The sequence below is a fragment of the Streptomyces phaeofaciens genome (assembly GCF_014648915.1).
Classification (GTDB): Bacteria; Actinomycetota; Actinomycetes; order Streptomycetales; family Streptomycetaceae; genus Streptomyces; species Streptomyces phaeofaciens.
Genome location: NZ_BMSA01000001.1, coordinates 283986 through 341656 on the forward strand (window position 1 = coordinate 283986; position 57671 = coordinate 341656).

The 57671-nt window shown below is 73.6% G+C and carries 41 protein-coding genes (2 of these 41 cut by a window edge); 18 read left to right on the top strand and 23 right to left on the bottom strand.

Annotation, left to right across the window (positions count from 1 at the left end; translation table 11 throughout):
* Window positions 1-513, top strand: the 3' end of a protein-coding gene (locus IE275_RS01300) for a cytochrome P450 (RefSeq protein WP_189706511.1). It extends 768 nt beyond the left edge of the window; the window shows 513 of its 1281 coding nt (coding positions 769-1281); its start codon lies beyond the left edge, outside the window; the stop codon is at window positions 511-513.
* Window positions 514-524: 11 nt separating this feature from the next.
* On the top strand, window positions 525-737 hold the full coding sequence (locus IE275_RS01305) for a ferredoxin (RefSeq protein ID WP_189706513.1): 213 nt from the start codon (window positions 525-527) through the stop codon (window positions 735-737).
* A gap of 9 nt (window positions 738-746) precedes the next feature.
* Here the strand turns inward: IE275_RS01305 and IE275_RS01310 are convergent, their stop codons facing one another.
* Window positions 747-1946 (bottom strand): serine hydrolase domain-containing protein, encoded by a 1200-nt coding sequence (locus IE275_RS01310; protein WP_189706515.1) that lies wholly within the window; start codon window positions 1944-1946, stop codon window positions 747-749.
* 164 nt (window positions 1947-2110) lie between these two features.
* On the opposite strand from IE275_RS01310, the gene IE275_RS01315 reads away from it, so the two are divergent.
* On the top strand, window positions 2111-2626 hold the full coding sequence (locus IE275_RS01315; protein ID WP_189706517.1) for a flavoprotein: 516 nt from the start codon (window positions 2111-2113) through the stop codon (window positions 2624-2626).
* A 1-nt stretch (window position 2627) separates the two neighbouring features.
* On the opposite strand, the gene IE275_RS01320 is transcribed toward IE275_RS01315, so the two are convergent.
* The 6 genes from IE275_RS01320 to IE275_RS01345 form a co-directional block, all read right to left on the bottom strand.
* A complete protein-coding gene (locus tag IE275_RS01320) occupies window positions 2628-3419 on the bottom strand; it encodes an MBL fold metallo-hydrolase (RefSeq protein ID WP_189706519.1) in 792 nt (263 codons plus the stop codon).
* Window positions 3420-3452: 33 nt separating this feature from the next.
* Entirely contained in the window at window positions 3453-4262 is an 810-nt protein-coding gene (locus IE275_RS01325; protein WP_189706521.1) for an alpha/beta hydrolase, read from the bottom strand.
* Between the two features lie 91 nt (window positions 4263-4353).
* A complete protein-coding gene (locus IE275_RS01330; protein ID WP_189706524.1) occupies window positions 4354-5181 on the bottom strand; it encodes an alpha/beta fold hydrolase in 828 nt (275 codons plus the stop codon).
* Window positions 5182-5276: 95 nt separating this feature from the next.
* A complete protein-coding gene (locus IE275_RS01335) occupies window positions 5277-6101 on the bottom strand; it encodes an alpha/beta fold hydrolase (RefSeq protein WP_189706526.1) in 825 nt (274 codons plus the stop codon).
* A gap of 95 nt (window positions 6102-6196) precedes the next feature.
* Window positions 6197-8944, bottom strand: coding sequence for a helix-turn-helix transcriptional regulator (locus IE275_RS01340; protein WP_189706528.1), 2748 nt, complete (start codon window positions 8942-8944; stop codon window positions 6197-6199).
* 144 nt (window positions 8945-9088) lie between these two features.
* On the bottom strand, window positions 9089-9913 hold the full coding sequence (locus IE275_RS01345) for a phytanoyl-CoA dioxygenase family protein (RefSeq protein WP_189706530.1): 825 nt from the start codon (window positions 9911-9913) through the stop codon (window positions 9089-9091).
* Window positions 9914-9974: 61 nt separating this feature from the next.
* On the opposite strand from IE275_RS01345, the gene IE275_RS01350 reads away from it, so the two are divergent.
* Both IE275_RS01350 and IE275_RS01355 read left to right on the top strand, forming a co-directional pair.
* Window positions 9975-10913 carry a helix-turn-helix domain-containing protein gene (locus tag IE275_RS01350; RefSeq protein WP_189706532.1) on the top strand — a complete coding sequence of 313 codons (939 nt, stop codon included), beginning with the start codon at window positions 9975-9977 and terminating at the stop codon, window positions 10911-10913.
* A gap of 319 nt (window positions 10914-11232) precedes the next feature.
* On the top strand, window positions 11233-13200 hold the full coding sequence (locus IE275_RS01355; protein WP_229870041.1) for an RICIN domain-containing protein: 1968 nt from the start codon (window positions 11233-11235) through the stop codon (window positions 13198-13200).
* Between the two features lie 77 nt (window positions 13201-13277).
* On the opposite strand, the gene IE275_RS01360 is transcribed toward IE275_RS01355, so the two are convergent.
* Both IE275_RS01360 and IE275_RS01365 read right to left on the bottom strand, forming a co-directional pair.
* On the bottom strand, window positions 13278-14528 hold the full coding sequence (locus IE275_RS01360) for an SLC13 family permease (protein ID WP_189707339.1): 1251 nt from the start codon (window positions 14526-14528) through the stop codon (window positions 13278-13280).
* A 136-nt stretch (window positions 14529-14664) separates the two neighbouring features.
* On the bottom strand, window positions 14665-17037 hold the full coding sequence (locus tag IE275_RS01365) for a SpoIIE family protein phosphatase (RefSeq protein WP_189706536.1): 2373 nt from the start codon (window positions 17035-17037) through the stop codon (window positions 14665-14667).
* Window positions 17038-17327: 290 nt separating this feature from the next.
* On the opposite strand from IE275_RS01365, the gene IE275_RS01370 reads away from it, so the two are divergent.
* Window positions 17328-20420, top strand: coding sequence for a glycoside hydrolase family 2 TIM barrel-domain containing protein (locus IE275_RS01370; RefSeq protein ID WP_189706538.1), 3093 nt, complete (start codon window positions 17328-17330; stop codon window positions 20418-20420).
* Window positions 20421-20616: 196 nt separating this feature from the next.
* Window positions 20617-22860 (top strand): glycoside hydrolase family 9 protein, encoded by a 2244-nt coding sequence (locus IE275_RS01375; RefSeq protein WP_189706540.1) that lies wholly within the window; start codon window positions 20617-20619, stop codon window positions 22858-22860.
* A 24-nt stretch (window positions 22861-22884) separates the two neighbouring features.
* Here IE275_RS01375 and IE275_RS01380 read toward each other — a convergent pair whose 3' ends face one another.
* Entirely contained in the window at window positions 22885-27642 is a 4758-nt protein-coding gene (locus tag IE275_RS01380) for a CHAT domain-containing protein (protein ID WP_189706542.1), read from the bottom strand.
* 189 nt (window positions 27643-27831) lie between these two features.
* Here IE275_RS01380 and IE275_RS01385 point away from each other — a divergent pair, with 189 nt between their 5' ends.
* The 3 genes from IE275_RS01385 (at window position 27832) to IE275_RS01395 (ending at window position 30503) form a co-directional block, all read left to right on the top strand.
* Window positions 27832-28077, top strand: a complete 246-nt coding sequence (locus IE275_RS01385) for a hypothetical protein (RefSeq protein ID WP_189706544.1) — start codon at window positions 27832-27834, stop codon at window positions 28075-28077.
* 3 nt (window positions 28078-28080) lie between these two features.
* The gene (locus IE275_RS01390) at window positions 28081-28458 is read left to right on the top strand and encodes a toxin Doc (RefSeq protein ID WP_189706546.1); all 378 of its coding nucleotides are present in this window, start codon (window positions 28081-28083) and stop codon (window positions 28456-28458) included.
* Between the two features lie 407 nt (window positions 28459-28865).
* Window positions 28866-30503 (top strand): RICIN domain-containing protein, encoded by a 1638-nt coding sequence (locus IE275_RS01395; protein WP_189706548.1) that lies wholly within the window; start codon window positions 28866-28868, stop codon window positions 30501-30503.
* Window positions 30504-30605: 102 nt separating this feature from the next.
* On the opposite strand, the gene IE275_RS01400 is transcribed toward IE275_RS01395, so the two are convergent.
* The 3 genes from IE275_RS01400 to abmR all read right to left on the bottom strand — a co-directional run bounded on the left by IE275_RS01400 (window position 30606) and on the right by abmR (window position 33640).
* Complete coding sequence (locus tag IE275_RS01400; protein WP_189706550.1) at window positions 30606-31307, bottom strand: alpha/beta fold hydrolase; 702 nt, start codon at window positions 31305-31307, stop codon at window positions 30606-30608.
* On the bottom strand, window positions 31304-32905 hold the full coding sequence (locus IE275_RS01405) for a purine-cytosine permease family protein (RefSeq protein WP_189707342.1): 1602 nt from the start codon (window positions 32903-32905) through the stop codon (window positions 31304-31306). The genes IE275_RS01400 and IE275_RS01405 overlap by 4 nt, the downstream gene beginning before the upstream one ends.
* A 159-nt stretch (window positions 32906-33064) precedes the next feature.
* On the bottom strand, window positions 33065-33640 hold the full coding sequence (abmR, locus tag IE275_RS01410) for an ATP-binding transcription factor AbmR (RefSeq protein WP_189706552.1): 576 nt from the start codon (window positions 33638-33640) through the stop codon (window positions 33065-33067).
* A 334-nt stretch (window positions 33641-33974) separates the two neighbouring features.
* Between abmR and IE275_RS01415 the strand changes: the two genes are divergently transcribed.
* The gene (locus IE275_RS01415) at window positions 33975-34412 is read left to right on the top strand and encodes a protease inhibitor (protein WP_189706554.1); all 438 of its coding nucleotides are present in this window, start codon (window positions 33975-33977) and stop codon (window positions 34410-34412) included.
* 255 nt (window positions 34413-34667) lie between these two features.
* Here IE275_RS01415 and IE275_RS01420 read toward each other — a convergent pair whose 3' ends face one another.
* The gene (locus tag IE275_RS01420; protein ID WP_189706556.1) at window positions 34668-35006 is read right to left on the bottom strand and encodes an STAS domain-containing protein; all 339 of its coding nucleotides are present in this window, start codon (window positions 35004-35006) and stop codon (window positions 34668-34670) included.
* A 221-nt stretch (window positions 35007-35227) separates the two neighbouring features.
* A complete protein-coding gene (locus tag IE275_RS01425) occupies window positions 35228-36730 on the bottom strand; it encodes an MFS transporter (protein ID WP_189706558.1) in 1503 nt (500 codons plus the stop codon).
* Window positions 36731-36928: 198 nt separating this feature from the next.
* Between IE275_RS01425 and IE275_RS01430 the strand changes: the two genes are divergently transcribed.
* Window positions 36929-37768: an alpha/beta fold hydrolase gene (locus IE275_RS01430; protein ID WP_189706560.1), complete on the top strand. Its 840-nt coding sequence runs from the start codon at window positions 36929-36931 to the stop codon at window positions 37766-37768.
* 44 nt (window positions 37769-37812) lie between these two features.
* Here the strand turns inward: IE275_RS01430 and IE275_RS01435 are convergent, their stop codons facing one another.
* The 5 genes from IE275_RS01435 to IE275_RS01455 form a co-directional block, all read right to left on the bottom strand.
* A complete protein-coding gene (locus tag IE275_RS01435) occupies window positions 37813-40629 on the bottom strand; it encodes an NHLP bacteriocin export ABC transporter permease/ATPase subunit (RefSeq protein WP_189706562.1) in 2817 nt (938 codons plus the stop codon).
* Between the two features lies 1 nt (window position 40630).
* Window positions 40631-42853 carry an NHLP family bacteriocin export ABC transporter peptidase/permease/ATPase subunit gene (locus tag IE275_RS01440; protein ID WP_189706564.1) on the bottom strand — a complete coding sequence of 741 codons (2223 nt, stop codon included), beginning with the start codon at window positions 42851-42853 and terminating at the stop codon, window positions 40631-40633.
* 31 nt (window positions 42854-42884) lie between these two features.
* Window positions 42885-43691, bottom strand: a complete 807-nt coding sequence (locus tag IE275_RS01445; protein WP_189706566.1) for an HlyD family efflux transporter periplasmic adaptor subunit — start codon at window positions 43689-43691, stop codon at window positions 42885-42887.
* An 86-nt stretch (window positions 43692-43777) separates the two neighbouring features.
* Window positions 43778-43993, bottom strand: a complete 216-nt coding sequence (locus tag IE275_RS01450) for a type A2 lantipeptide (protein WP_189706568.1) — start codon at window positions 43991-43993, stop codon at window positions 43778-43780.
* A 452-nt stretch (window positions 43994-44445) separates the two neighbouring features.
* A complete protein-coding gene (locus tag IE275_RS01455) occupies window positions 44446-44859 on the bottom strand; it encodes a PaaI family thioesterase (protein ID WP_189706570.1) in 414 nt (137 codons plus the stop codon).
* 211 nt (window positions 44860-45070) lie between these two features.
* Between IE275_RS01455 and IE275_RS01460 the strand changes: the two genes are divergently transcribed.
* Window positions 45071-46483 carry a S1 family peptidase gene (locus IE275_RS01460; protein ID WP_189706572.1) on the top strand — a complete coding sequence of 471 codons (1413 nt, stop codon included), beginning with the start codon at window positions 45071-45073 and terminating at the stop codon, window positions 46481-46483.
* Window positions 46484-46568: 85 nt separating this feature from the next.
* Here IE275_RS01460 and IE275_RS01465 read toward each other — a convergent pair whose 3' ends face one another.
* Window positions 46569-48725, bottom strand: a complete 2157-nt coding sequence (locus IE275_RS01465; RefSeq protein ID WP_189707344.1) for a SpoIIE family protein phosphatase — start codon at window positions 48723-48725, stop codon at window positions 46569-46571.
* Between the two features lie 195 nt (window positions 48726-48920).
* Here IE275_RS01465 and IE275_RS01470 point away from each other — a divergent pair, with 195 nt between their 5' ends.
* The 5 genes from IE275_RS01470 to IE275_RS01490 all read left to right on the top strand — a co-directional run bounded on the left by IE275_RS01470 (window position 48921) and on the right by IE275_RS01490 (window position 55187).
* Window positions 48921-51374 carry a SpoIIE family protein phosphatase gene (locus tag IE275_RS01470; protein ID WP_229870070.1) on the top strand — a complete coding sequence of 818 codons (2454 nt, stop codon included), beginning with the start codon at window positions 48921-48923 and terminating at the stop codon, window positions 51372-51374.
* 102 nt (window positions 51375-51476) lie between these two features.
* Entirely contained in the window at window positions 51477-52544 is a 1068-nt protein-coding gene (locus IE275_RS01475; RefSeq protein WP_189706576.1) for a glucose-1-phosphate thymidylyltransferase, read from the top strand.
* Window positions 52541-53503, top strand: a complete 963-nt coding sequence (gene rfbB / locus IE275_RS01480; protein ID WP_189706578.1) for a dTDP-glucose 4,6-dehydratase — start codon at window positions 52541-52543, stop codon at window positions 53501-53503. The genes IE275_RS01475 and rfbB overlap by 4 nt, the downstream gene beginning before the upstream one ends.
* Window positions 53500-54387, top strand: a complete 888-nt coding sequence (gene rfbD / locus IE275_RS01485; protein WP_189706580.1) for a dTDP-4-dehydrorhamnose reductase — start codon at window positions 53500-53502, stop codon at window positions 54385-54387. Before rfbB ends, rfbD begins: the two co-directional genes overlap by 4 nt.
* On the top strand, window positions 54384-55187 hold the full coding sequence (locus IE275_RS01490; protein ID WP_189706583.1) for a class I SAM-dependent methyltransferase: 804 nt from the start codon (window positions 54384-54386) through the stop codon (window positions 55185-55187). Before rfbD ends, IE275_RS01490 begins: the two co-directional genes overlap by 4 nt.
* On the opposite strand, the gene rfbC is transcribed toward IE275_RS01490, so the two are convergent.
* Complete coding sequence (gene rfbC, locus IE275_RS01495; protein ID WP_189706585.1) at window positions 55177-55776, bottom strand: dTDP-4-dehydrorhamnose 3,5-epimerase; 600 nt, start codon at window positions 55774-55776, stop codon at window positions 55177-55179. The genes IE275_RS01490 and rfbC overlap by 11 nt on opposite strands.
* 3 nt (window positions 55777-55779) lie before the next feature.
* Window positions 55780-57671: the 3' portion of a glycosyltransferase family 2 protein gene (locus tag IE275_RS01500; RefSeq protein ID WP_189706587.1), read on the bottom strand. The gene runs 25 nt beyond the window's last position; only the last 1892 of its 1917 coding nucleotides appear in the window; the start codon falls outside the window, past its right edge; the stop codon is at window positions 55780-55782.

Here is a 57671-nt window from a genome sequence, read left to right on the forward strand (position 1 = left end):
GCGCTGGCCACGATCCTGCTGGTCGCCGGCCACGAGACGACCGCCAACATGATCTCCCTCGGCACCTACACCCTGCTCCGGCACCCCGAACGCCTGGCCGAACTGCGGGCCGACCCCTCGCTGCTGCCGGCCGCCGTCGAGGAACTGCTGCGGATGCTCTCCATCGCGGACGGACTGCTGCGCGAGGCCACCGAGGACATCGAGGTCGCCGGGACCACCGTCCGGGCCGGCGAGGGCGTGGTCTTCGCGACCTCGGTCATCAACCGCGACGAGGGCGCCTACCTGGCACCGGACACCCTCGACTGGCACCGGCCCGCCCGCCACCACCTGGCGTTCGGCCACGGCATCCACCAGTGTCTCGGCCAGAACCTGGCCCGCGCCGAGCTGGAGATCGCCCTGCACACGCTCGTCGCCCGGCTCCCCGGCCTGCGCCTGGCCGTCCCCGCCGACGAGGTCCGCTGCAAGCCCGGCGACACCATCCAGGGGATGCTGCACCTCCCCGTGACCTGGTGAGGGGACCCGCCATGCACAGCGGCACACCCATCGGCATCGACACGGACGTCTGCATCGGCGCCGGCCAGTGCGCCCTCGCCGCCCCTGGCGTCTTCACCCAGGACGACGACGGCTTCAGCAGCCTCCTGCCCGGCCGGGAGGACGGCGGCGGCGACCCGATGGTCCGCGAGGCGGCGCGGGCCTGCCCGGTCGGCGCCATCACGGTGCCCGGGGCGGCGCGCTGACGCCCCGGCTCAGCGCCCGCCGCGCAGCAGCGCGCAGACGAAGTCCTCCTCCAGGGCCCGCAGCCGCTCCAGCCGCACCGGGTCCAGGGTCTTGTTGATCTGGGAGGTGACGGAGAACGTCAGCGAGCGGCGGCCGTCCGGGGTGGCGGCCATCAGCTGCGTGTATCCGGGGAAGTTGCCGGTGTGCCCGAGGACGACCCCGCAGCGCGTCTTGTACCGGAAGACGGCCAGGCCCGCGGTGTTGCGGCCGGGCCCGGCCGGCTCGGACGCGCCCTCGATCCAGCGCCGCTGCTGCCGGACGACCTCCTCGCCGTACAGGGCCCCGCCCACATAGCCGCGCACGAAACGGGTCAGGTCGGCGGGGGTGGACACGATCCCGCCGGACGCCCACACCCCGGAGGCGCCGAGGACCTCGCTGAGGTCCTCCGGCGGTCCGGGCGGGGTCACGTCGTAGCCGTGCAGATACGGCCGCGGCATCCGGTAGCCCGACGGGAGGCTGGTGCGCCCCAGACCCAGCGGGCGGTACACCAGCTCGCGCAGCAGCTGCTCGTACGGTGTCCCGGTGACCGCCTCGGCCATCAGCGCGACGGCGATGTTGTCGGAGTTGGAGTACTGGTACCGGCTGCCCGGCCGGAACCGCAACGGCTCGTCGGCCACGTAGTCGAGCAGCCGGCGCGAGTCGAAGCGGTGGCGCGGGTCGGCGGTCAGCACCTCGAGGAACGCCGGGGACTCGCTGTAGTCGGGCAGTCCGCTGGTGTGGTTCAGCAGCTGCCGGAGCGTCACCGAGCCCCAGGCGCGGGGAAGTCGTGGCAGACGCCCCCGCAGGGTGTCGTCCAGCCGCAGGGCGTGGCGGTCGACCAGGGACAGGGCGACCGCGCCGCTGAACGCCTTGGCCGTGCTGGCGATCCGCATGTGGTCGTCCGGGTGCGGCTTGCGGCCGGTGGCGAGGTCGGCGACCCCGGCCCGCACGACCCGGGTCTCCTTGTCGCGCCGCAGCACGGCGATGGCCCCCGGCGGTCCGCCCGGAGCGTCGACGAACTCCGCGAGCCGGCGCTGGAGGGCGCGCTCGTCCACGGGCGCGGCGGCCGCGCTGGCCTCGCCGGCCACCAGGGTGGGGGCCAGCGCCCCCAGACAGAGGGCGACGGCGGACATCGCCCGCAGGCGCGGCCGGAGCGGGCGCGGACGGATTCGGGCAGAGCGCAGAGGCATCGAGGCTCCCGGGGACGGACGGACGCTACCGGAGGTCAAGCCTCGGGGCGCCGGAATCGCCCTGCCTCCCGGACTACTGCACACGGCCCAGGTCCCGCCCCGGCGGTCCCCGGCGCTTCGAGGCCGGACGGGGGCGCGCCCTCCCCGTTGAGTAGGGTGCGCGGGTGACCGCTCAGGACGAGAAGCCGCCCTTCCTCTACGTCGTCGTCTGCGCCGCCGGGATCGCCTCGGGCGTGGGGAAACTGATCGCCGCGGCGCGGGAGCGGCAGTGGCAGGTCGGGGTCATCGCGACGCCGCACGCCATGAACGGCTTCTTCGACACCGCCGCCGTCGAGGCGCAGACCGGCCGCCCGATCCGATCCGCCTGGCGGCGCCCCGGTGACCCGCGCCCGTTCCCCGAGCCCGACGCGGTCGTCGTGGCACCGGCCACCTTCAACACGATCAACAAATGGGCGGCCGGCATCGCCGACACCCTGGCGCTGGGCACCCTGTGCGAGGTGTCGGGGCTGGGCGTCCCCATAGGGGTCCAGCCCTGTGTGTCCGCCACCCTCGCCGCCCACCCCGCCTACCAGGACAGCCTGATACGGCTGCGCGGGATGGGCGTGCGGTTCGGGTCCCCCCACGACGGCGCGGACGGCGAGGAGTTCGGCTGGGAACGGGCGCTGGACCTGGTGGAGTGAGTCAGACGGTGACCTCCGTCGCCGTACCGGGCGGCAGCCAGCGAAACCGCTCGCCGATGCCGTCGGGCGCCTTGGCCAGCGCGGCCTCCACCGCGCCGCGGCCCTCCCGGAAGTGCGACCAGCCCTCGTAGTGCACGGGCAGCACGGTGTGCGGGCGCACCGCACGGCACAGCTCCACCGCCCGGGCCGCGGTGAGCGTGTAGCGCACGGGCCCGGTCAGCGGGAAGCCGACCGCGCCCAGGTGCAGCAGGACCGTGCCCACGGTGAGCCGGCGGCCCACCTCGCGCACCCCCTCGTACAGCACGGTGTCCCCGGAGACCCACAGGACGCCGTGCCGCTGGCCCGGCCAGCGCAGCGCGAACCCGGTCACCTCGCCGACCAGTGGCGCCGACAGGAGAGGGCCGTGCCGGGCCGGGGTCGCCGTCACCTCGACCGGCGGCCGGCCGGGGGAGTCCAGACGCCGGGCCGCCCACGGGGCGAGCCCGCGCGCGTTGCCGCCCAGACGCCGGGCGCCCGACGGTGTGGTGAGGACGACCCCGGCGCCCGGCAGCAGGGCCCGCCCGGCCGCGTCCAGGTTGTCGGCGTGCTGGTCGTGGGTGAGCAACACCGCGTCGACCGGCGGCAGTTCGGACGAGGGCCGGGCGGGTCCGGCCGTCTTGCGCGAGGACGTGCCCGGCGCGAAGGCGTAGCGGCGGCCCGGCGGGTCGAACGTCGGGTCGGTCAGCAGCCGCCACCCGCCCACCTCGATCAGGGCGGTCGGGCCCCCGATATGAGTGACACGCACGTCGGTCATGCGGTGGCCCTTCCCCTCGTCAGGACATGCGGCCTACTTCGCGTGCTCCAGCGCCCAGTCGAGGGCGAAGTCGGCGACCTCCTCCCAGCCCGGCGCGGCCGGCAGCAGATGCGGCCGGTCCGGGTACTCCTTCACCTCGGTGACCGTGTTCGACCTGTAGTGCCGGGCGTTGGACTGGTGCACCTTGGGCGGCATCAGATGGTCCTTCTCGCCCGACACGAACAGCAGCGGAGCCCGCTCGTCGTTGTGGTAGTCCACGTACGTGCTCTGGTGGCCGGGGCGCAGGGTGGCCAGGGCGCTGTCCCAGAAGATGGCGCCGGAGGCGGGAATCGCGTACCGCTCGTACAGCGCCCGGGACTCGTCCTCCGGGAAGGTGTTGGTGAACGCGTAGTGCCACTGGTCGAAGGTCAGGCCCACCGCCCGGTGCCGGTTCGCCGGGTTCTTCAGCACCGGGAAGGCCGCCTTGACCTGGGTCAGCGGGAGGACGGCGACCCCCTCGGTCGGCGCCGAGTTGACCGCCACGCCCGCCGCGCCCAGGCCCTTGTCGAGCAGCAGCTGCACGAACACGCCGCCCGCGGAGTGGCCGATGAGGACGGGCGGCCTGTCCAGGCCGCGGACCAGCGACTCCAGACGCTCGACGATCTGCGGGACGGTGACCCGCTCGATCGGTGCGGTGTCGGCGTTGAGCGACTCGACCTCGGCCTCGAAGCCGGGATAGGCGGGTGCCAGGACGCGGAAGCCGCGCTTCTCGTAGTGGGCGATCCAGTGCTCCCAACTGCGGGGTGTCACCCAGAAGCCGTGGATCAGGACGATGGTGTCGGGCGTGGTGCCGGGGCCGGTCATGACTGCTCCTCTCGGAGGGCCGAAGGGCCGAAGGGACGAAGGGACGAACGGAGGACGGGGCGAAGGCGCGAAGGCGCGAAGGCGCGAAGGGTCAGCGGGTCGCGCGGTCGGCGGCGCGGATCTGCCGGACCACGGAGTCCGGGTGGGACATCATCACCACGTGCGAGGCGCCCCTGACCTCGACGGTCCGGCTGCCGGCCCGCCGTGCCATGAACCGCTGCGCGGCGGGCGGGATCACCCGGTCCTCCGCCGCGACCACGTACCAGGACGGCACGGTCCGCCACGCCGGCGCGCCGCTCGGGGAGCCCAGTCCGCCCACGCTGCCCGGGCGTTGGGCGGTCGCCATGATCCGGGTGGTGGACCGGGGCAGGTCCTGGGCGAACACGTCGTGGAACTTCGCCGGGTCGATGTAGCCGTCCAGGCCGGGCTCCGCGCTGCCGGGCACCGGGAAGGGGCGGCCGACCAGGGCGGGCTCCAACTGGCTGCCGGGGAACCGCCCGGCCAGCTGCAACGCGCTCTCGCCCTCGTCCGGCGCGAACGCCGCCGCGTACACCAGTGCCTTCACGCGCGCGTGGCCGTGTCCGGCGTTGGTGATGACCTCGCCGCCGTAGGAGTGGCCGACCAGGATGACCGGCCCGGGGAGGGTGTCGACGACGCTGCGGACGTAGGCCGAGTCGCCGGCCAGGTCGCGCAGCGGGTTGGCCGGGGCGATCACCGGATAGCCGGCGTCCAGCAGCGAGGCGGTGACCGCGTTCCAGCCGGAGGCGTCGGCGAAGACGCCGTGCACCAGGACCACGGTCGGTCTGGTGCCGCCCTTTCCGGTGGCCGACGCGGGGGCGGCGGCGCCGAGGGCGGTGACCGCGCCGGCGGCGAGCGCGCCGCCCAGTACCCGGCGGCGGGAGGGGACTTCGGGGACCATCGGTGGGGTCCTTCCGTTCGGATGACGTTCGGATGACGTGCTGATGGCGTGCTGATGGGGTGCCGGTGCGATGCCGGTGGGGTGCTGATGACCGGTCAGGAGCCGAGGAATTCCAGCAGGTCGGCGTTCAGCTGGTCCTTGTGCGTGTCCGTGATGCCGTGCGGGGCACCGGGATAGACCTTCAGCACCGCGTTCTTGATCCGGGCCGCCGAGGCCTTCCCGCCCACCTCGAACGGCACCACCTGGTCGTCGTCGCCGTGCACCACCAGCGTCGGTACGTCGACGGCGTCCAGGTCGGCGCGGAAGTCGGTGGCGGAGAACGCGGCGACGCACTCGTAGGCGCCCCGGTGCCCGGACTGGAGGCCCTGCCGCCAGAAGGCGTCCCGGACACCCTGCGAGACGTGCGCGCCGGGCCGGTTGTGCCCGAAGAACGGCCCGTCGGCCAGGTCCCGGTACAGCTGCGACCGGTCGGCCAGCGACCCGGCCCGGATCGCGTCGAACGCCTCCACCGGCACCCCGCCCGGGTTGTCGTCGGTGCGCAGCATGAACGGCGGCACGGCGGAGACCAGAGCGAGCCGCGCGAGCCGGGCGGTGCCGTGCCGGCCCACGTAGCGGGCCACCTCGCCGCCGCCCGTCGAGAAGCCGACGAGGGTCACGTCGCGCAGGTCGAGGGTGTCGATCAGGGTGGCCAGGTCGTCGGCGTAGGTGTTCATCTCGTTGCCGTGCCAGGTCTGGGTGGAGCGGCCGTGGCCGCGCCGGTCGTGCGCGACCACCCGGAACCCGTGGCCGGCGAGGAACAGCTGCTGGGCCTCCCAGCTGTCGGAGTTCAGCGGCCAGCCGTGACTGAGGACCACGGGACGGCCCTGGCCCCAGTCCTTGTAGAAGATCTCGGCCCCGTCGGCTGTGGTGACGTACGGCATGGGTGCTCCCGTCTGCGGGACGTGTCCGACACGCCGATCCTCGTGCGGGGGCGGGGCGGCCCGTACCCCGTGCGACGCGTAGTCGTGACGCGCGTTCAGAGCGCGGGCAGGCGTGTCAGCTGCCGCCGGGAGGTGACGTCGAGCTTCCGGAAGATCTTGCGGAGGTGGTAGTCGACGGTGCTCGCGCTGATGAACAGCTGCGCGGCGATCTCGGCGTTGGTGGCGCCGCCCCGGGCGAGCCGGGCGATGGTGAGTTCCTGCGGGGTGAGGGCGCTGACCGTGCCGGCCGGGCCGCGCTGCGGGCGCTCACCGGTCGCGGCCAGCTCCTGGGCGGCACGGGCCGCGTACCCTCTCGCCCCCATCCCGTCGAACATCTCCAGCGCCCCGCGCAACTGCTCCCGTGCGTCCCGGCGGCGCTTGCGGCGGCGCAGCCACTCGCCGTACAGCAGGTGCGCCACCGCCAGATCGGCCCGTGCGCCCGTGCCCGCGAGGAGCGACAGCGCCTGCCGGTAGAGCGGCTCGGCCTCGTCCTCCGGGGCGAGCAGCGCGCGGCAGCGGGCGAGCAGACCGAGGGCCCACGGGGTGCCGGTGGCCTCGGCGCGGGCGGTGAGCGTGCGCAGGGCCGCCGTGGCCAGCACCCGGTCGCCGCAGCGCACGGCCGCCTCGACCAGGTGGGGCAGGAGGCGGGAGTGGTAGGCGGTCGTGTCGTGCCCGACCAGCTCCTGGGTGATCGTGCGGGCCCGCGCCCAGTCGCCGCCGCCGAGCGCCCGGATCGCCATGCCGATCCGGGCGATGGACTCCACTGCGCCGTTGCCCAGCCAGGTCCCGGCCCGCATCGAGCCCTCCAGCAGCTCCTCCAGGCCGTCGGCCTCGGCGCGCCAGGCGAGCAGTTCGGGGTGCCGGTACAGGGCCCACATGTCGTCGGTGGCGCCGATCGCGCCACGGATCTGGTTGCCCTCGGCGTGCAGTGCGTCGGCGGTCGCCAGCTCACCCAGATTGGTCTCGTGCATCACGGCGCAGTACAGGACCGTGTCCAGCTGTGTCAGGGCGCCGGCCGCCCGGGCCGCGTCCGCGGCCCGCCGCATCACCGCCCGCTGGGCCTCCTCGTCGAACAGCATCATGGTCAGCGTGACGGTGGGCAGATAGGTGCTCAGCACCTCCGCGTCCGGGGTGTCCGGATCGAGCACGCGCGCGTGGGCGGCGCGCATGTGGGGCACGGCGCGCTCGTAGTCGTCCGTGGTCAGCACGGCGTACGCGCGCAGCACCAGCTGCACGCCCGTGGCCTCTCCGGTGCGCGGCACGAGTTCGTCCACGGCCCGGGCGATCTCGGTCATGTCGGTGTCGCGCAGCAGGTGTTCGGCCGTGACGGCCCGGTCGACGGCTCGCAGCAGCGCCTCCTGGGCCAGGTCCGGCGCCCGATGGCCGAAGGACCGGGCCGCGCGCAGGCACAGGGCGGGGGCGAGGGCGAACGAGCCGGCCTTCCCGAGCAGGGCGACCGCGTGCGCCCGCACCAGCAGCGCCCGCCCCCGCCCCACGTCGTCGAGGAGAGCGACGTCGATCGAGTCGAGCAGCGACTCCGCCTGCACCGGCGCCCCCGCCGCCAGCGCCGCCTCGGCCGCCCCGAGCAGCCGCACGGCCCGCCCCCCGGCGTCGGGGGTCAGCTCGGCGGCCCGGGACAGGAACGCGGCCCGCCCCGCGTATCCGCCGCGGGCGCCCGCGTGATCGGCGGCGCGTTCCACCTCGTCGGCGACCTCGGCGTCCGGCCCCACCGTGGCCGCCGCCCGGTGCCAGGCCCGGCGGTCCGTGTCGGCGGGCCGGTCGGTGACCTCGGCCAGTGCCGTGTGCGTCCGCCCGCGCTCGACGCTCGTCGCCCCGCCGTACACCGCGGACCGCACGAGCGCGTGCCGGAAGACGACCCCGGTCCGCAGGACCACCAGCCGGGCCGCCTCCGCCGGCCCCGACGCCTCGGGCCCGACCCCGAGCAGCCGTGCCGCGGCCGTCACATACCCGAGGTCGCCGCCCGGTTCGGCGGCGGCGGTCAGCAGCCAGCGCTGCGTCGGCTCCGGGAGCGCGCGCACCAGCTGGAGGTAGTGCGCCTCCAGCCGGCCGCCCACCGGCAGCGGCTCGGGCAGCGCCAGCCCGCCCGACAGCTGCTCGGCGGACAGCTCCTGGCCCAGGTCGGCGAGGGCGAGCGGATTGCCGGCCGTCGCCGCCACGATCCGGGCCGCCACCCGGGCGTCCAGCGGCCCGGGGACCGCCTCCCGCAGCAGCTCCAGCGCGAACGGCTCCTCCAGACCGCCGACCTCGGCCACCGGGACACCGGCGGGCACCTCGAACCCGGTCCGCGCCGCGAACAGCAGTCCGACGCCCTCGGCGTGCACCCGGCGCGCCACGAAGGCCAGCACGCCCAGGGACTCCTCGTCGACCCACTGGACATCGTCCACGCACACCAGCACGGGCCGCCGTCGCGCGGTCTCCGCCAGCAGGGTGAGGGTCGCGAGCCCCACCAGGAAGCGGTCGGCGGACGGCCCGTCGGCCAGCCCGCAGGCGACCCGCAGCGCCGCGTGCTGCGGCGCGGGCAGCGCACCGGGCTCCTTCAGCCCGTCCAGGAGCGGCACCAGCAGCCGGTGCAGCGCGGCGAACGGGAACCCGGACTCGGCGTCCACCCCGGTGACCCGCAGCACCCGCAGATCCGCCGCCCGGTCGACCGCGTGATCGAGCAGCGCCGTCTTGCCGATGCCCGGGTCGCCGCGCAGCAGCACCGCCCCGCTCAGCCCCTCGCGCACCTCGGCCACCAGCCCGTCGAGCCGCCGCCGTTCCGCGTTCCGCCCCCTGAGGAACACTCACACGCCCTTCGACAAGGCCCGGATGTGAAGGCCGTCGGCATATTCGGTGAAGCGCTCTCATTCAAGCAAGACCGGGCGGCGCAGCGGGCACGAACGGACATCACTGTCGCCCGTCACCGAGGCGCGATACCGGTCCGCGGGTCAGTGGGCTCCCGGCGGTGAACCGAACTCGGTCCCGCAGGGCCCCGCGCCCTCGCTCTCCGGCAACGGCACCCGCTCCCCGTCCATCGACACCGTCCGGTAGAACCGCCCGATCCGCTCCGCCGACCGTCCCACGTAGTGACCGATGAACGACCGCCGGAACCGCCCGGCGCTGCGGTTCGGCCGCGAACCGTGCACCAGACTCCCGTTGAAGAAGAGGACATCCCCCGGAGCCATGTCGACGGGCACCGTCGCGAGCCCCGGCGGCGGGGCCACGTACTCCCGCGCGAACGACACCTCCGCGTCCGCCTCCTCGGGGCAGAACAGCTCCATGGCGTGCGTGCCGGGCACCACCTCCAGCCCGCCGTTCTCCCGGTCGATCCGGTCGCACGCCAGCCAGGCCGCCACACAGGTGCCCGGCTCCACCCGCAGATAGAAGTTGTCCTGGTGCAGCGCCTGCCCCCGGGCCCCCGGCGGCTTGAAGTAGAACATGCTCTGCGCCGCCAGCATCTCCTCGCCCGACAGCCGTTCCAGCACGGCCCGCAGCCGCGGATCCAGCAGGGTCCGCCGTGCCGGTTCGCTGAACTCGTGCGGCTGCATCACCCTCGGGTAGGCGTCCAGCGGGTCGTCCCCGGGCCGCGGCTCGAAGTGCCCCGGCACCGGCCGTCCGGCCGCCTGGAGCGCCGCGAACCCGGCACACAGCCGGTCCACCTCGTCGTACCCGAACAGCCCCCGGACGACGGTGAAGCCGTCCGCGCGGAACCGCCGCAGCCCCGCCTCGTCCGGGACGGGGGTCCCGGTGGTGCCGATGCCCGTGACGCTCATGTGTGCCCTCCTCGGCCGACGCGCCTACGGTAGGCCGACGCCGGCGGACCGGAGGATGCCCATGCGTGCTGACGACCTGCCCGCGACTGCCGTGCCCGGCGCCCCCTCGCCGCCGCCCGGTCTGGTGGTGGCCGGCCACTTCGACGAGGGGCCGGGGTACGGCGTCGACCGCCCCCGGGGATCGGACAGTTGGCTGTTCACCTGGACCACCGCGGGCGGCGGCCGGCTGCGGCAGGGGAGCGCGCAGGTCCGGGCGGGCGCGGGCGACCTGGTGGTGCTCGCGCCGGGAGTTCCGCACGGCTACGGCGTCGAACCCGGTGCCGCCCGCTGGCGGTTCTGGTGGGTCCACTGCCAGGCCCGCCCGTCCTGGACCCCCTGGCTGCGCCCCTACGCGGGCGGTGACGGCCTGTACGCCGTCGGCCCCGTCCCGGCGGACCTGCGGGACCGGGTCGCGGCGGCCTTCCGCCGGATGCACGCCGACGCCCGGTGGCCCGGACCGGGGGAGCCGGCCGGAGCGGACACGATCGTGGTGGCCCGGGACACCGTCGCGCGGGAACTCGCCCTGTGCGCACTGGAGGAGGCCGTTCTGCTCACCACGGCCGGCGCGCGCGGGCCGGAGCCGACGGCCGGCGTCGACGACCGGGTCCGGCGGGCCCAGGAGCTGATCGCCGCCGACCCCGGCGCCCCGCACACCGTGCGCTCGCTCGCCGAGCGGGTGGCGCTGTCGCCCTCGCGCTTCGCCCATCTGTTCACCGAGCATCTCGGCCAGTCCCCGATGCGGGCGCTGCGCGAGGCACGCCTGCGGCACGCCGCGCGGCTGCTGGAGGGCACCGAACTGTCCGTGGAACGCGTCGCCGCCGCCTCGGGGTTCGTGAGTCCCTTCCACTTCACCCGGGTGTTCCGCGCCCGTTACGGGACACCGCCGGGCGCGTACCGGGAGGGAATCCGCGCCGCAATTGTCGTACCAAAAGAAACGTCAAAAGGGACACGGGTACGGTGACCGTCGCGAACGGCTATCCCGCATTGACGTTTCGTCAAATTCCTTGGTGCGGTACTCAAAGCACGAAACCGCGCGATCCCTTGTTCCGCCTGGTCCGGCTGTGCAAAAGTGTGCCTTGTCGGCGCTCGGACAAACGCTTTCGCACCGTGCGCACGAGGCCCCTCTGTACCGTCCACACCCCCCACGCTCCGCCGGAGCCGTCCCCCGCGGACATCAGAGGTGCCGAACCCTGTGCGAGTCGATCCCGTCGCTTCGTGGGCGGGGGACGCATACCCGTTGGTATGGACTAATGCCGCATGTCCCCAGGAGGAATGCACTCGTGAATGACGCAGGCCTGTCGAATTCCCCTTCGGCGCGCCGCCTGGATGCGACGGACGAACAGCTGAGTTCCGAGCTGAAGCAGTGGACCGGGGCCTCGCCCGCCCCGCACCCCGTGGGCGAACTCCTCGACCGGCACTGGGAGGCCGCCTTCTCCTACGCGCGGCTGTGCACCGACGGGGAGCGGGCGGCGGGCATGCTCACCACCGCCGCGTTCACCCGCCTCTTCGGCGCGACCCTGCGCCAGGACGGTCCCACCGCCGCCTGGCGGCCCCCGCTGCTCGTCACCGTCCGCCGGATCGCCGCCGAGTGGGACTCCGACGGCCGCCGCGACCTGCTCCACCCCCAACTGCGCTCCGAGAACGGCGACAGCGAGCGCGTGGCCGCCCGGCTGCTCCCGCCCGCCAACCGCCGCATGCTGTCCCGGGCGTTCCAGCGGCTGCCCCAGTCCGCGCGCTGTCTGCTGTGGCACACGGAGGTGGAGACCGAGCCCCTGGCGATCCCGGCCGGACTGCTCGGCCTCGACGACGACGGCGCCCGCGTCGAACTGCGCCGGGCCCGCGAGCGACTGCGCGAGGAGGTCCTCCAGGTCCACAACGAACTCGCCACCGACGACCGGTGCCACCGCTACCACCGGCTCCTGGACGTCACCTGCCGGCGCCGCGGCCTCGACATGGACGCCGACCTGCGTGCCCACACCGAGCAGTGCCGGCACTGCGCCCACACCGCCGACCAGCTGCTCCAGTTCGAGGGCCTGCTCGGCGTCGCCCTCGCCGAGGGCATCCTGGGGTGGGCCGCCGACGCCTATCTGGAGGCCAGGGCCGCCGACGCGGAGACCGCCGAGGCGCCCGTGCAGGAAGTGTCCGCCGCCCCCGGCGAGGCCTTCTCGGACGAGGCCGGACGACCCGCCCGCCCCGCCGCGCCGACCCGCGCCGCCCGCTGGGGCTCCGCCCCGGCCGGCCCGCGCAGCACGGCGCGGTCCGCCGGCGACCGGCCGGCCGACCCCGCGGCCGGGTCCCGTCGCTCCGCCCAGAAGGCGGCCCGCCGCATCCGCCGCCGCAACCTGACCGCCGCCGTCCTGACCGTGAGCGGGATGGTCGTCCTGCCGCTCGTGGTGTGGGCCGCCCTGGGCTCCGGCGACGGTTCCGGCCAGGCCGCCGACGGCGAGGCCGCGAAGAGCCCCGCGGCGGGCACCGACTCCGCCACCACCGACCCCTCCTGGATCGGCGCCGAGGACTCCCAGGGCACCCTGCGCGGCCGGCTCCACAACGTCGCCTCCGGGCTCTGCATCGGGATCGGGGGCACCAGGGCCGTCGAGGGCGCCGAGGCCGTGCTCGCCACCTGCTCCGCCACACCCGGCCAGCAGTGGTCGTACGAACCGGACGGGCTGCTGCGCAGCGCGGCCGACGCCGACCTGTGCCTCGACTCCCACCTCGGCTACTCGGTCCGGCTGGCCCCGTGCGCGGGCGCCGGCCAGTCCGACGTGCGCAATGTGCGCTACGACTTCACCCTCCAGGGCACGCTCGTCCCGCGCTCGGGCCAGGACCTCGCGCTGGCGCCCGCCGCCACCGACGGTTCCGGCGCACTCGTCCTGAAGAACCGCGAGGACGGCTCCCAGCAGCGCTGGGTGATCGACACCTCGCAGCCCGACGCGCAGATGCAGTACGTCAACTGGGGCGCGGACAGCAGCCCGAGCGCCACCCCGTCGCCGGCCCCCGAGGCGTCGAAGACCCCGTCACCGGCCGCTCGGACGCCGAAGAGCGCTCCCACGACCCCGGCTCCGACCGGCTCGTCCGCCACCGGCAGCACCTCGTGCTCGTACGTCAACCGCTACACCTGCGAGCCGAACGGCGACGGCGACGGCGACTACGGGTACGGCGACGGCTACGACAGCGGGTACGGGTACGGCGGCGGATACGGCGGCGGATACGGGTACGGGGGGTCGGGCTCAGGAGGCGGTCGCCACTAGGTTGCGGCCGACGGCACACCACCCGGTGGGCCTGCGGCCGTGGGCGCCCCCGTCCCGTCGTGCCCCGCGGGTGTCGCTCAGACCACCTGGAGCGACACCCACAGCGCCACCACCGCCGGCACCAGCGTGGCCGGCACGGTGAGCAGGCCCAGCCGGGTGAACTCCCCGACCTCGACCCGTTCCGCGCGCTCCCGCACCACGCGCCGCCACAGCAGGGTGGCCAGCGATCCGGCGTACGTCAGGTTGGGGCCGATGTTGACCCCGAGCAGTACGGCGAGCACCGCCCCGGCCCCGGCCGGGGCGGCCAGCGGGACCAGGACCAGCACCGCCGGCAGGTTGTTGATCAGGTTGGCCAGCACGGCGGCCACCGCGGCGGCACCGAGCAGGGCGAGCAGCCCCGAGCCGCCGGGCACGGCGTGCCGCAGCGCGTCGGCGAGACCGTTGTCGACGACCGCGCGGACGACGATCCCCAGCGCGAGCACGAACGCCAGGAACCCCGGAGCGGCGGACCGCACCACGGCCACCGGCCGCACCCGCCGCCGGGCCAGCGCCCGCCCGGCCATGACCAGCGCCCCGGCCAGCGCCGCCCACACCGGTTCGATGCCGACGGCCGAGGCCACCACGAACCCGGCGAGCGTGCAGGCCACCGTGAGCAGCGCGAACAGCGGCACCTCGGGCGCCGGTCCGGTGTCCGCGACCGGCTCGGCGGCGGGCAGGTCGGCGGCGAAGAAGCGCCGGAACACCGCGTACTCGATGGAGATCGCGACCACCCACGGCAGCGCCATCAGCGCGGTGAACCGGGTGAAGCTCAGCCCGCTCGCCGTGAACGCCAGCAGGTTGGTGAGGTTGGAGACCGGCAGCAGCAGGGAGGCCGTGTTCGACAGGTGCGCGCAGGCGTAGACGTGCGGTTTCGAGCGCACCCCCATCCGGGCGGCGGTGGCGAACACCACCGGTGTCAGCAGCACCACCGTGGCGTCCAGGCTGAGGACGGCGGTGACGACGGACGCCAGCACGAACACGGCGGTGAGCAGCCGTCTGGGCCGGCCGGCCGCCCGCCGGGCCATCCACGCGCCGCACGCCGTGAAGAGACCCTCGACGTCGCACAGGTGGGCCAGGACGAGCACCGCCGCGAGGAACCCCACCACGGGGCCGAGCCGCTCCGCCTCGGCGAGGGCGTTCTCCGGCGAGATGGCGCCCAGGGCGATCACGGCGGCCGCGGCCGGAACGGCCACGACGGCCTCCGAGCGGCCGGCCGGGCGCAGGACCGCCCAGCCGAGGGAGGCGACCAGCAGGGCGACGGACAGGGTTTCGGCGAGCGGCGTGTTCAGGGGGGATTCTCCGGGTGGCGGGTTTTGGGCATGCCCCGCCCATCGAGCTGGTTCGGGTGTCCGTCCATGAAAACACGTGTGCGTAAAGCGCTTGCCAAGTGGCTCTCACGACGGCGCCGCGGCGGATCCCGCGGGCTCACGCCTCGTCGTGCAGTCCCAGTTCCGCCCAGATCGTCTTGCCGTCGCCCGTGTGCCTGCTGCCCCAGCGCTGGGTGAGCTGGGCCACCAGCAGCAGCCCGCGGCCCCCCTCGTCCCACGTCTTCGCCCGGCGCAGGTGCGGGGCGGTGTGGCTGGTGTCGGACACCTCACAGATCAGCGTCGTCGCGTCGTGGATCAGCCGCAGCCGGATGGGATGGGAGCCGTACCGGATGGCGTTGGTGACCAGCTCGCTCACCACCAGCTCGACGGTGAACGACGCCTCGCTCAGCTCCCAGCGCGCCAGCTGCTCGACGGCCTGCTTGCGGACCGGCGCGACCAGCGCCGGGTCGGCGGGGATGTCCCAGGTCGCGACCTGGGCGGCGGGCAGCCCCCGGGTGCGGGCGAGCAGCAGGGCCACGTCGTCGGAGGCGCCGCCGGCCGGCAGCAGGGAGTGCAGCACCCGGTCGCAGGTCTCGTCCAGGGAGTCCGAGTACGCGGCGAGCGCCTCGCTGAGCAGCTGGAGACCGGCGTCCATGGTCCGCTCGCGGGATTCGAGCAGACCGTCCGTGTAGAACGCGAGGACGCTGCCCTCGGCCAGCTCCAGCTCGGTGGACTCGAACGGCAGCCCGCCCACGCCGAGCGGGGGACCCGCGGGCAGCTCGACCCGGCGCGGCGCTTCGTTCGGCCGCAGCAGCATCGGCGGGGGGTGCCCGGCCCGGGCCAGCGCGCAGCGCCGGGACACCGGGTCGTAGACCGCGTACAGACAGCTCGCCCCGACCTCGCCGGGGCTGCCTTCGCCGCCGGCCTCCTCCGACAGCCGCACGACCAGGTCGTCGAGGTGGGTGAGCAGCTCGTCGGGGGCCAGGTCGATGTCGGCGAGGGTGCGCACGGCCGTCCGCAGCCGGCCCATCGTGGCCGAGGCCTGGACGCCGTGCCCGACGACGTCGCCGACGACCATGGCGACCCGCATCCCGGACAGCGGGATCACGTCGAACCAGTCGCCGCCCACCCCGGCGCGGGCGGCCGGCAGATAACGGGAGGCCGCGTCGACGGCGGCGGTGCGGGGCAGGGTGCGCGGGAGCAGGCTGCGCTGGAGGGCGAGGGCCGTCTCGCGCTCGCGGGAGAAGCGGCGGGCGTTGTCGATGCAGACCGCGGCCCGCGCGGTGATCTCCTCCGCGAGCAGCACGTCGTCCGGCGTGAACGGGTCGGGCCGCCGGAACCGGGTGAGGACCGCGACCCCGAGGGTCACGCCGCGGGCCCGGATCGGCACGGACATCGTGCAGTGGATGCCGATCTCGTGGACGCGGGCGTCGCGCCGGACGTCCCGGGCGAGCCAGGTGTCGAGGTCGCCCTGCGGCACGGAGCCGACGATGGTCCGGCCCCCGGCCAGGGAGTCGGCCTGCGGGGACCCGGCCGGGTAGTGCTGCACCTCACCGGGCTTGGCCAGGGCCTCCGGGTCGCCGGGGGTGACCGAGCGGTGCGCGCAGCGGCGCAGCCCGATCGGCGGGTCGAAGCGGGCCGGGGGTTCCCCGCCGTCCTGCGGGTCCAGCAGGTCGACGCTGACGAAGTCGGCGAGCGCGGGCACGCACACGTCCGCCAGCTCCTGCGCCGTCCGGGTGACGTCGAGGGTGCTGCCGATCCGGACGCTCGCCTCGTTGACCAGGCGCAGCCGCTCGCGGGCCAGGTAGTTGTCGGTGAAGTCGTGGGCGGCCAGGCACACGCCCCGCACCCGGCCCTCGGTGTCGGTGACCGGTGCCATCCGGACCAGCCAGGCGTGCGCGTGGTCCTCGCCGCCGGCGCGGGCGTGCGTCTGGATGTCCTGGGCCCGGCCGGTGGCGAGGACGTCCAGCATGTGCCGTTCCATGGCCGCGCTGTGCGGCCGGCCGCCGATCTCGGAGGGCCGCAGCCCGCGGACGCGTTCCTCGGGCAGCCCGATCGCCTGGGCCATCGCGGTGTTGAGCCGGACCAGCCGCAGCCGCTCGTCGTAGACGGCGACGGCGCACGGGGACTGGGTGAGGGCGGCCGTGGCCAGCGGGTCGTCGGGGGAGCGGGGCGCGTCGCCGGTCAGCGGGGCCAGGACGAGCCATCGTCCCGGCTCGTCGTCGCGGGGCGGCCGGTGGTGGGCGAGCAGCCACACCGTCACGGAACGCCCGTCGCAGTGACGCAGTGCGACCGTGCCGTCCCAGCGGCCGCTCGTGGGCACCGGGAGCGGCCCGTGGGCCAGCAGATCTCCCGCGGGGCGTCCCACCACCTCGGCCCGGGTCCAGCCCAGCAGCGTCCGGGCTCCGTCGTTCCATTCGACGAGCGTGCCCGTGTCGTCGACGACCACCCGGGCGGTCGCGGCCTCGTCGAACGGATACTCCGGGCTCATCGTCGCCACTCCATCGCGGACACTCACAGTGAACGGGCGCTGTCACATCCGTTCCAGCCTAGACGGTCCGGCTCCCGGGCGGACCGGAACCCCCGGAGGGCGCGGGGCGGCAGGTTCCGCCCGAGGTCAAGGGGTGAAACCGGTCGATGTGTCGCGAAGCGGCTCCAGGTCACCCGTGCGGTCGGAGGGTGCTCCCGTGGTCTTGACGGACAGGAGTGGTGCGTTGTCAGATTCTGTTTGGTAACGATCAGTTGTGAGTACTTCTGGGTCCTGATGAGGGAGAGCCGCCAGTGACCGTCACTCGCAGATCCGTCCTGCTCGCCTCCGCGGCCGCGCCGGCCGTCGGAGCACTGCCGGGCACCGCCGCACAGGCCGCCGAGGCCGGCACCCGCGCCGTCGGCCGCCGCACGGTCCCGCTGCGCGACGGCTGGCGCTTCGCGCTGGTCGACCCGGGCGGACTCGGCGACCCGGCCGGGCAGTACGCGGACGCCGCCGACCCCGGTCACGACGACTCGGCCTGGCGCACGGTGGCGGTGCCGCACGACTGGTCCATCGAGCAGACCCCCACCACCGACCACGGCACCACCAGCGGCACCGGCTTCTTCCCCGGCGGGCTCGGCTGGTACCGCCTCTCCTTCACCCTGCCGCCCGCCTGCGCCGGACAGCGGATCTCGGTGGAGTTCGACGGCGTCTACATGGACTCCGTCCTCCACTGCAACGGCACCGAGGTCGGCCGCCACCCCTACGGCTACACCGGCTTCGCCTTCGACGTCACCGATCTGCTGCACACCGACGGCACCACGCGGAACGTGATCGCCGTCAAGGTGCAGAACCGTCTGCCCAGCAGCCGCTGGTACTCCGGCAGCGGCATCTACCGCGAGGCCCGCCTGGTGATCACGGACCCGGTGCACGTCGACCGCTGGGGCACCCGCGTCACCACCCCCGAGGTCACCGGGGAGCGGGCCCTGGTCCGCGTGGCGACGACCGTGGTGAACGCCGCCGACGCCTCCGGCACCGCCGCGGACGTGGAGATCGTCTCCCGCGTCCTGGCCCCGGGCGGCCGCACGGTCGCGCGGACGTCCTCCACGGTCACCGTCGCCGGCCGGACCACCGAGACCCATGAACTCGCCGTCGCCGAACCGCGCTTGTGGGACTTCGAGGCACCCCACCGCTACACCCTGGAGACCGAGCTGCGGGTCGGCGGCCGGCGCACCGACACCTACCGCACCCGCTTCGGCATCCGCACGGTCCGCCTCGACCCGGACGAGGGCTTTCACCTCAACGGCCGCTACGCCAAGATCAAGGGCGTCGACCTCCATCACGACCTGGGCGCGCTCGGCGCCGCGGTCAGCGCCGACGCGATCCGCCGGCAGATGACGATCATGAAGTCGATGGGGGTCAACGCCTTCCGCACCTCCCACAACCCGCCCTCGCCGGAGATGATCCAGGTCTGCGAGGAACTCGGCATCGTGATGCTCGTCGAGGCCTTCGACTGCTGGAAGAGCTCCAAGACCCGGTACGACTACGGCCGGTTCTTCGACGACTGGGCCGACCGCGACGTCGCGGAGATGGTGCTGGCCGCCCGCAACTCGCCGGCCGTCGTCATCTGGTCCATCGGCAACGAGATCTCCGAGTTCACCTCCACCGCCGGCCTCGCCATGGCCGACCGGCTCATCGCCGCGGTCAAGGCGTACGACGACACCCGTCCGGTCGTCATCGGCTCCCACCGCCACCGCAGCGTGCCCGCCCCGGGGACCCCGGCCGACCTGATCCTCGCCAAGCTCGACGGCCTCGGCCTCAACTACAACACCGCGAAGTCGGTGGACGCCCTGCACGCCCGCTACCCGAAGCTGTTCCTCTTCGAGTCGGAGTCCTCCTCGGAGACGTCCACCCGAGGCGCCTACCAGGAGCCGGAGCACCTCAACACCGGCGAGAACCACACCCCGGGCAGGCGGGCGACCTCCTCCTACGACAACAACCTCGCCTCCTGGACCATGAGCGGCGAGTACGGCCACAAGAAGGACCGGGACCGCAAGTGGTTCGCCGGGCAGTTCCTGTGGTCGGGCATCGACTACATCGGGGAGCCCACGCCGTACGACGTCTTCCCCGTGAAGGCGTCCTTCTTCGGTGCGGTCGACACCGCCGGCTTCCCCAAGGACATGTACCACCTCTTCCGCAGCCAGTGGGTCGACGAACCCCTGGTCCACCTGCTGCCGACGACCTGGAACCACGCCGAGGGCGCCATCGTCGAGGTGTGGGCGTACGCCAACGTCGACACCGTCGAGCTGTTCCTCAACGGAACGTCCCTCGGGGTACGGAGCTTCGACACCAAGACGACCGTCGACGGCCGCTCCTACCTGGAGACCACCGAGGCCACCGGCGACGACAAGACCTTCACCGACGGCCCCTACCCGGGGAGTTACACCAGTCCCCAGGGCAGCGCCGGCAAGCTCCACCTCACCTGGAAGGTGGCCTACGAGCCGGGCACGCTGAAGGCGGTGGCGCGCCGCGACGGCCGGGTGGTCGCCACCGACGTGCTGCGCACCGCCGGCGCCCCGCACGCCGTACGGCTCACCCCGGACCGCACGTCCCTTCCCGCGGACGGCCGTTCGCTGGTCTTCGTGACCGCCGACGTGGTCGACGCGCGCGGGGTCGTGGTGCCCGACGCCGAGCACCTGATCTCCTTCACGGTGAGCGGCGGCTCGCTGGCCGGGCTCGACAACGGGCGCCAGGAGAGCGCCGAGCGGTATCAGGCCGACACCCGGACCGCCTTCCACGGCAAGGCCCTCGCCATCGTGCGCGCCGGGACGGGGGCCGGGGCCCTGAAGGTGACCGCGCGGGTGGACGGCCTGCGCAGGGGCACCGCCACCGTGCGCACCACCCGCGCCCGGGCGGCGGCGACCACCCCCGCGGCCGCCTTCGGCCCCGACCTGCCCGCCCCGCCCTCCTTTCCGCAGGCGGACGCGAGCTACTCCGGCCGGGCGGACACCCTCCCGGCCGCGATGCTGGACGGTGACCCGGCCACCGGCTGGTCCAACGCGTTCACCAAGGCGGCCACCGCCCTGCTCCCCGCGTTCGGCGGCGCCCGCCCCGAGGACTGGGTCTCGGTCGACTGGGGACGGACGCGGGACGTCGACCGGGTGGAGGTCACCTTCACCGTCGACGCCACGCACAGCCTGCCGGCGAGGGTCGAGGCCGCCGTGTGGGACGGGGAGCGGTATGTGCCGGTCACGGGGGCGGCGATCGACTGGGCGGCCACCTCGGACGCGCCGACGGTCCTCACCTTCGACGCCGTACGCGGATCCCGGCTGCGACTGACCCTGACCAGCGGCGCGCCCGGCACGGTCCCGGGCGCGGTACGGATCAGCCGACTGGAGGTGTGACCGGGGGCCGGCGGGCCGGACGGGATCGCGTCCCCGTCCGGCCCGCGGCCGGTCGTCCACCGGTCCGTAACTCGTTCCGTCCGGACCGTTGACGGGGTGTCATGACTGCAACAAACATGTCCTGCGACCCCTCTCTGGGAGCGCTCCCATGGAATTGTCCCGGCGAGCGTCCCGCATCCCCCCGAGGAGCCCGGACGTGAAACGACGCAGCACCGCCCTGCTGTCCCTCGCGGCCCTGCTGGGCGCCGCGCTCACCGCACTGCCCGCGGCGCAGGCCGGGGCCGACGAGGTCGAGCAGGTCAGGAACGGCGGCTTCGACAGCACCACCGACCCCTGGTGGACCAGCAACGTCACGGCCGTCCCGGCCGACGGCCGGCTCTGCGCCGACGTACCCGGCGGCACCGTCAACCGCTGGGACTCCGCCGTCGGCCAGGACGCGATCACCCTCGTGAAGGGGTCGTCGTACCGGTTCTCCTTCGACGCCTCGGGGGTCCCCGAAGGACATGTGGTGCGGGCGATCGTGGGACTCGGGGTCTCCCCGTACGACACCTGGTACGAGGCGACCCCCGTGCTGGACGAGTCGGGCGACGACGCGTACTCCTACACCTTCACCTCACCGGTCGACTCCACCCAGGGGCAGGTCGCCTTCCAGGTCGGCGGCAGCGCGGACCCCTGGCGGTTCTGCCTGGACGACGTGTCCCTGGTCGGCGGGGTGCCGCCGGAGGTGTACCGGCCCGACACCGGGCCACGCGTACGCGTCAACCAGGTCGCCTATCTCCCGTCCGGACCGAAGAACGCCACACTCGTCACGGACGCCACCACGAAACTGCCCTGGCAGCTGAAGAACGCCGCCGGCACGACGGTCGCGCACGGCTGGACGGTACCGCGCGGCGTCGACGTCTCCTCCGGACAGAACGTCCACTCCCTCGACTTCGGCGCCTACCGCACCCGCGCCACGGGCCTCACCCTGGTCGCCGACGGCGAGACCAGCCGCCCGTTCGACATCGGCACGGCCGCCTACGAACGCCTCGGCCTGGACGCGGTGAAGTACTACTACACCCAGCGCAGCGGCACCGCGATCCGCGACGACCTCCGCCCCGGCTACGGCAGGGCCGCCGGCCATGCGGGCGTCGCCCCCAACCAGGGCGACACGGACGTCCCCTGCCAGCCGGGGGTCTGCGACTACCGACTGGACGTCAGCGGCGGCTGGTACGACGCCGGCGACCACGGCAAGTACGTCGTCAACGGGGGCATCGCCACCTGGGAGCTGCTGAGCACCTACGAACGCGCCCTGCACACCCGCACCGGCGAACCGTCCCGGCTCGGCGACGGCACACTCGGCCTCCCCGAGAGCGGCAACCACGTGCCCGACGTCCTCGACGAGGCCCGCTGGGAACTGGACTTCCTGCTGAAGATGCAGGTACCGGACGGACAGCCGCTGGCCGGCATGGCCCACCACAAGATCCACGACGAACAGTGGACCGGCCTGCCGCTGCTCCCCGGCGCCGACCCGCAGAAACGCGAACTCCACCCGCCGACCACCACGGCCACCCTCAACCTGGCCGCCACGGCGGCCCAGGCCGCCCGCCTGTACCGCCCCTACGACAAGGCCTTCGCCGCCCGCGCCCTCACGGCCGCCCGCAAGGCCTGGGCGGCGGCGCTCGCCCACCCGGACGTCCACGCCGACCCGGCCGACGGCACCGGCGGCGGCGCGTACAACGACGACGACGCCACCGACGAGTTCTACTGGGCCGCCGCCGAGCTGTACCTCACCACCGGGGAGAAGCGGTTCGCCGACCAGGTGACCGCCTCCCCGCTCCACACGGCCGACATCTTCGTCCCCAACGGCTTCGACTGGTCCCGCACGGCCGCCGCGGCCCGCCTCGACCTCGCACTCGTCCCCAGCAGGCTCCCCGGCCGGGACAAGGTCCGGCGCTCGGTGGTCCGGGGCGCCGACACCTACCTCGCCACCCTCACCGCGCAGCCGTACGGCATGCCCTACGCCCCCGACGACAACCGCTACGACTGGGGCTCCGCCCACCAGGTCCTCAACAACGCGGTCGTCATCGCCACCGCCTACGACCTCACCGGTGCCTCCGCGTACCGGGACGGCGCCGTCCAGAGCATCGACTACGTCCTCGGCCGCAACGCCCTCAACATCTCCTACGTCACCGGCTACGGCGAGGTCGCCGCCCAGCGCCAGCACAGCCGCTGGTACGCCCACCAGCTCGACCCGAACCTCCCGAGCCCCCCGCCCGGCACCCTCGCGGGCGGCCCCAACTCGAGCATCCAGGACCCCTACGCGCAGAGCATGCTCCAGGGCTGCGTCGGCCAGTTCTGCTACATCGACGACATCCAGTCCTGGTCCACGAACGAGACCGCGATCAACTGGAACGCGGCCCTGACCCGACTGGCGTCCTTCGTGGCGGACCAGGGCTGAGCGCCGCCGCGCACGTCCGGCCGGTCAGCTGCCGATGTGGACGTGCGCGGCCCACAGCCAGGGATCGTCGGGCCGCGCGTCGCGCTCCGCGACGACGGCGCGGTGCAGGGCCCGGGCGGACCGGGCGACCGCCGGCGGCCCGCTGCCACCGGCGGTCAGGTCCGTGTAGAACGCGTCCGCCATCGAGGCGGCCACCGCGTCCTGCAACGGCCAGAGGGTCCCGATGACCTGCGCGTAACCGGCGAGAAGGAAGGAGGAGGTGAGCTGGAGCACCTCGTCCACGCGGTCGGGGGCCGTGCCCGAGGTGCTGCACGCCGAGAGATAGGCGAGGTCGCCGCGCAGCCGCAGCCGCGAGACCGCCGCGAGGGTCAGAGGGCTGCTCTCGTGGTCGTCGAGCAGCAGACGGCTCTCGCGCGGAGAGCTCCAGTCGCTGACGGCGTGACAGGCGAAGTGGGCGATGTCGTGCTCCGGCAGGGCGGCGAGGACCGTGTCCCGAACCGCGTGCGGACTTTCGAGCAGCCGGGCGTCCGGGACCAGCGTGCGCAGCCGTGCGGATTCGCGCCGTACTCCGGGAAGAGGGGACGCCTGCGGGGTCCGCGGCATCGACACGACGAGGGTGCGGCGGGGGCCGGGCCCGTCGGCGCGGCCTTCGCGACGGGCCAGCCGGGCGGACGCCAGGGCGCGCAGGGTGGGGGTGTAGGAGGAGACCACCCGGTCCAGGACCGCACCTGGGCGGTGCCCGGCGGCGTGCAGCGGGAACCAGATCATCGGCCCGGTCGGGCACCACCACAGCCGTGGCGGCCCGCCGTCCGCACCCGCCGGGAGATGGCCGCCGGCCTCCAGCGCGTCGAGCACCGGACGCGTCACCGTGTCCCACAGCCACGCGAGGATCTCCCGCAGCGGCTGTGCCACGGGCGCGCCGGCGAGGGCGGCGGGCACCAGCCGGTTCGCCTCGCGCTCGATCGCCGTCCACTCCAGACCGGGCAACGGGATCGGGCACAGCCCCGAACGCGTCACGGCGAGCGCGTCGCACCGGCCACGCGTCGCGTTCACGTACACCACCGGCCCCTCGGCCGCCTGCTCCCGCAGCTCGGCCCAGGTGGGCGGCAGCAGAAACCGCTCGAAGCCCGGCAGCCGGCGGATCTCCGCCAGCAGGGTGTCCCATTCGGCGGCGAGTTGGAGACGCTGTTCGCCGGTCTGCCGTCGGTGGTGCGGGTCGTGGCCGTGCGGGCCGTTCGGCGTCATCTGGTCGAAGCGGACCGGGGCCGCGCTCAGACTGTCGAGCGCCTGGGCACGGACGCGCAGCCGGTCGATGGCGGAGGCGTGGTTCCCGTGGTGCTGCCGCAGCCGGGCGAGGTCGCCCCTCGCGTCCACGGCTTCCGCCATCAGCACGCCCCGGGTCTGTTCGAGGAGTTCCACGGCCCGCTCCGGCCGGCCGGCGTCCAGTGCGGCGGCGGCCGCGTCGGCCGCGAGGCCGGTGATCCGGCCGAGCCGGTGTTCACGGTCCTCCCGTTCCATCGACAGCGGAACCAGCTCCACCAGGAGACGCACCGCGTGTTCGTAGGCTTCGAGGGCGTCCTCGTAGCGGCCCGCCTCCTGGGCATGACGTCCCCAGCGCCGGGCCGCGTCCAGGCGCAACGAGGTTTCCGCGGATCGGGTGTCGGCCGCGGCGCGGAACGCGGACAGGGACTCGGTCAGGGCGGCCGCGTCGTGTTCGAGGCGATGACGTTCCCACAGGACGCGGCCGCGCATCATCTGGAGCCCCCACCGGTCCGGCCTCGCGCCCGTCTCCGAGTGGTTCAGCGCCTCGGCGACGGCTCGCTCGGCCTCCTCCAGGGCGGCAGGGTCGCCCGTCGCGTCGTAGCGGTCGATCACCGTCGAGGCCAGGTTGAACAGGGCCCCCGGCCGCACTTCCGGCCCGCAGGCGGTGGCCGCGGCGCGCAGCAGTTCCTCGGCCTCCTCGACGGTCGCCGGATCCCCGGTGACCGTGGCGACCCTGCGCAGCACCAGACCCAAGTCGGTCAGCAGGAGGGGTCGGGTCACATCGCTGGCCGGTGTCAGCGAGAGCGCCCGCCGGCCGGTCTCCACGGCGGCCCGGAGGGCGACCGGGTCGTCGGTACGTTGATGGAAGCGCAGGGCGGCGCGTGTGAAGACCGACAGGTGGTGGACGAACCACGGGTCCTCCGGCGGGGATTCCTCGATCACCTGACGTGCCGTTGCCACGCTCTCCTCCAGCGGCGCCAGTTCGCCGGTGGCTTCGTGCAGCGAGCGCAACGCGTCGCTGAGGTTGGTCAGATAGAAGGGCCGGTCGACGTGGCCGGGCGCGGTGTCCGCCACCGCGCTGCGCCCGTATTGCACTGCCTTCCTCACCTGGGCGAGGTCGCCGGTGGTGGCGAACCGCCGGTGGACCACGATGGCCAGGTTGTTCCAGACGGCTGCCAGGGGCGGGTCCCCCACGGCGAGGGCCTGGAGCCCCGCCGCCTCCGCTTCGTCCAGTGCCGCCGGATCGCCGGTCGTCTGGTGCCAGGTGGTGAGAGCCGTGCACAGGTTGGACCAGGCATTGGGGGTGACGGGTGCGGCCGTCGTCCGCACCGACGAGCGGGCCGCGGTGACGGACTCCCGGAGCACTTCCTGATCGCCCGTCACCTGGAACCGGGTGGCCAGGACGAACGACAGGTTGCTCAGCACGAGACTGCGGTGCCAGTCGTCCTCCGGTTCGGCGGCCACCGCCCTTCGCGCGTGGTGCACGGCCTCGTCCAGCACCTGCTCGTCACGCGTACGGAGGAAGGTGTCGTGCAGGGCCAGGGCGAGCGTGGAGAGCATGTTCCCCCTGTCGTCGCTCGGCTCCGGGGACGCGGCCGCGATCCGCCCCGAGGCGACGGCCTCCGCCAGCAGCTCGGGCCGGCCGGTCCTGTCGTACCAGGCGCGCAGCAGGGGCAGGAGGACGAGGTGAAGTGTTTCCGGCCTGCTCACGGAGGGCAGGGCCAGGCCGGCCCGAAGCAGGTCGGCCGCCTCGGCCAGGGCGTCCGGGTCGTCCCTTGAATCAGCCAGCGCTCGCAGCCCCTGGGCGAGCGACGTCAGACAGCGCGTGTACTGGGGGTCCCGCGGACGAGGGGTACGGGTGACGTGCCGCAGGCCGGCCACCACCTCGTCCAGCGCTTCCGGCTCGCCGTGCCGCAGATGGGCGTGGAGCACAAGCGCCGCCCGGTCCGCCTGGTGCTTGAGCAGGTCCGGGTCGTCGGGCGGAGTCAGAGCGGCCGCCTCGCGTCCGGCGGCGATCGCCTCCGCCACGAGTTCACGGTCGTCGGTGTACCGGACGAGAACCGAGGCGGCCGTGACGAAGAGCCACCGACCGCTCACCCGTGCCGACTCCTGGCTCAGCGCGAGCGCGTGCAGTTCGCGGGCCTGGCGCGCGGCCTCGGTGAGGACCGCCGCCGAACGGGTCAGCAGGAACAGGCGTCGAAGGGCCTCGAAGAGAGTGGCCAGCCAGTACAGCCGGTCGGGATGGGCCGGAGACAGCTCCGTCAGGAGGGTCCGGCACAGGGCGATGCCCCGGTTCAGGTGCGGTGAGGCGCCGGCCGTGTTCTCGGCGTCCAGGCAATGGCGTATCAGGATCCCCCGGCTCCGGTATCCGGGTGCGGAATCCGCGTCGGTCGCCGCGACAGCCGCCTCCGCGGCTTCGCGGGCCCGGTCGCCGTCCGCGGGGGATCCGGTGAGCCGGAAGAGGTCGCCCAGTACCTCGGCGAGATCGGCGAGTTCCCCGGCGTCCTCGGCAGGCCCCGTGGCGTCGAGGACGCGCCGCAGGATGCCCGCGCGCTCGCGCAGCGAAGTCTCGTCGGGCTCGCACTGCCTGAGCATGCGCAGGAGATTGCGCAGCTCCACGATGTCCGGTGGTCCTGGGGGCGCGTCCCGGACCAGCCCTCGGGACAGCTCCACGGCCTCGGCCAGCGCCGCCGGATCGGTCCGCAGCCGGTGGCGCAGGAGCAGGGAGACGGCCAGGATGCTGCGTGACGTGGAGCGGTGCGGGTCGCCCTCCGCCAGGAGCGTCGATGCCTGGCGCAGGAGGGCGATGGCCTCGTCCGCCGCTTCGGCGTCGCCCACGGTCTGGGCATGGCTGAACAGCGTCCTGGCGAGGACGCTCAGGACCGCTCCCCGCCGTTCGTCGCCGTCGGGCACGGCCGCGACGACCGCGCGCCGCCGGCGCAGGACCGCCGCCATGGTGATCTCCCCGGTCCGTTCGTGCAGCCTCTCCAACTGGTCGGCCGTGTGGGAGAAGTACTCGAGTCGTTGCGGGTGGCGCTGGGGCATCGCCTCGCAGGCGTGCACGAGCAGCAGGACGGCGGCCCGCAGGATGTCGACCTCCCCGGTCTCCTCGTACCGGTACACCAGGCGCGCCGCCTGTTCCTGCCATTGCACGGGCCCGCCCGCCGGCCGGTAGGCGTCGCGCAGACGCGACCGGACCTCGGGTGCGAGCCCCTCGGGGTCGCACAGCCACACGGTTCTCAGCAGCTGGAGCCCCAGCCGCCGCTCCCGTCCGCCTCCCCAGAACCGGCCCGCCGCGTGCCGGTACCAGAAGAACAGCCCCGCGGCCCGGCGCACCTCGTGGTCCCTGCGGACCGACTCGCCCACGGCGTCCACCAGATCGCCGACCTCCCGGTACCCGTCCCAGGAGAACAGCGCCTTGCGGTCCCCGCTCCGCTCCCACCGCCGTACCCGCTCCTCGACGGCCGTCAGCAGTTCCTGCCGGCGGTCGGTCTCCGGGCCGGCCTCCGTCTCCGTCACCTTGCACCCCCGTCCCCCACGGCGTGAGCCGCGGTGCCGAGCAGGATGCGCCCGGGCCCGGCCCCGCAACAAGGGCGTGCGGGGGGCGTTGCGCGCCGGCTGTGCGCTCCATGCGCCCCGGTACCGCACCGTCTCCCCCTTGACCTCGGGTTATTTACGCGTAAGTACCCGCGCGGTACCGTGAAGGGCATGCCAGCCCTCAATGTGGAGTTCAGCGATCGCGAGCTGGAGGACCTGCGGCAGATCGCCAAGGAACGCGGTACGTCGATGAAGGCACTCGTGCGGGAGGCGGCCGCCGCCGACATCGCGCGGCACCGGGCGTTGCAGGAGGGCGCCGAGGCGTTTCGGACGTTCTTCGCGGCCCATGCGGAGGAGTTCGCGGCCGCCTTCCCCGACGACGAACCCTCCGTCAAGGGCGAGGGGCGGGTCGCCTGACCGATGACACCCGTCATCCACATCGATGTGCCCTGGCTGCTCCGGCGCCACGAAGAGGTGCTGCCGGACCAGCCCACCGTCAACGACTTCTCGGCCCTGGTCGCCGCCGTCGCCCGGCACCGGGTCGACCCGCCCCGGTTGGGTGTGGACTCCGACCCGGCCTGGCGCGCCGCCGCGCTGCTGCACACCCTCGCCCTGCTCAAGCCCCTGCCCTCGGCCAATGCCCGCTTCGCCTGCGCGACGGCGGTGGCCTACATGTTCGTCAGCGGCGTCGGCATCGACCCGCCGTACGGCGCTCTCGTGGACCTCGCGCGGGACCTGATCGACGGCAAGACCGACGTCTACGGCGCGGCGGACCGGCTGCGGTCCTGGCAGATATAGCCGTCCCGGGAGTTGTGGGCCGCCGGCCGAGGGCGGGAGGAGCAGGGCCGGCGGCCGTTTCGCACAGGAGAGCCGCCGTCCTGTGCGGGGCCTCCGAGGAAGTGGCCGGTTCCAGTCCACTACGCGCCGCCGTGGGCGGGAAGGTGCGCGGCGATCCTGCGTGGGTGCGGGTTTCACACGGGGCGCAAGAGCGGACGAAAGGTGTGACGGGGGACGCGGTGGACGCCCCGCTTGTCGACGTTCTTTCAATAAGGGGCAGCTTGTCCGCGCGCCTTGTTGCGCGCGACTCAGTTGTGCGAGGGTGACGCGTGGGGCGGGGGGTGAAAGCGGGATCTCCGCGTTCGCCGGCGGAGTCGAGTTTCGCGCTCCCCGCCGCGCCGATCAGGTACGTACCAAAGGAACTCTCAGTGCCCACCCCCCAGCCTCCTCGTCCTCCCTACCCCCCGCCCGGCGGGGGCCCCGGCGAATCCGACGAGTCGCTCGCCGCAGGGATACGCGGCGGCACGGACAGCGAGGTCGCCCAGTCCACCGCGCTGTTGATCGCCCGGCACTGGCGGCCCGTGCACGAGTACGCGGTCATCTGCCTCGCCGCCTCCGGCAGCGTGTCCAACATGCTCACCGGGGCCGCCTTCCACCAGGTCTTCGACCGGCTGAAGCTGGGCGAGCCGGGCACCGCGCTGCGCCCCCGGCTGCTGGTGACCGTACGGGACATGGCCCGGCTGTGGGCCGCGGACGAGGACATCTCCGGCGTCCTGCCGGTCCTGCGCAAGCCGGCCGGCGCCCGCGGCATGCGCGCCGCGAAGTCCCTGATCCCCGAGAACCGCGTCCTGGCCGAGCGCTCCTTCCAGGGCCTGCCCGCCGTCGCCCGCTGCGTGCTGTGGCACGTGGAGGTCGAGGCGGAGGAGATCACCGTCGCCTCCGGGCTGCTCGGCATGGACATCGAGACCGTGGCGGGCGTCTTCGAACAGGCCAGGGACAAGCTCCGCGAGGGTCTGGTCCGCGCCCACCGGGAACTCGCCCCCAGCAAGGACTGCCGCTTCTACAACCGGCTCCTCGACGTCCCCATCCGGCGCGGCGGCGACCTCCTGCCGGACGTCCGGCAGCACCTGGACGAGTGCCGCTACTGCCGGGCCGCCGCCGAACAGCTCGGCCACTTCGAGAGCGGACTGGGTGTCCTCCTCGCCGAGGCCGTACTCGGCTGGGGCGCCCGCCGCTACCACGACTCACGCCCCGGACGCGCCAAGCAGCAGGCCGTACGGCTGCGGGGTTCCTCCCGGCACGGCGGTGGTGGCGGCACGCGCGGCCGCGGCCGACGCTCCACCCTGCTCTCCCGCCTCCCCTCGCCCCGCCGCAAGCCGTCCGGCGGAACGCGCTCGCCGCGCGCGCTGTTCACCGGCGTCGGCCTCGCCTCGGCCGGCCTGCTCACCACCCTGCTCGCCGCCGGCATGTGGTCGGACGACGGCGGCGCCGACCCGGCCGCCTCGACCAGCGGTGCCGTCCCCGGCACCGACTCCCAGGCCGCCACCGTCTCGCCCACCAACCCCGCCCAGCTCCCCGCCGTCCCGAGCCGGACCAGGCTGCGCAACGCGGCCACCGACCTCTGTCTGGACGTCCAGGGCGAGCCGCGGGCCGGGGCGGTCGTGGAACTCGCGGACTGCTCGGGCGAGGTCACCCAGCAGTGGTCGTACGACGACGACGGGCTGCTGAGCAGTGCGGCCGACCCCGATCTCTGTGTGGACGCGCACGCGGACGCCGGGGTGGTCATCCTGGGCGACTGCGTGGACACCGACGACCCGCGCGCCGACGACGTCCGCTACGACCTCACCGTCCAGGGCGAGTTGCTGCCGCGCTGGGACGACGCCCTGGCGCTCGCGCCGGCCGGTGAACAGGCCGGCGCCGATGTCGTCGTGAAGGTCCGCGACCACTCCACCACCCAGCGCTGGCTCGTCGACGAGGTCTCCGCCTCGCCCGGCTCTCTGGCGGTCACCGGCACCGACGCCCCGCCCTCGGCCCGCCCGGCCGGCCTGGCGGACGGCACGGCCTGAACCACCGGCCCGCGCGGGCCGGGGGCGCCGGGCCCGCGCGGGCCCGCGGACGGCGGAGCCGGCGACCGGGCGGCGCGGCCGCCGGGCCTGTCGGCCGGCCCGTCAGCCTCGGTCGGCCGCCGCCGACTCGCGCAGGATCCGGGCCAGTTCGCCCGGCCGCGAGAACATCGGCCAGTGGCCGGTGTCCAGCCGCACCAGATCCCACCGCTCGCCGTCGAGCAGCGCGGCCACGGCGGGCGGCGGCACGTCCCCGTCGAGCAGGCACTTGACGTACGTCGACGGCAGATCGCCCGGCGAGCCCTTCAGCTCAGCCGGTTCGGTCAGCGTGGCGCCGGGGTGCGGGGTGCCGCCGGACAGGATCCGGGCGATCTGTGCGTCCGTGAGCCCCTGTCCGGCGCAGTCGTCCGCGTCCGGCGGGGGCCAGAAGCCGTCGTTCTCCTCGATCGACGCGCGGACGTGCTCGCTCGGCCAGCCCGAGAGGAAGGACTCCCCGTCGAAAGGGACGTTCGCGTCCACGTACACCACGCGTCTCAGCCGGTCCCCGAGGCGCTCCGCGGCCTGCCCGACCGGGACGCCCGCGTAGCTGTGCCCGACCAGCACCACGTCCCGCAGTCCGAGGCGCTCCACCTCGTCGACGATGTCCTGGACGTGTGTCCGCCGCCCCGCCGGGGTGCCGCTCTTCTCGGCCAGACCGGTCAGGGTGAGCGGGTGGGCGTCGTCCCCGGCGGCGCGCAGCTCGGCGGCCACCTCGTCCCACGCCCACGCGCCCAGCCAGGCCCCCGCCACCAACACGAAACGACTCATGCCCGCAACGTAGCGGAGGGCTCCGACAACGGCCCCTCGTCGGTGTCCTTCCCGGGACCGGTGATCGGCGGCACCGGCACGTCCACGGTCCGGGCCAGCCGCGCACCCTGCGGTCCGTACACCGCCCGGGGCTCGGGGAAGAACCGCAGCAGGGCCAGGTAGAGCACGGCGGCGACGGCCAGGGACAGCGGCAGGCCGATGTCGACGCCGTTCGCGAGATCGCCCAGCGGGCCGACGAACTGGCCCGGGATGTTCGTGAACAGCACGCCCAGCAGCGCCGAGACCCACCAGGCGGTCATTCCGCGCCAGTTCCAGCCGTGCGCGAACCAGTAGCGGCCGCCGCGCTGACGGCGGTTGAAGACCTGGAGGGCGTCCGGGTCGTACCAGCCGCGGCGGGTGTAGAAGCCGAGCATCATCACGACCATCCAGGGCGTGGTGCAGGTGATGATCATCGTGGCGAACGTCGAGATCGACTGGACGAGGTCCAGGGCGAACCGGCCGACGAAGATGAAGCCGATCGACACCACACCGACCAGCACGGTCGCCTGGACGCGCGACAGCCGGGGGAACACCGAGGAGAAGTCCAGACCGGTGCCGTACAGCGAGGTGGTGCCCGTGGACATGCCGCCGATCAGGGCGAGCAGGCACACCGGCAGGAAGAACCAGCCCGGCGAGATCGCCAGCAGCCCGCCCACGAAGTCGGGGGCGGCCGGGTCGACGTAGTCGGGGGCCTTGGCGGCGATGATGCTCGCCGTCCCCAGGCCGAAGACGAACGGCAGCAGCGTCGCGAGCTGGGAGAGGAACGCGGCGCCGATCACCCGGCGGCGCGGGGTGGCCGCCGGGATGTAGCGCGACCAGTCGCCGAGGAACGCCCCGAACGACACCGGGTTGGAGAGCACGATCAGGGCCGCGCCGATGAACGACGGCCAGAACAGGGACTGGGTCGCCGCGTCGGCGGAGTCCGTGAACACGCCGGCGTACGAGGCGTCGAAGTCACCGGCGAAGGCGAACACGCCGACCACGAACAGCAGGGTCGCCGAGGTCACCGCGATCTTGTTGACGAACAGCATGAACCGGAAGCCGTACACGCAGACCGCGAGCACCAGCCCCGCGAACAGCGCGTACGCGACGGCGTAGGTGAGGTCGCCGCGCGGGAGGCCGAAGAGCCGGTGGGCGCCGCCGACCAGGGCGTCGCCGGAGCTCCACACCGAGATGGAGAAGAACGCGACGGCCGTCAGCAGGGAGAGGAACGAGCCGACCACACGGCCGTGCACGCCCAGGTGCGCGGAGGACGACACCGCGTTGTTGGTGCCGTTGACCGGGCCGAACACCGCCATCGGGCACAGGATCAGGGCGCCCACCACGACACCGAGGACGGTGGCGGCGAGGCCCTGCCAGAAGGAGAGACCGAAGAGGATCGGGAAGGCGCCGAGGACGCAGGTCGAGAAGGTGTTCGCGCCGCCGAAGGCCAGCCGGAACAGGTCGAACGGGGTCGCGCTGCGTTCGGCGTCGGGGATGCGGTCCACGCCGTGGCTCTCGACCTCGGTGAGGGACGGTGCGGGCGCGGTCGGGGCGGGTTCGGGGGACGGCGGGGTCACAAGGGGCTCCAGCAACGGGCGGTCGACGGTGGAGCGCGGGGTGGCGCGGCGGTGGCGGACGGCCGTCGCTGCCGCTGGGTGGGCGACGCGGGCGGATGCCGTCCGGGACGGGGTCTGCCGAACGTACGCGCGACGGCAAGGCCCCGGCCAGTGGGCGAATCATCCTTCTTTCGCGTCCCCGGTGGACGAATCGTCCCGGGAGTCGTTCACCTCCTCGGTGTCCGGTCCCTGGGCCCGCACCCGCTGGACGTGCTCCAGGGAGTCCCGCAGCTCGGTGAGCCAGTCGTCGGTGTGCCGCTGGACCAGCCGGACGCACCAGGCGAGCGCGTCGCTGCGGCTGCGGGCCACACCCCCGGCGATCAGGGTGTCGAGGACCTGGCGTTCGGGCTGCCGCAGCCGGGTCATCACGGGCGCGGCGACATGGGTGAACAGGGCGCGCTCGCCGTCGCACACCGCACCCCAGGACACCTTCCGGCGGAACCGGTGCTCGGCGTCCCGGGCCACGGCCATCCGGGTCTCCCGGGTGCGCTCGCGGAACTCCTGGATCCGGGCCGTCACCGCCGCCTCGCGTTCGGCGGGCGGGGCGTCCTCGGCGAGGCGGGGCGCGGCGATCCGCCCGGTCACGGTGATCTCCTCGCGGTCGACCGTGACCTCGGTCAGCTCCTCGAAGAGGCCGTCGGGCAGACGGCCGGCGAACCAGCCCCTCAGCTGCTCTTTCTGCTCGGTCGTAATCATGTAATGACGATTACTCCGCTGGTCCATGAACACAAGGGGTCCGGGAGGAGTCCTCCGAGAGCGGAATCGGGGCACGAGCGGAATGTTTCAGGCCGATTAACGAACCTATGAGAATCAGTCAGGTCGTCGGCTGAAGAGATCATGAAGCGCTTGCTTTCGGCGTTGGAACGTTCGAATTCCGTAACTTCACGCCACTGCTTCAATACGCAAGGTTACTGAAACGCGTGGGGTCGATGTGAGTTTCGGCGCCGGACTCGGCAGAGTGGCGCTCGCCGCGTCGGGCACCGATCGCGCCGGGCCGGCACCCCCCGAATCGAGCGGAAGGATGCACACAATGCGGAACACCGCGCGCTGGGCAGCGACTCTCGGCCTCACGGCCGTCGCCGTCTGCGGACCCCTCACCGGGTCCGCGCTCGCCGCCCCGGCCGCAAGCCCGGCCTCGCTCTACGCCCCGTCGGCCCTGGTGCTCACCATGGGCCACGGCGAGAGTGCCGCCACCGTCAACGCGGCACGGGCCGTCACCCTGAACTGCGCCCCCGGCGCCTCCGGCACCCATCCGGCCCCGGCCCTGGCCTGCGCCGAGCTGCGCGGCGCCGGCGGCGACCCGGCCCTCCTGGCGGGGAGCACGAGCGGCAGGGTGTGTACCAAGCAGTACGACCCCGTCGTCGTCACCGTCGACGGTGTGTGGCAGGGCAAGCGCGTCTCCTTCGAGCGCACCTTCTCCAACGAGTGCGTGAAGAACGCTGCCGAGAGCAGCCTCTTCGCGTTCTGAGACCGGGATCGCGTGCCTCCCGTGGACGCCGCGACAGGCTCGTGACGTGGGGAGTGCGAGCCACTGAACACGGGGCGACCGCGATCTCGTACCCAGGGGCCGGAAGGGCGGAGTGGGGCCGCCCTCCGGCCCCTGGGGTCATTGTTCTTCCCGGGCGGCCGGGGGATCCGCCGCGCACCGGCGCCCCTCCCCGGGCGTCGGCAGTCCCGCCGGCGGTCGCCTCCCTCCCCGGCCGCCCGGGATCCCTCCCCCCCGTCATTCGCCCGGTATCGAAGGGAGCGGCGAGAAGCGGCCCAGCAGGCCGGTGGCGCCGAGCAGCCGCCGCAGGCGGGGTGCGTCGGAGACGACCCGGAGCCGCCCGCCGCGCGCCGTGGCCCGGTCCTGGGCGCGGCACAGCACCCGCAGCCCCGAACAGTCGAAGAACGCGACGTTCCGCAGATCCACCAGGACGTCCGGGGCCGGCGTGGCGGTCGCCGCGTCCAGGTGCTCCGCGAGCAGGCCCGCGGTGGCCAGGTCGATCTCTCCCGTCACCTCGACGACGGTGAACGGGCCGGTGACACGAGTACGTGTGGGGGGATGGGCCGGCGGCGTCATGTGCGTTCCACCTCGGCAGGGGGGTGCCTTCGAAGGCGGTAGTTACCCCGGCCGGGCGCGCTGCATCCCTGTCGGGCCACCGGCAAGATCTAGTTCACTCGACCTCGTGAACTTTCTTGGTTTCAGTTGACTTTTGAGTGCGTGGAGGAATGGCGGAAGGGGCCGCCGTCCCTCGCGGACGGCGGCCCCCTTCTCCCGGTGCGGCTCTCCCGGACGGTGCGTCACATGTGGACGACCGGTGCCGCGTTCGCGTCCTGCTGCGGGACCCCGCGGCGGAAGAGCAGGAACGCGATCACCGCGCCCGCCGCGAACAGGCCCGCCGACCACCAGAACGCGGTGGTGTAGGCCTCGATCGTCGCCTGCGCCTGGATCAGCTTGCTGGTGGCGTCCCGGCCGGCCAGGTAGTCGGCCGCGGCGCTCGCGGCGAGGGTGTTCAGCAGCGCCGTACCGATCGAACCGCCCACCTGCTGCATCGCGTTGACGGTGGCCGAGGCCACGCCCGCGTCCTCCGCGGCGACCCCGCCGGTGGCCAGCTGCATCGCGGGCGGCATGACCAGGCCGAGGCCGAGACCGATGACGACCAGCTGGGGCAGCACCGCGCTCAGGTAGTCGGAGTCCGTGCCGATCCCGGTCAGCCACGCCATGCCGACCGCGGCGATCGCGAAGCCCAGCGGGATGACCGCCTTCGGTCCGAGGCGCGGCACCAGGGCCGTCGTGCCGAGCTGGGCGGCCACCATCAGCGCGGCGACCATCGGGAGGAACGCCACACCCGTCTTCGTCGGGCTGAAGCCCAGGTTCAGCTGGAGGTAGTAGGTGAGGAAGAGGAACACGCCGAACATGCCCGCGCCGGAGACGAGGACGGCCAGGAAGGAGGCCGCGCGGTTGCGGTCGAGCAGGATGCGCAGCGGCAGCAGCGGGTGCGCGGCGCGCGTCTGCCACCAGGCGAACGCCGTCAGCAGCACCCCGCCCGCGATCAGGAAGCCCCAGGTCTGCGGGGAGTCCCAGTCGTGGGTCTCGGCGTTGGAGAAGCCGTACACCAGGGAGAACAGACCGGCGGCGACCAGGACCGTGCCGGGTACGTCCAGCTTGGAGTTGGCGGCGTCGCGGTGGTTGCTCAGCAGCAGCCAGCCGCCCGCGAAGGCGAGCACCGCGATGACCACGTTGACGTAGAGCGTCCAGCGCCAGTCGAGCGCGTCGGTCAGGACACCGCCGAGCAGCAGGCCCACGGCGCCGCCCGCACCGGCGATCGCGCCGTACACGCTGAACGCCTTGGCGCGCTCCTTGGCGTCGGTGAACGTGGTGTTGAGCAGTGAGAGCGCGGCCGGGGCGAGCAGTGCGCCGAAGGCGCCCTGGAGGGCGCGGGCGGTGACGAGCATCTCGAAGTTGGTGGCCGCGCCGCCCAGCGCGGAGACGGCGGCGAAGCCGACGACACCGATGAGGAAGGCCGTCTTGCGGCCGAAGAGGTCGGCTATCCGGCCGCCGAGCAGCAGCAGGGAGGCGAAGGCGAGGGCGTAGGCGGTGACGATCCACTGCCGGTTGCCGTCGGAGAAGCCGAGGTCGGCCTGGGCCGAGGGCAGCGCGATGTTCACGATGGTGGCGTCCAGGACCACCATCAGCTGGGCCAGGGCGACGACGGCGAGGATCCACCACCGCTTGCCGGAGGCCGCGTCCGGCGCCGGCGAGGCACCCGTGCGGGTGTCGTCGGTCAGGGTCTTCGAGGGCATGGGGAACCACTCCAGGGGAGGTCGTTCGAGGTCTTCCGAGGTCTTCCCAGGGCTTCCGAGAGTGATCGGGTCGTCCGGGGCGTCCGGGAGATGCGGACGGGAAAGGCAAAGAGGACGTAAACGAAACTGTTTCGTACACATAGAGGCTAGACCACTTTCAGCGAAACGGCAACGTTTCGCTAGTGAGGGAGATCCGGCATGCGCACGGGAGTGCTCGACATCGACGGCACGGGGCTGTACCACGAGGTGCGCGGCAGCGGCCCGGCGCTGCTGATGATCAGCGGAGCCGGGGGAGACGCCGGCTACTACACGGACGTGGCCGAGGACCTCGCCGACGCGTTCACGGTGATCACCTACGACCGGCGGGGGAACTCCCGCAGCGGCGGCCGCGACGACGGGCCGGCCCCCCTCGACCGGCAGGCGGCCGACGCCCGCGCGCTGATCGACGGCCTGGCCGGCGGCCGCGCCCTGGTCTTCGGCAACAGCGCGGGCGCGCTCATCGGGCTCACCCTCGCCGCCCGCCACCCCGCAGCGGTGGCCGGACTGATCGCCCACGAGCCGCCCGCCGTGAACGTGCTGCCGGACGGCGACCCGGCGCACGGCTTCTTCCCCGAACTGGCCGCGCTGTACGCGAGCGGCGGCGGGCCCGCAGCGGGGCGCCGGTTCGCCGAGACGACCCGAGGCGAGGGCACGTACCGTTGGCCCGCCGACGTCTGGCGGCGCTTCCTCGCCAACCAGGACCACCTCTTCGGCACCGAATGGGCGGCCTTCGCCGCCTTCCGCCCGGACGAGAAGGCGCTGCGGGCGGCCACGTTCCCGGTGCTCCTCGCGGCCGGCGCCGAGGACCGCGGCACGTACTACGCCCGCCCCTCCCACGAGATCGCCCGCCGGATCGGGGCGCCCTGGGCGGAGTTCCCCGGCATCCACATGGAGTTCCTGCGCACCCCCGCCCGCTTCGCCGCGGCCCTGCGGGTGGCCGCCACCCAGATGTGCCGCGAGACACCGCGACGGTGGGAGGGCGGCCCACGGACACCCTGACCACCGTGACCGGCGCCGTGGACCGGGCGCCGGCACCGCGCCCGCTACGCCAGCTGCCGCCGCACCAGCTCGTGCAGCCGCCCGCCCGTGTCCGCGAGGAGCTGCGCGGGCGGGCCCTGCTGGGCGACCCTGCCGTTCTCCATCACGATCACCCGGTCGGCGTCCATGACCGTCGACAGCCGGTGGGCGATGACGACCCGGGTGGCGTTCAGCTTGCGGGTGCTCTCGATGACCGTGCGCTGGGTCTCGTTGTCCAGCGCGCTGGTCGCCTCGTCGAAGAAGAGCAGCCGCGGCCGGCGGATCAGCGCCTGGGCGATCATCAGCCGCTGGCGCTGGCCCCCCGAGACCGAGCCGCTGCCGGCGACGATGGTGTGCAGCCCCATCGGCATCCGCGCGATGTCCTGCGCGAGCCCCGCCAGCTCGGCGGCCGCCATCGCCTCCTCCGGGGTGTAGGAGCCGGTGCCGCAGATGACGTCCAGGATGGATCCGGTGAACGGCTGGGCGTGCTGGAGCACCACCCCGCACTGCCGGCGCACCGCCGACGGGTCGAGGGCCGCCAGGTCCTGGCCGTCGTACAGCACACTGCCCGAGACCGGACGGTCGAAGCCGATCAGCAGTCTCAGCAGGGTCGACTTGCCGCAGCCGCTCGGGCCGACGACCGCCACGAACTCGCCCGGCCGCACCTCGAAGGAGACGTCGTCCAGGACGAGGGGACCGTCGTCGGAGTAGCGGAACGACAGCCGGCGGGCCTCCAGGGCGCCGGACAGCGGGCCCGGCCGGGTGCTCGCGGTCCGTGCCTCGGGCGTCGCCTCCAGAACCGGAGCGATCTCCTCGAACAGCGGCAGCGCGGCCACCGCCGCCACGAAGGCGCCGGTCAGCGAGGTGACCGAGGTCAGCAGCATGGTCACCGACGTGTTGAAGGTGAGGAAGTCCGCCGCCGACAGCGCACCCCGTGCCGGACCGGCCAGCAGCATGAACATCAGCAGCGAGCACAACGGCAGATAGACCGCGCCCAGCACCGTGCTGAGGTTCTTGATCCGGCCGAGCCGCTGCTGGAGCTCGCGGCTGCGCGCGAACTGCTCCGCCCAGGCCGCGTACGCGTAGTTCTCGGCGGCCGCCACCCGCAGCTTCGGCAGTCCCCGCAGGGTCTGGAACGCCTGGTTGTTCAGCTTGTTGGAGAGCACCACCAGGCGCCGCTGCCAGCGCACCTGCCACAGCCCGAGCCCCAGGAACACCGCCGCGACGACCACCAGCATGCCGATCGCGGCCAGCGCCATCGGAACGCTGTACCAGAGCAGCAGCCCCAGGTTCATCGCGCCGATGGTCACCGACTGGGCCACCGACGGGCCGAGTCCCGCGAGCAGCCGACGGATCGCGCTGATGCCCATCGCCGCGCTCGCCAGCTCGCCCGTCGAGCGTGCGGCGAAGAACGTCGTCGGCAGCCTGAGCAGCCGGTCCCACACGGCCGGTTGCAGGGTGGCCTCGATCCGGCCCTCCAGCCGCAGGATGGTCAGGTTCTGGAGCAGCGTGAACGCCGCCGCGACCACACCGGCGACCATCACCGCCAGACAGACCTGCGCGATCGGCCCCGGCTGCGCCCTCGGCACGTACTCGCCGAGCACCTTGCCGGTGGCGATCGGCACCAGCGCCCCGATCGCCACCGTCACCAGCCCGCTCAGCAGCAGGTTCACCAGATCCCCGCGGGTGCCGCGCATGCTGAACCGCAGCAGCCCGAGCGGGCCCGACATCCGTTCCGGCAGCGGCCGGTAGAACATCACCGCCCGCGGCTCGAACTCCTCCGCGTTCGCCTTCTCCACCGGGGTCTCCCGCCCGGTCGACGGATGGACGGCGACATAGCCGCCGCGCCGCCACAGCAGCGCCACCGGCGCCCCGGACAGCGCCCGGTGCCCGACCAGCGGGCCCACGTCGTCCCGCCACCAGCGCCCGTCGAGGCGGACGGCCCGGGTGCGGACCCGGGAGGCCACGGCGACCCGCTCGACCGGGTCCAGCCGGTCCTCGCCCGCCCCCATCCGCGCGGGTTCGGCGAGGGCGATCCCCGCCGCCCGCGCGACCAGTCGGCAGGCGGCGAAGGTGGCGTCCGCGTCGGCGGACGTCACGCGCGGACCCGCCGTCCGGCCGATCGACGCGAGCAGCGTCCGGTCGGCGCGGGCGCGCACCGCCTCACCGGCCTTGATCCCGGCGGCCGTACGCGTCTCGTGGCTGCGCTCCAGCTGCTCGATCCAGCGGTCCAGCGCGGTCAGCAGCCGGTACTGCTGGTCGACCATGGACTGCCACACCGCCGGGTCCATCAGCAGGTCGGCGGCCGCCTCCGCGCCGTACAACTGGCCGTACTGCACACTCCCCGGCGGGACCTGCATCCAGAACACGTCGTCGTCGGTGACCTCAGCGGCCCGCTCGGTGGCCATCGGCGCCTGGAAGAGGATCGACAGACCGCGGCCGACACCGAGGGCGAGCGCGTATTCCAGCGGGCTCGAAGTCGGCGGCACGTACTGGGGGTTGCCGTACTCGTCGTAGGACCAGGTCTGGGTGCTCGCGGGCTGGTACAGCTCACGCAGGCCGACGCGGTGCACCACGCAGTCGCGCAACGGGCGTGCGACGAGGGTGTGTTGGGGTCCGGCGACCGGACCGAGCAGCAGCGCGCCCGCCTCCAGGCGACCCAAGTGGTGCCAGTGGCCCTGCTGTTCGGCGTCCACCGCGAACAGGTCCAGCGCGCCCGACGCGACCAGCCACAGCACCTGCGGGCCCTCCAGGTCGAGGCGGCTGAAGCCGGCGCAGTCGATCTGCGAGCCCATCTGTCCCAGTGCGGCGAGAACGACGTCGCCCTCGGGTACGGCCGTCATCTCAACGCTCCCTGACCAGTGCCGCGTACGCGCCGCCGCGTGCCACCAGGTCCTCGTGCCGTCCGCGCTCGACGATCGTGCCGTGCTCCAGGACGACGATCTCGTCGCTGTCGCGGACCGTGCTCAGCCGGTGGGCGATCACCACGCACGCGCAGCCGCGTCGGCGCAGGTTGTCCATGACCACCCGCTCGGTCTCCGCGTCCAGCGCGCTGGTCACTTCGTCCAGGACGAGGATGCTCGGCCGGCGCACCAGCGCCCGCGCGATCTCCAGACGCTGGCGCTGCCCGCCGGAGAAGTTGCGGCCGTCCTGCTCCACCCCGCTGTGGATGCCGCCCGGCCGGCGCAGCACCACGTCGTACAGCGCCGCGTCCCGCAGCGCCTGGACGACCGCGTCGTCCGGGATCGACGGGTCCCACAGCGCCACGTTGTCGCGGACCGAACCCTCGAAGAGGAACACCTCCTGGTCGACGAAGGAGACGGAGGAGGCCAGCGCCCCGCGCGAAATGTCCTCCAGACGTTGTCCGTCGACCCGGATCACACCCTCCCACGGCGTGTACAGGCCCGAGATCAGCCGGGAGACCGTGGACTTGCCGCTGCCGGAGCCGCCCACCAGCGCCACCTGCTGCCCCGGGCCGACCGTCAGGTCGAAGCCGGCCAGCAGGGGCTTGTCCAGCGGGCTGTAGCCGAAGGTGATGTCCACGAGCTCGACATGGCCGTGCAGCCGGCGGGTGGACTCGGCGCCACCGGGACGGTCGTACAGCGGGTCCGCGCGGAAGTTCTCCACGTCCTTCAGCCGGGCCACGTCCGCCGCGAAGTCCTGGATCCGGCCCGCCACGCCGTTCAGCCGGGTCAGCGGCGCCGTGAAACGGGTGACCAGCGCCTGGAAGGCGACCAGCAGCCCCACCGAGATGCCGCCCTCGATCGCCCGCATACCGCCGATCCACAGGATCAGCGCGCTGTTGAGCGTGGCGAGCGTCGGCGCCACCACCCCCAGCCAGGCGCTCGGCACCCCGAGCCGCTGCTGCTCCTCCAGCGTGGTGGCGTGCTGTCCGGCCCACTTGCGGAAGTAGCCGTCCTCGCCGCCGGTCGCCTTCATCGTCTCGATCAGCTGAAGGCCCGTGTAGGCCGTGTTGGTGAGCCGTGCGTTGTCGGCGCGCAGCTTCGCGGTGCGGGTCGCGCGCATCCGGACGACGACCCGCATGGCGACGATGTTCAGCAGTGCCACGCCGATGCCGACGAAGGTCAGTTGCGGGTCGTAGGTGTAGAGCAGCACGGCGTACAGGACGACGACGATCGCGTCCACGCCCGCCGACGCCAGGTCACGGGCCAGGGTCTCGGCCACGGCGTCGTTCGACTGGAGGCGCTGCACCAGGTCGGCGGGGCTGCGCTGGGAGAAGAAGGTGACCGGCAGCCTCAGCAGATGGCGCAGGAAGCGGGCGCTGGAGAGCGTCGAGGAGATGATCCGGCCGTGGTGGAGGTTGGTCTGCTGGAGCCAGGTCAGGACGAGGGTCAGCAGGACACAGGCCCCCATCGAGGTGAACAGCACCGGCAGCAGCGAGGTCTGACCGCCGATCAGGAACATGTCGATCCAGGTCCGGCTGAGCGCCGGCACCGCGGCGCCGACCAGGACCAGCAGCAGGCTCGCCAGCACGGCGGCCGGCAGGGTGCCCGCGGTGCCGCGCAGCCGGGCCGGCACGGCACCCAGCACACCCGGTCTGCGCCCGCCCCGCTCGAAGCCGTCGCCCGGCTCCACGACCAGCACCACACCGGTGAAGCTGCCGTCGAAATCCTCCATCGGCACGAAACGCCGGCCCTTGCCGGGGTCGTTGACGAACACGCCCCGACGGCCGAAGCGGCGGCCCAGCCCCTCGTAGACGACGTAGTGGTTGAACTCCCAGAACAGGATCGCGGGCGCCTGCACCCCGGCGAGGGCGGCCAGGTCCATCTGCATGCCCTTGGCGGTCAGCCCGTAACCGCGGGCCGCCTTCAGCAGGTTGCTGGCGCGTGAGCCGTCCCGCGAGACACCGCACGCGATGCGCAGCTCCTCCAGCGGGACGTGCCGGCCGTAGTGGCCGAGGACCATGGCGAGGGAGGCGGCGCCGCACTCGACGGCCTCCATCTGGAGCACGGTGGGCGTCCGGACGGTCTTCCCCCGGCTCTTGGGGACCGTACGGCGGGGCGGCGCGGCCTTGCGCCGGCTGCGGGTCTGCTCGGCGGTGGTCATGGCAGTGGCCGGTCGTTCGGTGCGGCGGGGGTCACGGGAGCAGCCAATCGACGGGACGCTGGTCGGCCAGCCGGATCGCACCCGAGGCCATGGTCATGGAGGTGAGCCGGTACGGCGGCCCGTCCGCGGAGGACCACGCGTAGCCGCTCTTCGTCGACGCCGAGGTGTCCAGGCGGACGAGGACGGCCACCGGGCGGCCGTCCTTCGTGAACTGCTCGCCCAGCTGGCCGTCACCGAGGAACGCGGCGATCTGCTGCGCCGACTGGGCTGTGCGGTCCACCGACTTCACATGGCCGCGCAGCACGCCGTACTCCTGGGACGGCACGGTCTGCACGGTCAGGTCGACGGCCGCGTGCGCCGGGATCGACGCGGCGTTCTGCGCCGGCACGTACAGCGTGGCGTACAGCGGGTCGTCGGCGTCGGAGACCTTCTCCACGGCGGCGACGTTCGCGCCGGTGGAGATGATCTGTCCGACGGTGGCGGCCAGCGCGGTGATCCGGCCCGCGGCGACCGTGCGCACCACGGCGTCGCCGTCGGCCGTGCGCACCTTCAGCACCGGGGAGTCGGCGGGGAGCCGCTCGCCCTCCTCGGCGAGGACGGCGGTCACCTGGCCGGCGGCCGGGCTCTGGAGGATGTAGCTGCCCCTGCCGTGGGTGAGGACGGCGGGCGCGCTCACCGTGGACGCGACCGAACCGGTCACCGCCCACACGGACGCGGCCGCCATGACGGCCACGGTCACGGACAGCACCAGCCAGCCCTGCGGGCGCGCGAAACGCACCGGAAGGTCGAGTTCCTCCGGTGACTGGAGCTTGGCGAGGGCCTGTTGGCGGAACTGCACGGGCTTTCCTCGGAGAGTGCGGGGACACCGAGGAGTCCCGGAGCCGGGTCACGGCTCCGGGACTCAACAGGTCACACGGGGTGCGATCAGAGACCGGCGACCAGGTTGGTGACCGGGGCGGTGCTCAGGCCGGTGACACCCTCGACGGTGCCGACGGCCGTGTCGACCAGGCCGGAGACCGGGGCGATACCGTCCACCAGGCCGGTCACGGTGCCGAGGGCGTTCAGGGACAGGCCGCCGGAGACGTTGTCCAGCTCGGCGTCCGAGATCTCGACGGTCTCAACCTGGGGGGTGGAGTTCATGGTGGAACTTCCCTTCACATGGATATCTCAATAAGGGGGGAGCGGCCCCCTCTGGGGACAGATGACGGCCGCGACCGCGGGCGTCGGACGCCCGTTCGCTCCAGGCGTTTCGGCCCCCGCGGTGCGATGGATCAAAGCAGGTCCGCGGTCGGCGCAGCCACTCGCGCACCCGTCTCACCTGGGCAGTTGCGGCACAGGAGCGGGAAACGGTGCAGACGCGCGCACCTGTTGTCGGCGACTTCTCCACACCTTTGGCGGGAATCGCTCCGATGGGCGCCGGGGTCCGCGCGGCGAATTGGACACACCCGGCGCAATGGCGTGGCGGGCGCCGCGGAGTTGTGCAGAACCGCGGTGCCCGGTGACCCGCTTGGGCAATCGGTGTGCAGATTCTCTGAAGCAGGGATTCCGCCCGTCGATCTCGACGGACCGTCACCCGTCGGTCACGCAGCGCGTCAGCCCAGCAGGGCGTAGACCGTGCTCGCCCGGGCCGCCAGCTCGCCCGTCCGCTCGGCCGTGAGGGTGATGTCGGCGAACGCCATCCGGCGGCCCAGTTTGGTGAGCACCGACTCGATCAGGACATCCGAATCGGTCACCGCCCGCTGGAACGAGGTGGACTGCTGGACCGTCGTCATCGGTCCGTAGGCGCCGCGGGCCGCCGACACGGCGATCACGGTGGCGGTGTCCGCGGCCGCCATCAGGGCCTGCCCCGAGAGTCCCCCGCCTTCCCGCGCCAACGTCCGCGACCAGGGCAGACGAAGGGTCGCGCGGTCGTCGCCCAGCGCTTCGACGCGGAGGCCGAGGGCGAGGACCCAAGGGGCGAAGTTGACGGAGAGGATCTTGTCGGCTTCAACGGTCGTCATCGTCATATGGGTGATTGTTCCCCGCCCCGCGAGGTCGGGCACGGGTCATGGGCGGTTACGCCGCGGGTCATGGCCGATTCCCGGTTCCGCAAAGGAAGTTGGCAAAAGCGATTGAACACATCACGCGCCCCCCGCGTACCTATGGCCAACCAGGCGCCGCTGTACGGAGCTGCCGATCTCCGGCAGCCAGACCCCGTCCCCCAGGAGGTCGAGTTTTTTGAGTCACAAGCGAGTTTCGAAGCGCAAGGCCGTGATCGCGGTAGGCGGTGTGGCTGCGCTCGGAGCGGCGGCACTCCTGCTTCCCAACGCCAACGCCTCGCAGGACGGCTCCGGCGACGCCGCCGCGGTGAAGACCCTCAAGGCGGGCGACGCCTCGGATCTCGCCGCGCAGCTCCAGCAACTGCTGGGTGACGCCTTCGCCGGTTCGTACTACGACGCCGACCAGCAGCAGCTCGTGGTCAACGTCATCGACGTGTCCGGCGACGACAACAACGTCGTCGTCCAGGCGCAGAAGGCCGGCGCCAAGGTCCGCGAGGTGGAGAACAGCCCGGCCGAGCTGGAGGCCGCGGCCCAGACGCTGAAGGCCAAGGCGACCATCCCGGGCACCGCGTGGGCCGTCAACCCGCGGACGAACCAGATCCTGGTCACCGCCGACTCCACCGTCACCGCCGGCAAGTGGGACCAGCTGGAGTCCACCGTCCAGAGCCTCGGCTCGGGCATGGCGACCATCCAGAAGTCGGCCGGCACCTTCAAGACCTTCGCCTCCGGCGGCGACGCCATCTTCGCCGGCGGGGCGCGCTGCTCCCTCGGCTTCAACGTGACCGCCGGCGACGGTTCCCCGGCCTTCCTGACGGCCGGTCACTGCGGGGTCGCGGCCGAGCAGTGGTCCGACTCCGAGAACGGCCAGCCGATCGCCACGGTCGACCAGGCGACCTTCCCCGGCGACGGCGACTTCGCACTCGTGAAGTACGACGACCCCAACACCCAGGCGCCGAGCGAGGTCAATCTCGGCGATCAGACGGTCCAGATCAGCCAGGCCGCCGACGCGACCGTGGGCACCCAGGTCTTCCGGATGGGCAGCACCACCGGTCTGAACGACGGTCAGGTCCTCGGCCTCGACGCCACGGTGAACTACCCCGAGGGCACCGTCACCGGTCTCATCCAGACCGACGTCTGCGCCGAGCCCGGCGACAGCGGCGGCTCCCTGTTCACCCAGGACGGCCTCGCGATAGGCCTGACCTCCGGCGGCAGCGGTGACTGCACCGCCGGCGGCGAGACCTTCTTCCAGCCGGTGACCACCGCCCTCCAGGCGGTCGGCGCCACCCTCGGTGACGGCGGCGGCCTCGGTGCCGACGACCAGGTCGGCGGCGAGGAGGCCGGGGCCGGCGAGGAGGCCGGGGCCGGCGAGGAAGCGGGCGCCGGTGCGGTGGACGAGAACGGTGACGGTGTCGACGACCAGACCGGCGAGGCCATCGAGGGCGGTGCCGAGGACGCCGGTGCCGGTGCGGTGGACGAGAACGGTGACGGTGTCGACGACCAGACCGGCGAGGCCATCGAGGGCGGTGCCGAGGACGCCGGTGCCGGTGCGGTGGACGAGCAGAACGACGAGCAGGACAACAACAAGCACTGACGCCCCCTGACGCAGGAACACGCGGCGGGCCGACCCTTCGGCGGAGGGGCCGACCCGCCGCCCCGCGTTTTTCCGGAGGGGTCCCTCAGCCGTCGCCCCGCGCCCGCAGCAACAGCAGCGCCACGTCGTCGATCCGCTCCTCCGCCGCCGCGTAGGGGCCCACCAGTTCGTCGGCCAGCTCCTCCAGCGGACGGTCCCCGGCCTCGCCCAGCCGCCGCCCCAGGTCGGCGACCGCGTCCTCGATGTCCACGCCCGGCGTCTCGATCAGCCCGTCGGTGTAGAGGGCGAGGACAGAGCCGGGCGCCAGCTCCACCTCGGTCGTCGGGTACGTGGCCGAGCCGTCGATGCCCAGCAGCGGCCCGCCCGCGAGATCCAGCACGCGGACCCGCCCGTCCGGCCGGCGCAGCAGGGGCGGGGGGTGCCCGGCGCGGGCCATGACCGCTCGCTGTCGCTCCGGGTCCAGCCGCAGGTACAGACAGCTGGCGAGCAGATCCGAACCCAGCTCGATCAGCAGCCGGTTGGTGCTGCGCATGACCTCCGCCGGCTCCTGCCCGACCGTCGTGTACGCGCGGACGGCGGTGCGGATCTGCCCCATCAGCCCGGCCGCCGTCACGTTGTGCCCCTGGACGTCCCCGATCACCGCCGCCGCGAGCGGTGGGGACGGCACCAGGTCGTAGAAGTCGCCGCCGATCTCCATGCCCCGGGTCGCCGCCAGATAGCGGGCCGTCGCCTCGATGCCGGGCAGCGACGGCAGCGAGGGGGGCAGCAGCGCCGCCTGGAGCCCGTGCGCGAGCTGGTGCTTGGCGTCGTACAGCAGGGCACGGTCCATCGCCTGCGCGATCAGCCCGGCCAGACTGGTCAGCACGGCACGTTCATGGGTGGAGAAGGGATGCGGGGTGGCGTACGCCAGCACACAGGCGCCCACCGGCCGCCCGGAGGCGATCAGCGGCAGATAGGCCCAGGACGCGAAGCCGTCGGGGCTCCCCTGCCGGGCCGGGTACAGGTGCTCCAGCTGCCGCCGGGACTCGAAGAACGCGGGCACACCGTGGGCGACGGTGTGCGCGCCCGGCGTCTGGGAGGACAGCGGCAGCCCGTCGAACCGCTCCACGGCGTCCGGGTCGGGATACCCGTGGTGTCCCAGGACGTGCAGCCGCCCCGCCCGTGCCCCGAGCAGGGCCAGCGCCTGGCTGCCCACGGCCGGCGCGATCTCGTCCGCGACCAGCCCCACCACGTCCTGCACGCTCACCGTCTCGGTGAGCGCCCCCGCCAGGCTCAGCGCCTGGGACATCGACACCAGCCGGGTCGGCGCGTCCCCCGGCCGCGGGTCGGCCGCCCTGGTCTCCGACACGGCCCGGGCCCGCGCGATCCGCACACTGATCCCGGTGGTGCTCGGATAGAGCCGGAACGACAGCCAGTCCGAGGGCGGCCGCAGCGCCACGAACGACACCGCGTCCTGGCTCATCAGCGCCGCCCGGTAGCGCTCCTCGTACGAGGGGTCGTTGAGCCAGGGCACCGACGCCCACAGCTGGGTGCCGAGCAGCCGGGTCGCCGGGACCCCGAGCATCTCCGCCGCGGCCGCGTTGGCGAACCCCACCCGCCCGCTCAGATCCAGCGAGCACAGCCCGTACGGCAGCCGGGCCACCATCCGCGCCGCCTCCACCGGTCCGAGCGTGGGGGCGGCCCCGCCCACCGGCCCCGCGACCAGCAGATCGGACTCGGCGTGCACGGTCCGGTTCTCCTGCGCCGCCCGCTCCAGCCGGGCCGCGAGCCGGTCGCAGGCCGACGTCAGTTCCAGGTGCTCCCGTTCGGACAGCTCCGGCGGATGCGAGCCGGGCCAGGTCACGAAGACCGCGCCGTACACCCGGGAGGCGGTCGCCACCGGCACGGCGGCCAGCGCGAAGTGGTACGGCAGCACCACGGCGATCCGCGGATAGTGCCGGGCCATGTCCTCCTGCCCGCCCACCCACACCAGCCGCCGCTCGCGCACCGCCTCCGCCACCGGGATCGGCGCGCTCAGTCCGACCCGCTCCCAGGGCGCGGCGAACGCCCGGGGCAGCCCCGCCATCACCGCCATCTCCAGGACCGGCTCGTCGCCGGGCCGCAGATACACCGCCCCGGAGTGCGCCCCGACGGCGTCCATCATCGCGGTCAGCGCCAGCGACAGCAGGGGCTGGCGGAGCGGGGGCCGGACGGCCGTCGGCACCTGACCGGACGACCTGTCCCCGTCGGACACGGCGACCACCTCCTCGCCAGGCCGCACGGGTTCTCACGCACCAAATCTGCCCCCTGGCGGCCGGACGCGCACGGCGAGCGGCCCGTGTCCCGGGCGGCCGCGGGCCCGGCCCCCGCGCCCTGCCGCCCCGAAACCGGGCCGCGGCCGCCCCGAAACGGCCCACAGGGGCTGCGCACCGGTTCCACAGGCGCTGTAATGACGGACGTGGTCAGTGAGGGTGCGACGGGGCGCGGATCGGGGCCCGTGCGCGCCGAGATCGCGCTGAAGACGATCACCGCGGACCCGGCCGCGCCCGAACGGCTCCGACGCGTCCTCGAACAGGCGCTCGTCTTCTCGGGGGCCGCCCTCGCCGCCGTCTACACGCCCGGCGACGACGGGCGGACGCTCTGCCTGGCCGAGTCGGCCGGCGTGCCGCGCACCCTGTACGGGCTGCGCGAGAGCTACCCCCTCGACGGCGGCTCCCCGGCCGTGGAGGCCCGGCGGGGCGGGCGGCCGGTGTGGCTGGGGCCCGAGGAGCTGGCCGACTGGGCGGACACGCGGCGGATGCCCGCCCGGGACGTGCATCTGGCGGCCCTGCCCGTGCCCGGCGCCGACGGCTGCCTGCTCGCGGTCAGCGAGCACCCCGGGGGCTTCGGCGCCGACGACCGCTCGTGCCTCGCGCTTGTCGCCGCGGCGGTCGCGTGCCCCGCGCCCTCGGCCCCGGCCGCGTCCGCCGAGCGCGAGGTGCCGCACGGCAACGGCTTCTCCCTCGCCATGGACTCCGGCCGGGTCGAGGTCGGCGACGACCTCCTGGAGCTGTTCGGGATCCGGCGGGAGGAGTTCGACGGGCGGGTGGAGACCCTGCTCGGGCTCACCGTCCCCGAGGACCTGCCCTCGCTGATGTCCGTCGTCGAGGCCGACCACATGTCGATCGGGGACCGCGAGCTGGAGTTCCGGGTGCTCCAGCCCGACGGCCCGCCCCGCTGGCTGCGGCTGCGCGGCCGCCTGCTGCCCGGCGGCGACGGCCGGCCGGCCCGGCTCGTCGGCACCGTCACCGACGCCTCCACCCTGCGTCCCGAGGGCACCGACGTCGCCCGGGTGCAGCGCCTGGCCGCCGCGCTCGCCATGGCCGGCACGGTCCGCGACGTCGGCCAGGCCGTCGTCGCCGCGCTGCGCAAGCCGCTGCGGGCCGACCGGATCGCCCTCGCCGAGCTGGAGAACGAACGGCTCGTCGTCACCGTTCTCGACCCGCCCGCCCCCGAGGCCTGGCCGGAGCTGTGGCAGTCGGAGTGGCGCACCGAGTGGCCCGACGCGCCGGTGCGTGCCATGCCCACGCTCGCCGCCGCGCTGCGCGAGGGCCGCGCCCAGATCTGGCCCGCCGGCACCGTCGACCTGGAACCCGCCCTCGCCGGGGTCGGCCCCGGCGGTCTCGCCGTGCTGCCGCTGCCCGGCGCGGGCCGGATGGCCGGCGCGTGCCTGATCGGCTGGGACGCCCCGCACGACTTCGGCCCCGACGAACGCGCCCTGCTCATCGCCTCCGCGGGCCTCGCCGGGCAGGCCCTGACGCGCGCCCACGCCTTCGACGCCGAGCACGAGCTCGTCGCCATGCTCCAGCGCCAGCTCCTCCCGCGCCGGCTGCCCAAGCTCCCCGGCGGGGTCGCCGTCGCCCGCTATCTGCCCGCCACCGCCGGACTGGAGGTCGGCGGCGACTGGTACGACGTGATCCCGCTGCCCGACCACCATGTCGCCCTCGTGATCGGCGACGTCCAGGGCCACAGCGCGGCCGCCGCCACCATGATGGGCCAGATGCGCACCGCGCTGCGGGCCTACGCCGCCGAGGGCCATCCGCCGGACGTGGTCTTCGCCCACGCCAATCGGCTGCTCATGGAGCTGGAGACCGACCTCTTCGCCACCTGCTGCTATGTCGACGTCGACATGGAGGGCGGCACCGCCTGGTGCGTGCGCGCCGGGCATCCGCCGCCCGTGCTGCGTCACCCGGACGGCACCACCGAGATCGCCGAGACCGAGGGCGGTCCTCCGCTCGGCGTACTGGACCGCGCGGAGTTCCCGATGACCCCGCTGCGGCTGCTGCCCGGCACGGTGATCGCCTTGACCACGGACGGGCTGGTCGAGTCCGCGGAGCTGGACATCGACGCCGGCCTGGACCGGCTCGCCCACGAACTGTCCGTCTCGGACCCCGCCCACCTGGGCCTCGTCGCCGACGCCCTGCTCGGCAACGCCCACCGCGGCGACGACGTCGCCCTGCTCCTGATGCGCTACGACGGCATGGCCGTGAAGCCGCTGCGGGAGGGGTGGACCGTCTGGCGCGTCCCCGAGGCGGCCCGGCAGGCCCGCCGCTTCACCCGGCGCACCCTGCGCGCCTGGGGCGTGCCCGCGGAGGCGGCCGACACCACCCTGCTGGTCGTCTCGGAGCTCGTCACCAACGCGCTCGTGCACACCGACGGCAGGGTCAGGCTCGGCCTGACCCTGATGCACCGCCGGCTGCGCGTCGCGGTCACCGACGCCTCGCCGCGCACCCCCGTCAAGCCCACCCACGTGGGCTGGGAGTCCACCGGCGGCCGCGGCATCCTCCTCGTCGAGGCCGTGTCCGACGCGTGGGGCACGCTGCCGGTCGGCGGGGGCAAGCAGGTGTGGAGCGAGGTCCAGCTGGAGTACTGAGCCGCCTCGCCGGTGGGCCGGACGGGCATGAAAAACGACAATATGCACGTATGTGGATGAATCAACGTTCCGATCCGGACATCCCGGGCTAGGGTGAGGCAGATGAAGGCTCTCGTGCTGTCCGGTGGTGCCGGCACCCGGCTGAGGCCGATCACCCACACCTCGGCCAAGCAGCTCGTCCCCGTGGCCAACAAGGCCGTCCTCTTCTACGGCCTGGAGTCCATCGCCGCCGCGGGCGTCACCGAGGTGGGGATGATCGTCGGCGACACGGCCGACGAGATCCGCGAGGCCGTCGGCGACGGCTCCCGGTTCGGCCTGCGCGTCACCTACATCCCCCAGGAACGGCCTCTCGGCCTCGCCCACGCCGTCATCGTCGCCCGCGACTTCCTCGGCGACGACGACTTCGTGATGTACCTCGGCGACAACTTCATCGTCGGCGGGATCACCGACCTCGTCGACGAGTTCCGCCGCACCCGGCCCGACGCCCAGATCCTGCTCACCCGCGTCCCCGACCCGCGCGCCTTCGGCGTCGCCGAACTCGACTCCGCCGGGCAGGTCGTGGGCCTGGAGGAGAAACCCCGCGAGCCCAAGAGCGACCTCGCCCTGGTCGGCGTCTACCTCTTCACACCCGCCGTCCACGAGGCCGTACGCGCCGTACGGCCCTCCTTCCGCGGCGAGCTGGAGATCACCCACGCCATCCAGTGGCTGATCGACGCGGGCGCCGACGTCCGATCCACGATCATCAAGGGCTACTGGAAGGACACCGGCAACGTCGTCGACATGCTGGAGGTCAACCGGACCGTCCTGGAGGGCCTGGAACGCCGGATCGACGGCGAGGTCGACGACGCCTCCGAGACCGTCGGCCGGGTGATCGTGGAGGCGGGCGCCCGGGTGGTCAACTCCCGGGTGGTCGGGCCCGTCGTCATCGGCGCCGGCACCGAGGTCCGCGACTCCTACGTCGGCCCCTTCACCTCCGTCGCGGAGAACTGCCGCATCACCGACAGCGAGCTGGAGTTCTCCATCGTGCTGCGCGACTCCTCCATCGACGGCGTGGGCCGCATCGAGAACTCCCTCATCGGCCGGCACGTCGAGGTCACCCCGGCACCCGGCGTCCCCAGTGCCCACCGGCTCGTCCTCGGCGACCACAGCAAGGTGCAGATCCACACATGAACCTCCTCGTCACCGGGGCCGCCGGCTTCATCGGCTCGGCCTACGTCCGCGGCCTCCTCGCCGGCGGCACCGCGGACATCACCGTCCTGGACAAGCTGACCTACGCCGGCAGCCTCACCAACCTCCCGGTCGGCCACCCCCGCCTGGAGTTCGTGCAGGGCGACATCTGCGACGCCCCGCTCGTCGACAAGCTGACGGCCGGCGCCGACCAGATCGTGCACTTCGCCGCCGAGTCCCATGTCGACCGCTCCATCGACGGCGCCGGCACATTCGTCCGCACCAACGTGCTCGGCACCCAGACCCTGCTGGACGCCGCCCTGCGGCACGGCGTCGGACCGTTCGTGCACGTCTCCACCGACGAGGTGTACGGCTCCATCGAGACCGGCTCCTGGCCCGAGGAGCACCCGCTCGCCCCCAACTCCCCGTACTCCGCGTCGAAGGCGTCCTCCGACCTGATCGCCCTGGCCTACCACCGCACCCACGGCCTGGACGTCCGCGTCACCCGCTGCTCCAACAACTACGGGCCCCACCAGTTCCCCGAGAAGGTCGTCCCGCTCTTCGTGACCAACCTCCTCGACGGCGAGCGGGTCCCCCTCTACGGCGACGGACGCAACGTCCGCGACTGGCTGCACGTCGAGGACCACTGCCACGGCATCGACCTCGTCCGGACGAACGGCCGCCCCGGCGAGGTCTACAACATCGGCGGTGGCACGGAACTGAGCAACCGAGAGCTGACCGGCCTGCTGCTGGACGCCTGCGGGGCCGGCTGGGACCGGGTCGAGCACGTCACCGACCGCAAGGGCCACGACCTGCGCTACAGCGTCGACTGGAGCAAGGCCCGCACCGAACTCGGCTACCGTCCCCGCCACGACTTCGCCACCGGCCTCGCCGACACCGTCGCCTGGTACCGGGACCACCGCGACTGGTGGGAACCCCTGAAGCGGGGAGTGCGCCGATGACGCGCTGGCTGGTCACCGGCGCCGGCGGCATGCTCGGCCGGGACACCGTCGCCGAACTGGCCCGTCGGGGCGCCGACGTCACCGGGCTCGACCACGCCGCCCTGGACATCACCCGGCCCGACTCCGTGGCGCACGCGTTCGCCGCGCACCGCCCCGACCTGGTGGTCAACTGCGCCGCCTACACCGCCGTCGACGACGCCGAGACCGACGAGCCCCGCGCCCTGCGCATCAACGGCGACGGCCCCCGGCTGCTCGCCCGCGCCTGCGCCGGACACGGCGCCCGGCTGGTGCACGTCTCCACCGACTACGTCTTCGACGGCGCCGCCCGCACCGCCCCCTACCCCGAGGACCATCCCCCCGCGCCCCGCTCCGCCTACGGCCGCACCAAACTCGCGGGCGAGCGGGCCGTCCTCGACGAACTCCCCGGCGCCTCGGCCGTGGTGCGCACCGCCTGGCTCTACGGCGTCCACGGCCACAGCTTCGTGCGCACGATGCTCGACCTGGAGGCCCGCCGCGACACCCTCGACGTCGTCGACGACCAGCGCGGCCAGCCCACCTGGAGTGCCGACGTCGCCGCCCGCGTCGCCGACCTGGGCCCGAAGATCGGCCCGGGCGTGTCCGGCGTCTTCCACGCCACCGCCGCCGGCGAGGCCACCTGGTACGACCTCGCCCGCGAGGTGTTCCGCGGCATCGGCGCCGATCCGGACCGAGTCCGTCCCACCACCGGCGAGGCGTTCCGGCGGCCCGCGCCCCGGCCGGCGTACAGCGTGCTCGCGCACGGCCGCTGGCGGGAGGCGGATCTGCCGCCGCCCAGGGACTGGCGGGCCGCCCTGAGTGAAGCACTGCCCCTGATCCGCGAGGAGACCCTAGGAGACGCCGCGTGAAACGCCATGACTTCCTGCGCGCACTGCACCAGGCCACCGCCAACCGCAACTACCTGGAGATCGGCGTCAACGACGGCCGCAGCCTGCGGCTGTCGCGGGTCCCCAGCATCGCCGTGGACCCCGCGTTCAAGGTGACCTCGGAACTGCGCTGCGACGTCCACCTGGTCAAGGCCACCAGTGACGACTTCTTCGCCCGCGCCGACCCGCTGGCCCACCTCCGGGGCGGCCGCCACCCGTGGCGCAACCTGCGCCGCGGCCGTCACCCCCTCGGCCACTGGCGGCGCACCACCCTCGACCTCGCCTTCATCGACGGCATGCACCTGTTCGAGTACGCGCTGCGGGACTTCGTCAACGTCGAGCAGCACGCGGACTGGTCGAGCGTGATCGTCCTCGACGACATGCTGCCCCGCAGCGTCGACGAGGCGGCCCGCGAGCGGCACACCACCGCCTGGACCGGCGACGTCTACAAGGTCGCCGAGATCCTCACCCGGTACCGCCCCGACCTCGTCACCGTCGTCGTCGACACCCAGCCCACCGGCCAGCTGGTGGTCTTCGGCGCCGACCCCCGCAACCGGGTCCTGACCCGGAAGTACGACGAGATCATCGCCGAGTTCGACGTGCCCGACCCGCAGAAGGTCCCCGAGACCGTCCTGGAGCGGGTCCGGGCCGTTCCGCCGCAGACCCTGCTCGACGCCGGTTTCTGGCGCCCGCTGGTCCGCGCCCGCAACCGGGGCCTTCGCCGGTCCCGCGGCTGGGAGCCGCTGCGCGCGGCGCTGGAGCGGATCGCCGTCAGCGGCTGAGGCGCAGCTCTTCGTAGCGGGCGAGGCAGGAGGCGTACGACGGCAGCAGCCCGGACGCCTCCGCCTGCGCCAGCGACGGCGCCGCGGCGTCCTTCGGGGACAGCAGCGGCCGCGTGCCGTCCGGCCAGACGATGCCCAGACCGGCGTCGAACGGGTGCACCCCGTGCTCGCGCTCGGGCGCGTACCCGGCCGAGCACAGGTACACCACCGTCGTGTCGTCGGTCAGCGCCAGGAAGGCGTGGCCGAGCCCCTCGGCGAGGAACACCGCCCGCCGCGCGGTGTCGTCCAGCCGCACCGCCTCCCACCGCCCGAACCGCGGCGAACCCACCCGCAGGTCGACCACCACGTCGAAGACCGCGCCCCGCACACAGGTGACGTACTTCGCCTGGCCCGGCGGCACATCGGCGAAGTGCACCCCGCGCAGCACACCCCGGCGCGAGACCGAGCAGTTGGCCTGGACGAGGTCCAGGCCGTAGCCGGTGGCGGCGCGGAACTCCGGCGCGCGGTACCACTCGTGGAAGCTGCCCCGGTCGTCCCCGAACACCTCGGGATCCAGCACCCAGGCCCCGTCGATGCCCAGTGGCCGCATGCCTCACTCCGTCCGCGCGGTGATCCTGCCGAGGATCCGGTGCAGGGCGCGCCGCACCCGCCGGGCCAGCCGGCGGGCCCGGCCGGGCCGGGGCGCGGGCACCGCGCGCACCCGGTCGGCGCCGGCGCGCAGTGCGAAGGGCAGCGGGTGCAGGCGCGCCGGTGCCGCGTCCGGCGCGAGACAGAGCGCGGCACGCCATGTGCGCCCGCGGAGGACGGCGGTGGGCAGGACGGCCTCCAGCCGGCCGCCGGGGGAGAGGACGGCCGGTACGTCGTGGGTGCCCGGCCCGGTCAGCCGGAGCATCACCTCGGCCGGCGCCGGCACGTACAGCGGCAGGTCCGCGCCGAGCCGGTCCCCGTCCACGGTGACGTCCCCGGGGGTGAGCCGCCCCAGCCCGAGCCCCTTGCCCGCCCGGCCCACGTCCAGCGCGAGACTGGCGTGCCGGTCGGTCCAGTACGGCAGCACCACGCGGCCCGCGACGACCCCGGCGGGCGGGGCGGGCCGGTCGTGGCGGGGGGCCGGGCCCAGCCGCAGCTCCTTCGTCCAGCCGCCCAGGCCGACGCGCACGTACACGTCCCACAGACCGTCGGCGGGCAGCACCGCGCGGGCGCCGGGGTCCACGGTCGCCGTGCCCCGCAGCACCAGCCGCACCCGGCTGCCGTCGCCGGCCGGCACGGTCTCCCGCACCACCTCCACCGGCTGGAAGTACTGCTCGCCGCCGGCCCGCTCGCGCAGCAGCAGATCGGGCCTGGCCCGGCCGAACCGGCCCACGACGTCCTCGCCCAGCCAGCGCACCGCCTGCCCGACGTCCTTCGGCGGCCACGGCGGGGAACCGCCGGCGGACGGGAAGGTCATCGGGCCGCCGTCGTGGGTCAGCTCGGCGGCGAACGCGATCCGCAGCAGGCCCTCGCGCCACTCGACGGCCTCCGGCTCGACGGCGAGCGCGACACCCGACTCCCACTCGGCGAACGCCACGGCGTCGTCGTACCGGCCGTCCGTGACCAGCGCGGCGACCACCCGCTGGGTGGGCTGGAGCGGTGCCGCCACCTCCGGCCCGAAGCGTTCGGTGACCACGCCGTGGATCTCGTCGAACAGCTCCCTGCGGTAGTCCTCCGGCAGCCCCAGGAAGCGCCGGCCGCGCAGCCGCTCGACCATCTCCACGCGCAGCCAGCGGCGGAACAGCCTGTCGCGCAGCGGGCCGGGTTCGGTGTACCGCTCGACGACGTCGAGGGCCTCGCGCAGGTTCTTGAAGTACCCCACCGGGTCGAAGCGCTGGAAGCCCGCGTTCGCGTCGTCGTCGCGCCGCACGTGGTAGTAGCAGACGTAGTCGCTGAGCACGGCCACGTTGTCCGCGCGCAGGTAGGCCTCGGTGACGAAGACATGGTCCTCCAGGCGCCGGCGCCCTTCGGGGAAGCGCAGCCCGGTGCGGTCCAGGAACGCCCTGCGGACCATCTTGTGCGGGGTGAGGCTGTCGATGAGCGGCGCGTCGTGCACGGTGGCGTGCGGCCGGTTGACGCGGAACAGCTCCACGGGCACCCCGCGGCCCCGGCCGACCATCTTGCCCACGACGACGTCGGCGTCGTTCTCCTTGCCGTAGGCGTACATCCGCTCCAGGGCCTCGGGGCCGAGGTGGTCGTCGTTGTCGACGAACATCACGTACTCGCCCCGCGAGGCGTCGATGCCGACGTTGCGGGGCTTGCCCGACCAGCCGGAGTTCTCCTGGTGGACGACCACCACCCGGGAGTCCTCGGCGGCGAGGGCGTCGAGCCGGGCCGGGGTGCCGTCGGTGGAACCGTCGTCGACGAAGACGATCTCGTAGGCGTCGGGCGGCAGCGACTGCCCGAGCAGCGAGGCGATGCAGTCCTCGATGTAACGACCGGGGTTGTAGACCGGGA

Coding starts and splice junctions, on each gene's coding strand:
- IE275_RS01435 (WP_189706562.1), bottom strand. CDS start 40,629: ATGACGGCCGTACCCGAGGGCGACGTCGTTCTCGCCGCACTGGGACAG.
- rfbB (WP_189706578.1), top strand. CDS start 52,541: ATGAACCTCCTCGTCACCGGGGCCGCCGGCTTCATCGGCTCGGCCTAC.
- IE275_RS01330 (WP_189706524.1), bottom strand. CDS start 5,181: ATGGTCCCCGAAGTCCCCTCCCGCCGCCGGGTACTGGGCGGCGCGCTC.
- IE275_RS01440 (WP_189706564.1), bottom strand. CDS start 42,853: ATGACCACCGCCGAGCAGACCCGCAGCCGGCGCAAGGCCGCGCCGCCC.
- abmR (WP_189706552.1), bottom strand. CDS start 33,640: ATGATTACGACCGAGCAGAAAGAGCAGCTGAGGGGCTGGTTCGCCGGC.
- IE275_RS01310 (WP_189706515.1), bottom strand. CDS start 1,946: ATGCCTCTGCGCTCTGCCCGAATCCGTCCGCGCCCGCTCCGGCCGCGC.
- IE275_RS01455 (WP_189706570.1), bottom strand. CDS start 44,859: ATGACGATGACGACCGTTGAAGCCGACAAGATCCTCTCCGTCAACTTC.
- IE275_RS01350 (WP_189706532.1), top strand. CDS start 9,975: ATGCGTGCTGACGACCTGCCCGCGACTGCCGTGCCCGGCGCCCCCTCG.
- IE275_RS01305 (WP_189706513.1), top strand. CDS start 525: ATGCACAGCGGCACACCCATCGGCATCGACACGGACGTCTGCATCGGC.
- rfbC (WP_189706585.1), bottom strand. CDS start 55,776: ATGCGGCCACTGGGCATCGACGGGGCCTGGGTGCTGGATCCCGAGGTG.
- IE275_RS01345 (WP_189706530.1), bottom strand. CDS start 9,913: ATGAGCGTCACGGGCATCGGCACCACCGGGACCCCCGTCCCGGACGAG.
- rfbD (WP_189706580.1), top strand. CDS start 53,500: ATGACGCGCTGGCTGGTCACCGGCGCCGGCGGCATGCTCGGCCGGGAC.
- IE275_RS01365 (WP_189706536.1), bottom strand. CDS start 17,037: ATGAGCCCGGAGTATCCGTTCGACGAGGCCGCGACCGCCCGGGTGGTC.
- IE275_RS01425 (WP_189706558.1), bottom strand. CDS start 36,730: ATGCCCTCGAAGACCCTGACCGACGACACCCGCACGGGTGCCTCGCCG.
- IE275_RS01450 (WP_189706568.1), bottom strand. CDS start 43,993: ATGAACTCCACCCCCCAGGTTGAGACCGTCGAGATCTCGGACGCCGAG.
- IE275_RS01400 (WP_189706550.1), bottom strand. CDS start 31,307: ATGAGTCGTTTCGTGTTGGTGGCGGGGGCCTGGCTGGGCGCGTGGGCG.
- IE275_RS01430 (WP_189706560.1), top strand. CDS start 36,929: ATGCGCACGGGAGTGCTCGACATCGACGGCACGGGGCTGTACCACGAG.
- IE275_RS01415 (WP_189706554.1), top strand. CDS start 33,975: ATGCGGAACACCGCGCGCTGGGCAGCGACTCTCGGCCTCACGGCCGTC.
- IE275_RS01320 (WP_189706519.1), bottom strand. CDS start 3,419: ATGACCGACGTGCGTGTCACTCATATCGGGGGCCCGACCGCCCTGATC.
- IE275_RS01335 (WP_189706526.1), bottom strand. CDS start 6,101: ATGCCGTACGTCACCACAGCCGACGGGGCCGAGATCTTCTACAAGGAC.
- IE275_RS01325 (WP_189706521.1), bottom strand. CDS start 4,262: ATGACCGGCCCCGGCACCACGCCCGACACCATCGTCCTGATCCACGGC.
- IE275_RS01420 (WP_189706556.1), bottom strand. CDS start 35,006: ATGACGCCGCCGGCCCATCCCCCCACACGTACTCGTGTCACCGGCCCG.
- IE275_RS01475 (WP_189706576.1), top strand. CDS start 51,477: ATGAAGGCTCTCGTGCTGTCCGGTGGTGCCGGCACCCGGCTGAGGCCG.
- IE275_RS01390 (WP_189706546.1), top strand. CDS start 28,081: ATGACACCCGTCATCCACATCGATGTGCCCTGGCTGCTCCGGCGCCAC.
- IE275_RS01385 (WP_189706544.1), top strand. CDS start 27,832: ATGCCAGCCCTCAATGTGGAGTTCAGCGATCGCGAGCTGGAGGACCTG.